The following is a 57671-nucleotide window of genomic DNA, read 5'->3' as shown; positions in this document are numbered from 1 at the left end:
CGACCGGATGCTGGCGGAGTCGGGCCGGGGGGAGTACGAGGTGCGCTTCGGGCGGGTGAACCCGGATGGTGCGCCGCACACGACAGTCGGGCTGGAGCAGAACCAGGAGCGCAGCGGCAACGCGAAGCTCGACAAGTACCCCGCGCCGTTCGAGGACAAGCTGCCGCCGTACTGGATCAAATACTCGCTCACCCAGACCGTCGGGCAGACGGGGCTGCTGTTCGATCACGTGCCTGCCGGGATGTACCCCGAGGTGCTGACGCCGAAGCATATGCCCTTCGCCCCAACGGATTTCGCGGGCTCAGGCAATCACCCCGGCATCTATCACGACAACATCGGCGTCTACCCGTTCCACTACTACATCATCGTGCACCGCATCATCGGTCAGGCGGTGCGGCATCCGTGGACGATCGAGTTCATCCAGAACCGCCCGTGGATCGGCAAGAGCGTGCTTGCAGCCACCAAGTGGCTGCCGGTGCACGCCAAGTTCGAGCCGGTGACGCCGCGGCTGAGCCCTGAGTTCATCCGCGATCACCCGCGCCTCACCTCGGCCCTGGTCAAGATCAGCGAGTGGGTTCCGAACCTGCGCAAGCGCGAGTGGATTCACGCGCTCGCGCCGCCGCTGCGCAATACCCGCACCTATCCCTGGCATGAACCGGCGCAGCGGTGGCCGGAACCGTTGCAGCGGGAACAGACGCCGGGTACGTCGCGCGAGCTGCCGGTCTCCTCGACCATTCCCGAGTTCCGTGATGTGCCGCCGCGCGCGGTGGAAAGCGTCGAGATCCCGCCCTCGCTGGCCGAACGCTGGCGCAGCGAGGAGACCGGGTACGCGACCCGGCAGGACTGGGTGAACTCGGAATACCGCCGGTACGAACAAGATCGGGTGCACAACAGCGACGCGCTGATCGAAAAGATCGCGGACAACGCCATCCGCGATCCGCAGCGTTACTCCGGCGGCGACCCGAAGGACTGGGTCCAGGGCAAGGACAAGGGGTGGGTGCGTGACGCCGACGGCGGCCTGATTCCCAAGCACGAAGACGGCGCCACCTGGCTGCGCGACCCGGACGGCGTGCTGCGCCCGCGCGCGGAGATCGTCGCGAATCTGCAGCAGGTGCGCGACCACCTGATGCGCGACGGTCACGTGGATCGGATCGCCGACGTCCCCGAGATGTGGAACCGGCTGATCGACGGAAATCCGCTGCGCCAGGACCGGATCGGCGTCGAGGCCGCGCTGGCCGAGAGCAACCTCATGGCCAGGAATCCGAGTCTCAGCTGGGAGCAGGCGCACGCGCAGGTCAAGGACCGCTACAACTGGGACGCCAACCGGCCGCACCAGACCGGCGAGCGTGCCGAGCGTGGGCTGCTCGGTACGCTCACCGGCCGCCGCGAGCTCACCCGTCCGGTGCTGTTCGAGCCGGAGCCGGTGGTGCAGCGGCCTGAGCAGACCAGGCGTTTCGGGCAGGAGCTCAACCACGGCCTGCAATATCTCGGGCGGACCCGCAGCCACGTGCGGGAGATCCTGCACGGCTGGCCGGAGGCGCGGATCGCCGAGGCCGAGCGCGAGGTCACCAAGCTGGTCAGGCAGGCGACCCGCGACTATCGCGGCGATCACGATCTGAGCCTCGGCAAGGTCGAGGTGACCGGAAAGGTGACCGGCGAGCACGGCAATCAGCAGCTGCAGGTCGAGGTCAGGAGGCACGGCGGGCACCGGCCGTCCGGGGTGCGGCGCTTCCTCTTGGAGCAGTTCGAAAACAACTGCGTGCCACGGTCGATGGGCGAGGTCGTCGACCGTCAGGGCCCGGTCGTCGATCCACCGGCCACCAACCCGAAGAATGCCGCAGGCACCACCTGGGGCGAGGCACAGCCGCGATTGAACGGCGCGCGTCCGGACGGGTACGTCACCGACGCGAACAGCACGGCGCACGGCAAGATTCTCGACGGACTGGCGGCTCGCGGGCTGGACCAGAACGGTCGCGGTGCGACAGCCTGGGTGCTCGATCAGCGAACGACCGTGGACGGCAAGGGGATCGGCGCGCATTCCTATGCCGTCACCTACGAGGGACGCAATTCTGTTGGGGCCCATGTCTTCACGGTCGACGGCAAGCAGGCCACCTACGTTGGGCACGACCAGCAGGGGCGTGAGCTGCTCGTCGATGAGCGTGGCCTTCGTCAGTCGCTGTCCCGGTTGACCGGTGGTTCGCGTCAGGAGACCGCGCAGACCTGGGCAGTTGTATGGCACGACGGCGCGGAGGTACACCTGCCGGACGGCAATCCGCATGCGCTGCAACCGAAGTCGGCGCTGCGGATCGGCCAGGACTCGGCCGGGGAGCTCCGACGTGACCCGATGCGTGAGGCGGAACGCGCCTTCGAAAAGGGCGAAATCCGCAGGGACAGTGACCCGCCGGGATCGCGGCGGGAGACCGAGCGCGAATACGCGCGGACCCTCGCCGACGAGCTCGGCCTCGGTGATGCACTGCCCAACCGCCGTGATCCGATGCACGAGTTGAGCAATGTCGGGCGTAAGGCGCTGGCGCGCGGCTTCCTCGAGCCGCCCGCGCAAGGTGCCGAGCCACGTCAGATGCGCCTCGATGATCATCGAGCGCTCGGCGCCGGGGAATACCATCCCGTCGACCGGATGGGCGCCGCAAGCCCCGAGACCATCGGAAATGGTCCCAACGCAAGAGCATCCGCGGGCGGCAGGCTGGATCCGATGCCGCGGCCCGAGTCGATGACGGCCGCCAGGGACGAGCTGGTCCGCAGGCTGGATCTGCGGCCCGAGGATGTCGCGCCGGATCGGCTGGCCGAGACCATCGCCGACCAGCGCTATCGGACGCTGCTGCGGGCAGGCGCGGTCGAGGCGCTGGACAACGCGGTGCGCAGGTTGCCGAACGCGTCGGAGGTCGATCTGGCCAATCGCATTGCCGCGGAACGTGATACCTGGGCGCGCCTGCTCGGTGTCCCGGAGGCGGAACTGCGGCCGAGCCGGTATGCCGACACCCTCGCGCGGTTGCGCGCCGAGACACTCGATCGGGCCGCCGCGATCACCCATCTCGCCGACACGGCCCAGGTCGCGCACCAGAACAGCGGCACACCGCGCGCGCAGGACGCGCCGGTGCGCGTCGACCTCGACGTGCACGGCAAGAAGCTGCCGCTGCGGCTGGTGCCCGACGGCGAGGGCCGCTGGCGGGTGGAACCCGCCGATCGGGTCGCGCCGCCGCGCGTCGCCGAATCCGAGCCGGTCAAGCCGACCTCGAAGCTGCGTGACCTGTGGGATCGACTGAGCGGCCGTGGCCACGAGACGATTCCGCAGCATCCGCTCGGCTCGGGCCAGAACGCCGACCTGTACGGACAGATCGGCGGCGGCGTCGAGGCAGGCTTGCAGCTGCCCACCGTGGACACCACCTGGGACCCGGCGTTCTTCACCCTGCAGGTGCTGAAGTTCAAGCCGAGCAACATCGACCGGTTCGTCCACATGGTGATGGGCACCGTCAGCGACAAGGTGCACAACCCGCCGCCCGCATTGGATCGCACCGGACGGGAGTACGCGTACTGGCGCGATTTCGATCCGGAAGAGCGGCGCAAGTTCGACGCCGAGATGAAGCGACTCGGCCTGGACACCCGGTTCGACCCGCCTGCGGAGAAGCGCCCGGTGGTCAGCTCGACGCAGGCGCCGGGCGAGCGGCTCGGCGCCGAGCGTGACGTGACGGCGCCGGTCGAGGGCGCGCAGCCGCATCAGCCGGAACCCGGCGTGCGCGCCGAGCTGGCGCGGGACGGCCAGCAGCTCTGGGACGCGGGACGGCAACGGCAGCAAGAGGGCGAGGCGCTCTATCAGGCGGCCCGCGAAATCGGCGTCGAGCTGACCAACCTCAACCCCGAGACGGTGCAGCAGGCGCTGGCCGAGGCCCGCTACCGTGCACTGCGCCACGTGGGCATGGTCGAGGCGATGCGGGAGTCGGCGCTGCGATTCCATCAGGAGAACACGCACGTCTCCTACATCGAGGAGCGCAGCAACACCAACCCGAGCCCGATGGAGCGCTTCGCCAAGGAGATCGCCCAGCAGCAGGGCAGGGACTACGAGCGGCTCGACACCGAGCGGCGTGTCAACAACAACTCCGCGGGCACGCGGCGCTGGTGGGACCTGAACTTCAACAGGGACCCCAACCTTGTCCGGATGTTCGAGAACGTGGTGCGCCGCGATCAGGTTCGGCTGGAGATGTCGGACTGGGCGCAGATCTTCGGCCTGGGGCGAGCCGATATGCATCCGTCGAACCTGGACCGGACCGTGCTCGGCCTGCACGCCGAGGAGCGCGCGTTTACCAACGCGATCAACGAATTCGAGGCGCAGGCGCGCCAATATCGGGGTGCCGCAGAGCATTTCGAGGGCCTGGCGAACGGGATGGCGCGCACCGCCGGCGCGGAATGGATTCGCGCGCAAGGCGGTGAGCCGCTGGATCGAAACAGTCCGAACACCGTCGCCAGGGTGGGTGGCCCGCCGGAACGGCTGCTGATCGTCGACAACGGCACGAAACACGATCGACTGCTCGCCGACGCGCTCGCCGATCCGGCCAATGCCGGCCTCGCCGAACGGGTTACCCGCGGCGATGTCCAGGTCGAGTACCACAACGTGTGGGCCGACCGCGAGGGCCGGGTGCACACCTTCGAGCTGGAAAAGCCGGACGTGCGGCACTTCTCGGGCTCGGTGGCGGGTCGTTCGCTCGACGTCACCGCGGTCGGCAACGGCGACGGCACCTGGCGGGTGGTGCACGATCCGGCGGAGCCGATAGCGCCTGCCGCGGTGGCGCCGCCGCGCAGCGCGGCACGATTGGCCGAGGTGGTCGATCGTTTGGGGCTCACCCCGGCCGACCTGGCGCCGGGCAGGCTGGAGCGGACACTGTCCCAGCTGCGGGCCGAGAACGGCTTGCGCGCCTTGCGGATCGAGGCGATCGCCGACCAGATCAGCACCAGGCAGGACATCGTGCGGTTCCAGGAACTGCAGGACCTGCTGCACAAGCTGAAGGCCGACCCTGCCGCGCTGCGGACCGACCCGGTCAGGACGCTCGACGAATTGCGCCCGAAGATCGAGGAATTGAAGGCGGCGGAGCCGAAGTCGGCTGCCAAGATCGAGGGCCTGGTCAAGGATCTGCGCGAGCGGCCGGGGTTCGCCGACTGGGATCCGCGCAACACCGATGGCGATATGGCGGTATACCGCGCGGACGCGCCAGGCCATATCGAGGCGGTGATCGGTGATCGTGAGCGGTTCCGTGCCGATATGCGCGACCGTGCCACCGATCCGGCGGAAGTCGCAGTGCCCGAAAGTGATTGGCTCCGGCTGGCCGGGGTCGAGCTGTCCGGCAAGACGCCGGAGGAGTTGGCCAAGCTCTACGGTGACGTGCAGGCGGGCAAGCTGCACGAGCTCGGTGTGCAGACGCGCGAGCAGCTGGCCGAGGTGCTCGGCGAGCTACGAACCGAGGTACGCGACGACGCCGTCGCGATCCGCGATCTCGTCGATCTGGTCACCTTCAACAACTGTGTGCCCGAGTCGCTGCATCGGGTGAACGACCTGCAGGGCAGCCAGGTGGTGACGGTGCCCGAGGTCCGTCCAGGCCACCTGTCCGGGCGGACCTGGGCCGAGACCCAGCCGCATCTCAACGGCGCGCGCGTCGAGGGATTCGTTTCCGACGCAGCGTCTTCCGGGCACGGCCGGTTGGCCGAGGGGCTGATCGAGCGCGGACTGAACGAGAACGGCCGCGGCGCGACGGCCTGGGTGCTCGATCGGCGGGCCACCGTCGACGCGCACGGCGTCGGCGGGCATTCCTACACCGTGCACTATCTCGGCCCGAACGCGGGCGGCGTGCATCGCTTCCTGGTCGAGGGCCGCGAGGTGCTCTATCGCGGCGTCGATGCGCAAGGGCGGGAATCGTTCCTGACCGCCGATGGCACGGTGCGCTCGCTCGCCGAACTGGCGGGCGGTTCACGGCAGGAGACGGTGCAGACCTGGGCGACGGTGTGGCACGAAGGCCAGAACGTGCACGTCGAGGGCGGGGATCCGCATGCGCCGCTGCCGGACGCGAACCTGCGGGTCGGCCAGAATTCGGCCGCGGGACCGGTCGGCGATCCGCTGCGCGAGGTGGTCAAGCACTTCGAGGAGATCGCGTCGCATTCCGACAGCAGTCCGCCGATCCCGATGCGCGACACCGAGCGCGGTTATGTGCGCGACCTTTCCGCCGCGCTCGGTCTCGGTGATGCGCTGCGGGTCACCCGCGCGCCGCTGCACGAGTTGTCGGATGTCGCGCGAATGGCCTTGGCGCGTGGCTTCCTGGAGACACCCGCGACGGGCGAGCCGAACCGGATGCGCTTCCCGGCCGACTATCGGCCGTTGGCGACCGGCGAACGGTACCCCGGCGAGCGGTTGACCGCGGCCGACGGCGAGCGCATCGGAACCAACCCCGGCGCACGGGGTTCCGGCGCGGCACACCCCGAACCTCGACCCGAGTCGATGGCCTCGGCCCGCGATGAACTCGCGCGCCGCCTCGGGGTTCGGCCCGAGGAATTGGCCGCGGACCGCCTGGCCGAAACCATCGCCGACCAGCGGCACCGGACGGTGCTGCGGGCAGGCGCGGTCGAGGCGCTGCAGACCGCGGTACGTCGCCTGCCGCACGCCTCGGATCTCGAACTGACGCAGCAGATCACCGATATGCGCGATACCTGGGCCCGACTGCTCGACGTGCCGCAGGATCACCTGCATCCGAGCCGGATCGACGACACCATCGGGCGACTGCGGGCCGAAACCCTCGATCGGGCAAGGGCGATCGCAGAACTCGCCGATGTCGCGCAGGTTGCCGAGGCACAACCGGGCGCGACAGCGAAGCCTGGCGATCATGGCGTGCGCGTCGACCTGCGGGTCGGCGACGAGCTGGTTCCGGTCCGACTGATGCCCGACGGCCATGGCGGCTGGCGCATCGAACCCGTCACGCGGTTGGACGCGCCACGGGTGCCTGAGCCAGGCGAGCCACCCGCGACCAGATCCAAGCTCGGCCAGGTGTGGGATCGGGTGAGAGGCCGTGGCCACGAACAGATTCCGCAGCATCCGCTCGGTTCGGGGCAGAACGCCGAGCTCTACGGTCAGCTCGGCCACGGTGCCGAGGCCGGGCTGCATCTGCCGTTGGTCGACACGACCTGGGATCCGGCGTTCTTCACCTTGCAGGTGCTGAAGTTCAAGCCGAGCAACTTCGAGAAGTTCTTCGACATGATCATGGGCCGGGCGGGCAAGAATTCCTACAACCTGCCGCCCGTGCGGGATCCGTCCGGTCAGGAGTACCTGTACTGGCGTGATGTCGATCCGGCACAGCTGAGCAAGTTCGACGCGGAGATGAAGCGGCTCGGTCTGGACGGTCGCTTCGACCCGCCCGGCGAGCAGCGGGCTCCCGAGGTCGGCGCGCCGATGGGCGAGCGCACGGGCACCGAGCGCGATGTCGCCCCAGGTGCGGGGGCACGGACCCACGAGCCGGACGCCGGGGTGCGGGCCGACCTGGCCAGGGACGGGCAGCAGCTCTTGGACACCGGCGTGCGCCGCGAGCAGGCGGGCGACGCGCTGTACGACGCGGCCCGCATGGTCGGTGTGGAGCTGACCGATCTCAACCCCGAAACGGTGCAGCAGGCGCTCGCCGAGGCTCGCTACCGCGCGCTGCGCCACGTCGGCTCGGTCGAGGCGCTGCGCGAGGCGGCCATGCTGTACCACCAGGAAGACGCGCATCTCGGGTATCTCAACGAGCACAGCGGGACCAACCCGAACCCGATGGAGCGCTTCGCCAAGGAGGTCGCGCGTCAGGAGGGCCGTGACTACGAGCGGCTCGACACCGAGCGCAGGGTCAACAACAATTCCGCGGGGACCCGCCGCTGGTGGGATCTGAAGTTCAATCCGGATCCCAAGGTGGTCCAGGCCTTCGAGACCCAGTTGCGCCGCGACCAGATCCGGCAGCAATTCGCCGACTGGGCCGGGGTTTTCGGCGTCGACCGGGCCGAGCTGCGTCCGGAGACCATGGAAAGGACGCTGGCGAACCTGCACGCGGAGGAACGTGCCTTCTCTACGGCGGTCGACGCGTTCGAGCAGCGGGCGAACGAATACCGTCCGATCGACGAGCAATTCCGCACGCTGGCCGATTCGATGGCGCGTAAGGCAGGCGCGCAGTGGATTCGGTCGGAGGGCGGCGTCCCCGTCGATCCCAACACGGCGGCGCAGGTCGGTCGAGTGGCCGGAACGCCGGAACGACTGCTGATCGTCGACAACGGGACCAAACACGATCGGCTGCTCGCCGACGTGCTCGCCGATCCGGCCAATGCCCAGCTCGCCGCGGCGATCACCCGTGGCGACGTGCGGGTCGAGTACCACATGGTCGCGGCCGACCGGACCGGCCAGGTCCACGTGCGCACCCTGGAATTGCCTGAGGTGCGGCACTTCTCGGGCGACGTGAACGGTCGGCACCTGAACGCGACGATGGTTCGCGAGGGCGATGGTCCATGGCGGGTCGTGCACGATCCGGTGGAATCGCCGACCGCGAGCGCGGGTATGGCCTCGACGCAGCGTGACCTCGCCCGGCTGTACGACGCGGTGACCAGGCTCGGCCTCGAACGGACCGACTTGGCGTCACATCGGTTGGCGGAGACGCTGTCTCGGCTCCGTGCGGAGAACGGCATGCGGGCACTGCAGCTCGAGGCGATGGCCGATCAGGTGCACACGCGCATGGAGATCGAGCGCTTCCACGACCTGCAAGACCTGATGCACAAGCTGAAGCTCGATCCGGATGCGTTGCGCACCAACCCCGATGCCACGCTGGATGGCCTGCGTCAGCAGATCGCGGCGCTGAAGGAGGCCAGCCCGAAGACCGCCGCCAAGATCGACGCGATGGTCGCGGCGCTGCGGGCCAAGCCCGAGCTGGCGACCTGGGATCCGCGCATCGTGCACGGCGATATGCCGGTGCATCGGGCCGATGCCCCCGAGCACCTGGCGAAGGTGCTCGGCGATGTCGAACGGTTCCGCGCCGATCTACTCAGCCGCGCCCCCTCCTTGCCGGAAGTGCCTGCACCGCTGCGCGATTGGCTGCGACTGTCCGGGGTCGACCTGTCCACGATGACGCCGGAGCAGATCGCCAAGGTCTACACCGACTTCACCGCGGGCAAGCTGCCCGAGATGGGTTTGAGCAAGCCAGCCGAGCTGGCCCAGGCCGTCGCCGAGCTGCGCGCCGAGGTGCTGCGCACCGCCGAGGCCATCGCCGAGATCGACGCCTATCTGATACCGAACAACTGCGTGCCGGAGTCGCTCGGCCGCGTGGTCGACCAGCAGGGCAATGTGGTGTCGGTGCCGCAGGTTCGGCTGGACAATCTGGCGGGCCTGACCTGGGCGGAGACCCAGCCGCACCTGGGGGGTGCGCGAGTCGAGGGATTCGTTTCCGACCCGAGCGCGTCTGGTCACGCGCGTCTGGCGGAGGGGCTGATCCAGGTCGGCGTCGAGCCACACGGTCGCGGCCCGACCGCCTGGGTGCTCGATCGCCGCATCACCGTGGATGGCGACGGTATCGGGGCACACAGCTACTCCCTGCAGTACCTGGGCAAGAACGCCGAGGGCGGCCATCGGTTCCTCGTCGACACCAGGGAGGTGACCTACCTCGGTCGCGATCCGCAGGGCCGGGAGTTGTTCCGCACCAACGACGGTCGTGAGCTGTCGCTGGCCGAACTGTCCGGCGGCACGCGCGACGAGACCGCCCAGACCTGGGCCGTCGTCTGGAAGGACGGCCAGGTCGTCGAGGGCGTCGGCGACCGCAACATTCGCCCGCCGGACGATCAGCTGCGCATCGGCTCGTCGGACGACGCTCCGCGCCAACAGCATTCGGATCCGGCCAACCCGCCGCGGGCCCCCGACCAGGTCGAGCGCCCGGTGCGCCGTTCGGAGTTGGTCGTTCCCGCAGGCGAATCGGGTCCGCGCACGGAGGGTGACCGGCTCGGCGCAGGTGGCCGGGCCTGGGACTGGGTGCGGGAACGGCTGGACACCTGGCCTGCCGACAAGGTGGAGACCGCGGGGCTCGAGGTGGCCGATCGGGTGGCCACGGCGTTGGAGCGGCCTGCTGGCGAGGTCAGGGTCACCCTGGAGGAGACCGGCACTCCGGGTGATCGGACATTGCGCGGGACCGTCGGCGAGCAGGTGTTCGAGCTGACCGAGGCGAACAAGCCGCCCGCGTGGCTGCGTGCCGCGATCGAGCCGATTCGACATGTGCCCGTGCACGTCGCGGACGAGGTGGCGATCGCGATCGGCTCGCGCCGGATCCCGCAGTTGGCCAAGGCACTCGCCGACCTCAATCCGCACGGCCTGCGTCCCGAGGTCGCGGCGGACCATATCGACCAGGGGCTGCGCCACGCGGGCCGCATCAATCACGGGCGACTACATGGGTTGCAGGTCAACCTGGAAGGCTCTGTCGTCCAGGTGCGGTTCGGCGAGGAGACCGCCGAACTCACCGTCTATCCGTTCTGGGATCAGGACTTCCGCACCGGTATGCGCGGACTGGAACTGACCGGGCGCAACGATCGCACCGTGCCGCTGCACGACTTCGGTGAGACGGTCGTCGCCGACCTGCGCGAGCGTCGCGAGAACGCGACCGCGGGGCAGCAGGGCGAGCGGGCAGCGGAAGACGGAGTGCGGGAAGGGCATTCGGAGCCTGCTGGTCGAGGCAGCGCCGCGGACGAGGGACGCTCCGCGACCGTGCCGATCATCGAGGGCGAGTCGAGGGCGGGGGCCGAATCGCGGCAAGCGGTGCGGGATCTGATGCGCGACTGGGCCAACGAGGGCCAGGTCGACGACGCGGTCTTGCTGACCTCGGAATTGGTCGGGAACGTGCCACGGCACGCCCGCACCGACGGGTTGTTCGAAGCGACCGTGACCGGCCAGGCGCCGAACCGGACGTTGCGGGTCGAGATCTCCGACCACAGTCCGCAGGTGCCGAGGGAACGTGCCGCAGGCGTGGAGGCAGAGTCGGGGCGCGGCACCACGTTCCGGAATCAGCTCGCCGACGAGTCCGGTGTCGTCGTGCACGAGTCCGGCGAGTTCCGCAAGACGGTCTGGTTCACGATCGAGGAGAAACCACCGGCGACCGGCACCAGGCGCGAGGAGCGCCCGGAACCCGACCCTGCAGATTTCCTGACCGACGACATACTCGCGATGCTGTCGCCGGAAGATCGGGCCGCCATGCAGGAGGCGACCGCCGAACCCGTGCCGCGGGTCACGGAACCTCCTGCGCGAGAAACGATTCCGCCGGAACCCGAATATCGGCGTCCGTCGGGTACCGCGCCGAACGACCTGGCGGCCATCGGCCGCAGGGAGTCGCCGGTGGACCTTTCGTCGATGCCGACGCTGCGCGAGCTGCTCGATGTGCCGAATATCGAGGCCGACCCGGTGGGGCACAACGCTCGCTTGACGGAGCAGCTCAAGGGGTGGATGGGCAAGAAGTTCGATCCGTTCCACCTCGAGGTCGAGCGCGCCGAGTACTACTTCAATTCCGGCGAGTCGCCGAACGCGCTGCGCATGTACTGCGCCGTGCGCGACGAGTACGGCCGAGTCGGCGACGTCAACTTCGGGTTGGGGCGTGATCCGCACGGTCGCATGTTGATGTTCCTCGACCGGATCCAACTCATAGAAGGCGCTCGCGGGCAAGGATTCCTGCGCGAGCTGCTCACCCCGCTGGTCGGCTACCTCGAGCGTTCCGGCGTGCACCGAGTCGAGCTGCTGACCGGTCTGGAAGACGGCGCGTTGATGTGGCCGCGCATGGACTTCGATTGGCACCCGGCACCGGATCGGCTACGGACCTCGCTCAAAAACCTGTTCGAGCGGATGGACACGGTCCACAAGGATCCTGCGACGACGCCCGCCGACCGGCAGCGGCTCGACGAGTTGCGCAAGGAATTCAACGAACCGTATTCGGCCTACCCGACGCCGTACAAGGTCCTCTCGCTGCGCGGCGACAATACCGAGCTCGGCGTGCGACTCATGGAACGAAACTCGCTGCAGCTCACCTACGTTCTCGGCGGCGAGCCCAGCACCAGGGAAGTCGGTGGCCGTGCCGAGCCCGCGCGCGAGGGCGAGACTGTGTCGGGTCGTGCGGAGTCGCGACAGGATCCCGCGGCGTCACCTCGCGACGCGGAGGGGGTGACCCGGAGCCCCGTTGTCGATGGCCGGATCGACGTGACTGTTGCCACCGGTGCGCCTGCCGATATCGCGGTGGCGACCGGACACGTGCGGGACATGTTGGCGGGGGCCGGGGTCGGCCGGACGGCGCCCGCGGTGTCGGAGATCGTCGGGAACGCACTGCGTTCCGAGGCGGGCGGCCGGGTGATTGCCGATCAGACCAGCAGCGGGCGGGTGCGGGTCACGGTGCTCGGCGGCGACGGTCTGCACACCACGGTCGAGGTGAGCGGGGCAGGCCGGGCTCGGGGGATACATCTGGAACTGCCGGTGCGGCAGGGGGATCCGCAGGCGGCCGCGCGCGCAGCGGAGCAGGTGCGCGCGTTGATGCACGGCTGGGAGGACCAGGCGCGGGTGCAGGTCGACGATGCGGCACTGCTGGCTTCGGAGCTCGTCACCAATGTGCGCGAGCACACCGGCGGCGACGGATCGCTGGTCGCCGAGGTGACCGGGCCGGTCGGGTCGCGACTGCTCAGCGTCGAAGTGACCGACCGCAGCCGGCAACTGCCGGTCGAGGGCGACGGCAAGCGGGGCCTGGCGTTGCTGCGCGAACGGGCGCATCGGTCCGGCTGGCATCACATCGACGACGGCGAGGCGCGTCCCACGTCGGCCGATGACGTCACCGAAGCCAAATCGGTCTACTTCGAAATGGATGAGAACTCGGGCAGGCCCGCCGACGACGCGGTGATGACGCGGGCCGGCGCGCACGAGCCTCCGGTGGAGGTGGCGGCGAAGCCGGAGCCGGCGGCCGAATCCCAGCCGCATAGTCGGGACCGCGCCGAGTCCGGCTCCCGCGTCGGTGGTCATCCCGCGCCGGACGAAGTGCGCCAGCCCGGCAAGCGGCCGATGGATTTGTCGTGGGAGAGCTCGAACTTCGCCTTCGAAGGCGATCTCACGACCGCGGCACGCGAACACATCGCGCAGGCGGGTGGCCGGGCGGTCAACTCGCGGATCGGACTGGTCGAGGGCGAACGGCCACGGGTGATCGTCATCGAGTGGGAGGGCATCGGGCACGACTCGGCCCTCAGCGAGGCGGTGGATCGGGTTCCCGAGCTCCGTGCCGTACTGGTGCAGCCGGGCGCGCGGATCGACTACGTTTCGGCCCGTGTCGATGCGCAGGATCAGGTGCGGCTCACCACGATCGACGCGCCAGACCTCTGGCACGCGACGGTGGAATCCGGGCCATGGCGTGGCGCCGAGGTCACCTATTGGTCCGACTTCGACGGATATTGGCGCGCGGTGCCGCGGGATCTCCCGCCCGAGCTGATCCCGCCCGCTCGCTCCGGACACGACGTGCCCGCGAACCACGGCCTGCGCGACGACTATCGGGGCGAGGCCGATCCGAGCAAGCCGTTCCTGGAGCGGGTGCTCTACATGAGCGAGGCGGAGCGGGAAGCGCATCGGCTGGTAGTCGGTCCCGATGGCAGGCTCTACCGCGCTCGAGATGGCAAGCTCTTCGACTCGTCCGAATTCCCCGGCGCGGAGGGCCATTCGAGCCGGGTTATGTTCGTGATGGACGACAGCGGGAATGTCTACGCGGAGACCGAGTCCACAGGTCGGCGCCTGCACCATTCGTCGTTCCTCGCCGGCGACCGGGTAGCGGCCGCCGGCTCGCTGGAAGCGGTGGCGGGCAAGCTGATCGCGATGGACGACGGCAGCGGCCACTATTGGCCGAGTGCGGAGTCCAATGACCGTGCGCTGCAGCGACTCTTCGACGAGGGGCTGATCCCGGCCGAGGACTTCCAGCGGTACGACCACCATCGGATGGCCAGGGAGCAGACGGAATTCGACGCTGGTCCCGCCAGCATGCCGCAGGAACGCGACGCCGAGATCGCCGCCTACTTCGACAGGTTGTTCGAGGACCGTCCTGCCACGACGGAGCCCACCGTGCGCGAGCGCGAGGCGCCTGCCGCCGAGCCGGTCCGTAGCGAGCACGAAACCGCCTGGGATCCTGCGGATTACCGCACCGCGCAGGAGGTCGCCGATGCGGTGTCCGCGAAGCACCGCATCGAGATGGTCGGCTTCGATTCTCGGGTCGAGGTTTCGACCGCAGTGGAATTCGCCAGGACGATCGATGAAATGCTGGCGCTACGCACGGATTACAAGCCGGATCGGATCAGGCTCGGACGGCTCGACGAGGGTGTGTACGCCGAGACGGTAGCGGTCATTCACGGCGGCAGGGTGCGGACCGCCGAGATCGTCTTCAACATCGAGCTGGCCACCAAACCGCGCGAGCTGGCCCGCATGTGGCAAGCGGACGTGGCCGCAGGGCACATGGTCGGTCCGCCGGGCAGGCCGGTATACGGCGTGCTGGTGCACGAATTCGGGCACGCGCTAGTGAATACCGGCCGACTGACCGCCACCCATGAGGCCGAAGCCGCACTGCGCCAACACTTCTTGGCGAATCGGGGCAAGACCACCGAGGCGGAGTACCAGGCCTGGCTGCACACCCAGTTCACCGAGTACTGCTTCGACAAGAAGGGTGTTTTCAATCCCAAGGAGGCGGTGCCCGAGGCGTTCGCCGCGGGAGTGCACAAGGGGGAGAACCTCACCGCGGGCGAGCGGGTGCTGCGCGATCTGGCGGTGCGGCACGCCGACGCCGAGCGTGCGGTGCAGCGGTCGTTGTTCCCCTTCTCGCCGGATGAGGGCGACTTGCGTGGCTCTGCGAGATCCGGCGAGGAACCGGGCGACGGTGGCTTCCGCGACGAAATGCCCTGGAGTGCATGGGATCACGACACCACGTTCGAGCTGGTCGATGAGCTGTACTACCAGCACAACATCGACGGGTTCTTCTTCGAGAGGGGGCATCTCGAGAACGTCCGCGAGCTCACCCAGGCGATCCATGATCTGACGCGTGAGCACCCGTATGTGCCGCTGCGCCAAGTCGATATCACCAAGCTCGACACCGATGCCAAGGCGGTGCTCGGGTTCAACGACAACCCGGCGAAGTCACGGACCAGTCCCGTGTGGACCGAGAAGATCTCACTGAGCGAGCGACTGGCCAGTGACCCGAACCTGCCGCCTGGCACGGTCTACAACGCCGTCGTTCGCGAATACGCCGCTGCCCTCGCGCAGGCGGGCCGCTGGCGCGCCGAGGTGGCCGCCGAGGTGGCGCTGTACCGGCATTTCCAAGACAACGGCGGCGTGCCGAGGGATTTCCTGGCCTGGGTGCGCGAGCAGTTCGACCCACGCTGCTACGACGACCGAGGCCGCATGGTGTCGCCGCTGGCGCTCCAGGAAGCGTTCGTTGCGGTCAAGAGTGACACGGTCACCTCGGTGGGGCAGCGGATTCTGCACGATGTGCTGGTCGAGCAGGCCGAGAAGTGGCGTGGCGGTGACCCTTACGTCATCGAGGTCGGCGAGAACCGGGAGTGGGCGCAGGACAAGCGCGAGATCGTGACCGCGATCCAGGAGCGGTACGGGATCGAGCTGGTCGGCCTCGATATCCCGGCCGTCGACGCGCAGACCGCGCGGCAGCTGGAATCGGCGATCCGGGACGTGCTCGAACGGCATCCCAATATCGATGTGCGGCAGATCCGGATCGCTCCGCTGGCGGAGGGGCGCTTCGCCGACACCCGGCCGGTATTCGACGCGCACGGACGATCGCTACGGGTTCGGGAGATCGTGCTGAACGAGCGGTACCTGATCCAGCCGGAGCTGTTCGAGCAGCACATGGCCGAGGATGTGAAGTCGCGGCTCATCGTCGGCGACTGGGAACGTCCCGCGTACAGCACCCTGGTGCACGAGCTGATGCACGGACTGCACGTCAGCACCGGGTTCGACAGATCAGCCGAGGGGCAGCAGGCGGCGCGTAACGAGGTGCTGGATCTGCTGGCCCAGAAGTTCTTCGAGAAATTCCCCGGCCTGCACGACACCGGCGAGTTCCAGCTGTGGCTGCGTCAGGAGTTGCCCGACAACAGCTTCTACCGCGATGGTGACCATCTCCGGTTGACCGAGGCCTACGCCGACGCGGGCACGGCTGCGATCGTCGGTGGCGAAGAGCGGCTGACCCCGGCGCAGCGGGTCCTCTACGACCACCTGCGATCGCTGACCCGGCTCGACGGCGAACCGAGAAGCGAAGCGGGCGAACGGTTCCGGGACGATCCTGAGCAGCGGCCGGGGGAGGGCGACCCGCTGCCGCTGGCCCGGCGCTCGGCAGGCGAGACAGACCGTACGCTCCAGTCCGGCAGCGACCGGTCGTCGACTCGGCTCGGTGAGCTGCCGCACGACTCTGCCGTGCCGCCGTCGAGTCCCCGAATGTCGGCCAATGAGCAGCTGATTCGCACCGCGATGTCCGGGACGGATCCCAAGGTGTTCGATGCGATTCACGAATTGCCACGCAGGCAGCGGGAACTGGCCGAGGCGCTGCTGTTCGAGGACAAGACCATCGCGCAGTACGCCGAGGAGAACGGGCGCTCGCAGGCGCATCTGCGCGGTCAGCGTATAGCGGCGTTCCAGCACGTGGTCGACTTGCTGACCGGGACGCGCGAGTTCACCGGGCGATCGAATCCGAACACACTGATCGCCGAACTCGAAAATGCTTATCGCGCCGAGGATCCCAGGTTGAACGCCGCGCTGCCCCGGCTCACCGCCGAGGAGCGCAAGTTCTTCACCTGGCATTTCGAGGAGAACCTGTCGACCGCCGACATCGTGGCACATACCGGCAAGGACGAGCGGGCCGTGTGGTTGCTGCGCGGCAGGACGGTGCACCATCTGACCGACCTACTCGCGGTCGCGGGCGAGCCGGGCGGCCATATCGCCGGTGTCGTGCCGGACCGGGTCGTCGAGGCCGCGCTGCGTAACGACCGGCCCGCACTGGAACGCGCGATCGGCAGGCTGGACGGTGCGTTCCGCGACTATGCCACGATGCGCTACCTGGACGGGAAGTCACCCGAAGAGATTGCGCAACAGACCAACCGCACCGCGCAGACGGTCGAAAGCCTCGGCTACCGCACTGCCCGCCGACTGGCCGAGCTGCTCCCCGGAGTGGCCGAACCCGGCGGTCGGCTAAGCACCGACACCAGCTCGTTCACCACGTCGCAGCGACGCGAACTGCTCGATATCGCGGTGGGGCAGAACGAGCCCCGCCTCCGCAGTGCCATCGACCAGCTCGGCCAAGGACAGCGTCGGGCCGTGGAACTGATTGCGCTGGAGCGGTATTCGATCCCCGAGGCGGCGGCCGAGATGAGCAGGGCCGAGGGGAAGGCCCGGTCCGCCCATGCGGTGGGCGAACTGTATCGCAACGGCTTGAAGAAGATCGCCGACGTGGCCTTCCCGGAAACCGTCCGCGCCGCGCAGGCCGGCGACCCGCGCGCGACCGGTTTGCTGCGCGCACTGCACGAGAACGCGATCCGCGAGCGGATCGCCACCGCGGTGCCCGATCGCGCGGTCGTCGACGAGCTCACCGCCAAGACCTTCGATCGCGCCGCCGAGAACCTGCACTCGATCGGCGAAAACAAGTTCAACGAATGGCTGCACACGGTTGCCGATGGCGTTGTGGCCGAACATGGTCGGGGCAACGGCGCCCGACCTGAGCCCGACATCGCCGGGCGGCCTCGCGTCGATCGGGAAGCGGTGGCAGGTGCCAGGCCTGAGCCTGTCGAGCGAGAGCTGACCGAACAGCAGGCCACCGAGCGGGACGGCGCCAAGCAGGAAGTCGCCGAACGCGCTCGGCTCGACAAGGAAGCCGCTGTTCGAAAGGCCGCGGAGCGGGAAGCCGCGTTGCGTGCCGGACTCGAGCGGGACGCCGATCTGCGTGCGCGCGAGCAGAATATGGCTGCCGAGCGTGCCAAAGCCGAATGGGAAGCCGCAGGGCGTCCACCGCTGAAGGAATCGGCCGAGGCCGCGCCCGTCGAACCCGCTCGGATCGAGCGGTCCGCGGTCGGGGACCCACGCGTCCAGCGGTTCCTGGATTCGCTTCGCGACGGCGTGCTCGCCGTCGCGGGTGTGCCGGAGAAGAGCCCGCTCGGGCGGGCGATGGCCGAGGCGACTCCAGCCGATGTGCAGCGGGCACTCGCGGTGCAGCCCAAGGACCGCGGTCGGCTGATTCTGTTGCGCCACTGGCTTGGTAAGTCTGTCGAGGAAACCGCTGCGGCGCTGCGCATCACGGACACCGCGGTGCGTGGCATCGAGCGGACGGCATTGCGCAGCATCGGCCAGTTCATGGCGGTCGAACATCCTCAGGCCGAGCGTTCCGGACCTGGATCACCGCAGCGGAAGGCGCCGGCGTTCGCACCTGCGCCGCCGCGCCCCGAAGCCGGTGGCAGTGCAACCAAACCTGCCGGGGAGGAAACACCCGCACCCCGCACCGACGGTACGCATACCGGAACCGGTGCGACGCCGATCCCGCCGGAGGCGAAGCCCGTGTCACCGCCGGAGTCGGGCCCGCTGTCGAAGGCGTGGTCGCACGGTGCCGAGCCGTCGGCCAGGGAGGGTGACGGCGGCGCGACGGCGTTCGAGCGACCGGACGGGATATTCGCGCGGGCGCATGTCACCGGAGACGGGCCGAAAAACTGTGTGCCGGAGGCATTGTCGTTCACACGGGAGATCACCGGCAACGACAACATCCGGCCGATGGCCGAGACCGCGGAGCTCAAGGCGCGCGGGGTGGACGGGACGGAGCTCGTGAACGCGGCGAGCGCCGACTGGCATCCTGATGGCTTCGAGTCGTTGGACGCGATGGCGACCCATGTCAAGGACACCGGTGACACCGTGCTCGGTGCGATCGAATTCCGCGGTGTGACCGGCGAAGTCGGCGCGCACGCGATAGTCATGTTCCGCACGGGTGTCGACGTGATGGTGCACGAGCGGATCGGTGACGTGGTATACGAGTACGCGTATCCGTGGGGTGTGCGCCCCGCGGATGTGGCCGGGGTGTACGGCATCGTGTTCCGCCCCGACGGGCAGGCCGAACATCCGCTGCACGGCAGGGAATCCGCCGCAGTGCCTGGCACGGATCGCCCGGAGACCAGGATCGGTGCGCGACCCGGCCACGGCGACCCGCCTGGCAATGGTCCGCCACGCGACGAACAGCGTTGGGATGCAAGCGAGTTCGGCAGTAGCAAGGAAGTCGCCAAGGAACTCACCCGGATGCACGGGGTCGAGACGCGCGGTTTCGATGGCACCAGGCCCGAGGCGGCGCGCGAGTTCGCCACGACAGTGCACGAGTTGATGTCGGCGCATCCCGAGGTGGCGTTGCGTGAGGTGACCCTCATGTCCGGCGGCAAGGACGCCGAAGCGGTGTACAGCTACCGCGATCTCGTCGGTGGTGCGGTATTCGCCGACGAACTGATCGTCAGCAGGCGCCTCGCTCTCGACGCCGCGCTGCCGCCAGGGCGGATGCGCGAGGAAGCCACTCGCGCCTTCGGCGATGCGCTGGTGCTCACCGGCCGGTGGCGCGCCGAGGGTCTCGCGTTGCCCGAACTGCGTCAGCACTATGCGGACACCAACGCCGGATTCCACGAGCCGGGCTACCGGCAATGGCTGCGTGCACAATTCGACGCCGCGTCGTTCACCAAGGCAGGTGAGCTCGATCCGCGCACCGCGCTCGTCGAATCGTTCGTCACCGCCGAGACCGACCCGGCGCGGCTCACCCCCGGCAAGCAGGTCCTCCGTGATGTGCTGCTCGAACAAGCCGAGAAGTGGGCAGACGGCGATCCGTACGTCGTCGGGCAGGACATCGGCGCAGAGCACGTCCTGGAACGGATCGAGATCGCGAACGGCCTGCGCGACGAATTCGGCATCGACGTCCGCGGTTTCGAGCTGCCCGGCGTCGATCTGGACAGCGCCAGGCAGGTGGCGGCGGCCGTGCGCGAGGTGCATGCGCGGTATCCCGACGCGGAGGTCCGCACCATTCGGGTCGCCGTGCTCGGGGAGGAGCACACCTTCGCGCAGTCGGTGCCCGAGTTCCGCCGTGGCGTCTCGCAGTACGTGCACGAGATCGTGCTGAACGAGCGGTTCATGACCAATCCCGAACTGCTGCGCCAGCATCTGGCGGAAAAGGTGGAGTCGGGTTTTGCCGCCGCACAACCCGATCGGCCCGCCTACAGCGTCGCGGTGCACGAGATGATGCACGCGGTACACGCCAGCACCGGATACCGAGAGTCCCCCGCGGGCATACGAGTGGCAACCGACGCCCTCACCCGGGCATTGCTGAACACTTACGGCGAGTCACACCGAGGACCGATCGACAAGGCCCGGTTCAACGAGTGGCTACTGTCCGAGCTCAACGAGTACAGCTTCGATACCAACGGCGATCTCTATCTGCCTGAGGCGTACGCCGATGCGGCGACGGCCGTGCACCTCGCACCGGAGCGGGCGACGGCGGCTCAGCGTGCGGTTGCCGCGCACCTGAACCAGCTCACCCGATCGGGTTTCGACACCAGACACGGTCGCGGCGACGGCCTGACGCAGCGGTCCGAGATCCGTGGACCTGACCACGACGGCGTGGCGAATCGAGCGGCGGAGGAAGCGCCTGCTGCCGGTGCGGATCGCGCGGTGCCTGATGGCTCCGCGGAAGCGCGGGCCGTTCAGACGATGCTGGAGAACGCGGGCTTCGACATCGGTGGGTTCGACGTTCCTGGTGTGATCGGTGAGCGCGTCGTCGAGCTCGGGCAGGCGGTGCTCTTGATGCAGTCGGAGTACCCGAAACTGGATCTGCACGGTGTCAAGCTCGAGAAGCTGAGCTGGGACGAGGCCGCGGGGGCGGTGCCCGGCTACTCGGAGGATCTGCAGCCGGGGACGGTGTACGCCAAATGGCTCGTCCTGAACGAGCGGTTGCTCACCGACCCGAGCCTGCCGGACGGCGCCGTCAACGACGCGGTGGTGGTCGGGTACGGCGATGCGATGGTCATCGGTGGCCGCTGGCGGGCCGAGGTCGAGGCAATGGGCGCGTTGCGCGAGCATTTCGAGGCCGTCCATCGGCGAGCGAACGAGACCGCGTTCGAACGCTGGTTGGACAGGGAGTTCCCGGACTGCCGCGATCCACGTGGCGCTTTCGAACCGCCGGATGCGCTGGTGCAGGCGTTCAAGGCGGTCGTCGACGATCCGTTCTCGGCGACACCGGCGCAGCAGGTACTGCATCGGATGCTCGTCGAGCAGGCCGAGATCTGGTACGACAGGCCGCCGCACGATCCGGACCTGCCGGTCATCGAGGATCAGGCAGCGATCGCTGAGCGGACGGCGATCGGTGACGCACTGCGCGACGAATTCGGCATCGACCATTACGGTTTCGACATCCCCGGTGTCGATCGCGAGATGGTGCGGGAGTTCGCCGCCGCTGTTCGGGACGTGTGGCGCGAGCATCCCGACATCGATATCGAGGCCATCAGAATCGGCCCACTGTCCGAGGGCACCCTGGCGGAAACCAGCACGGGCTTCGACAACGGCAAGCCCTTCACGATCTCGGTCACACTGAACGAGCGGTACGCGGTCAACCCGGAACTCTTCCGCAACCACGTCACCGCGGAGATCGCGGATCGCTACCTGGTCGGCCTGCCCGATCGACCGATGTACAGCGTCGCGGTGCACGAGATGTACCACACGGTGCACAACATCTTCGCGAAGGCGACCGACCTGACGCCGGAGGGCGTGCGGGCGATAAACGCCGGAGCCATGCGGGAATTGATCGAGGCGTACGGCGCGGGCAAGTCGACCATCGACAGCGATCGCTTCTACCAGTGGCTGCACGACGGGCTCAGCGGCTACAGCTTCGAGCCGCTTCGGGAGCTCCAGCCGGGCGAGGTGCGTCCGCAGCCGGTGCGTCGGGTGCTCGAGCTGGGCGAGGCATACGCCGAAGCCGGGGCTGCGGTGCACCTCCTCGGCGATCGGGCCACCGAACCGCAGCGGGTGCTGCACGATCGGCTCGTCCGGCTGGCCCGCGAAGCCGTCGAGGACGGCGGCACTACCGGCTCGCCGGACTCGGGGCAGGTGCAGTCGGTGAAACGGCAGGTGTCCCTCGGTGGCGATCGTGGTGAACCCGAGCAACCGGCAGGCGCGCAGGACTTCCCGGCAGGGGCGCAGGGCGAGCGTGCCGGATCGGACTGGGATGCAGCACGATTCGCGACGGCGGCCGAGGTCGGCGACGCATTGCGCGAGAACCACGGGCTGGAACTGCTCGGGTTCGACGTGGCCGACCAGCCGATCGGTCCGGCGCGGGAATTCGCGCAGGCGGTGCACGACGTCCTCACCGCGCACCCGCAGATAGATCTGCGCGCCGCCCACATCCTCGAGGTGGACAAGGACGTGCAGACGCTGATCGGCGTGGACGGCGCCGAGCACGGCGCGCCGATCTTCACCGAGTCGATCGTGCTCAGTTCGGAGCTGGGCCGGGACGCGGTGCTGCCCGAGGGGCAGGTGTATCACCGCGTGCTGAATGAGCTCGGCGAGGCGATGATTCACGCGAGCCGGTGGCGGGCCGAGGCTCATGCGTTGCCCGCCTTGCGTGCTCACTTCGCGGAAAACGTTGCGCCGCACAGCAAGACAACTTTCACCGAGTGGCTGACCGCCGAGTTCGGTCCGGACCGGATCAGTGCGTCCGGCGCGCTCGACGTCAACGGGGCACTGCGCGACTCCTTCGCCGCTGTCGAAGGCACGCGGGCCACCGCCACTGTGGGACATCAAGTGCTGCACGAGGTTCTGCTCGAGCAGGCGGACCGCTGGCACCACCGCGGCCTCGACGCCGCACCGCAACCGATCGGCGCGGAGGGTGCGCACCTGGCGGAACGGCGTGCACTGCAAGACGAGCTCGCTGAGCTCGGCATGACGGGCTTCGGGTTCGACACCCCCGGCGTGCCCGTCGAGGTGGTGCGCGATTTCGTGGCCACCGTGCGCGAGATGCGGGAACGGTATCCCGAGATCGACCCGGACCGGCTCGCCATCACGCCGCTGATGGACGAGCGGCTCGGCGACACCTCGGGACGGGGTGGGCCGCACGACCCGGTCACCATCACCCTGCACGAGCGCTACGCGATCAACCCTGAGCTGCACCGGCAGATACTCGCCGCGGCGATCGACACGAACTTCGTGCGCGGTTCGGCCGACGACCCGGTGCGCAGCACCATCGTGCACGAGGCCTTCCACGTGCTGCACCACGCAACGGACTACCCGGCCAACAGGTCCGCCGTCCACGAGTACAACCGGAGCGTGCTGCTCGAATTGATGGAAAAGCACGCGGAACTGCACCCCGACTTCGAGGTCGGCTTCAAGGAGTGGCTGCGGTCCGAGCTGTCCGGCTACGGCCTGCACGCGGACGGGATGCCGAACCCGCGCGAGGCGATCCCCGAGGCGGGCGCGGCCGTGGTGCACGGCGGCCGGGTGACCGACGCCGAGCGCGTCCTGTACGACCGGCTGATGCGTGATGTGCAGGAGGAGGCCGACCGCAGGCGTCATGTGCAGCCCGAAGATCCTGAGCCGCGCTCGCGCGCCGGAGTGCCAGAGGAGCGGATGGCCGATTCCGGTGCCGACCCCGCCCGAAGGGCCGAATCCACTTGGGATGCAGGGCAATACCGAACCGGCGAGGAACTGGCCGCCGCGCTTCATGAGAACCACGGAGTCAGGGTCGTCGGGTTCGATGGCGAAGGCGTGAATCTCGCCAGGGTGCGTGAATTCGCCCAGGCAGTGCACGATCAGCTCACTGCGCACCCGGACATCGACCTGCGAAGCCTGTTCGTCGTCGACACCAAGCGAGACATGCAGACGGTGATCGGACTGGACGGCGTCGAGGCGGGCGGGCCGGTCTACACCAAGTCGATCGTCATGAGCGAGCGCTTCGCCGGTGACAGCGCACCACCCGCCGGGCGGGTCTACCACGCGGCATTGCGTGAGCTCGGCAACGCGATGGTGCATGCCGGGCGCTGGCGGGCCGAGGCCTACGCACTGCCTGCGTTGCGCGAGTACTACGTGGAAAACGTAGGGCCGATGGACAAGTCGGCGTTCGACCGTTGGTTGACGACCCAGTTCAGGCCGGAGAGCTTCGACCAGGCGGACACCTTCGCGGCACGGCGCGCGCTGCGCGAGTCCTTCGCCGCGGTCGAAGGTCACCGCGCCGGCGTCACACCGGGCGAGCGCGTGCTGCACGAGGTGCTGGTCGAGCAGGCCGGCCGGTGGAATCGCCGAGGCTTGGACAATCTGCCTGCACCGATCGGGACGGAGGCCGCGCACGTCGCGGAGCGGCTCACGCTCGGCACCGGGCTGCAGGATCGGGCCGTCTACACCTTCGGGTTCGACCTCCCCGGCGTTCCGCTGGCCGGGGTGCGCGAATTCGAGGCCGCGATCCGGGACATGCTCGAGAAGTACCCCGATACCCGGCTCACCATGATCGGGATCCAGCCGATCGAAGAGAACGCGGCGGCGGTGACCGAGCGGCTCGTCGACCCGGAGTCCGGGGCGATGATATCGATCATCATTCTGAACGAGCGCTACGCGATCAATCCGGAGATGCATCGTCAGGCCTACGAGGGCTCGATCAGCCGGGATTTCCTGGCAGGCCTGCCCGATCAGCCGATGCGCACCACGATCGTGCACGAGTTCTTCCACGCCGTGCACGATGTCGCCGGTTTCACGGGCGATCCGCACGCCGTCTTCTTCGAGCGGGTCGGTGTCTTGACCGAGCTGAAGAAGTTGCACGAGCTGTTCGAGCCGAACGCCGACACCGCTGCCTTCGAGCATTGGCTGCAGACCGAAGCCGGTCTCACCAAGTACAGCTTCGACAAGGACGGTCAGCTCAACATCCCCGAGATGTATGCCGAAGCGGGCACCGCCGTAGAGCTGCGGCCGGACCGCGTCTCTCCGGCGCAGCGCTTGATCTACGAACGCCTCATGCGCCAGGTGCAGGAGGAATCCAGCCACGGGCGCGCTGTTGACGAGGGCGCCCCTGGTGCAGAACACCATGCTGATGTCGGCGCTCCGCCGGAGCAGGCCGCGCCGATGCCGACGCCGTCCGAACGAGTTGTCGCACGGGTGGAAGAGTTGCTCGGTACGCGCGCTACCTGGGGTACTTTTTCCGAACCGGTTCGCGCCTTCCAGGACTGGGTACAAAATCCGACGGAGGGACCGTTGCCGCCGATCCGGCCGGACACGGTCATGAACTGCTGGGAGATACTGCTGCACGCCGGGGTCGACTCGGGAGTCTTGACGCATGAACAGCTGCACGTGATGTACCAATACGAGGTCACTGACAAGGGAGTTCCCACCGCGCAGTGGTACACCGACTTGGCCGACATGTTGACGCCGAACGGGCGGCAGAGTTTCGTCGTCGGCGATCCGAACTCGCCACAGCCGCAGCGCGGCGACCTCGTCTTCTGGGGCGGGACCACGCACGTCGGGATGGCAACCGGACGATCGGCGCCGGACGGCTCACCCGAGGTGTGCACCTTCTGGCCACCGCCGGGCGAGTTCGCCCCGTACCTCACCGAGCCGGACGGCAGACGCACCTGGGCCAGGCAAGATGTTGTCAAGTTGTCGAGTATCAAGGAACTTTACGATTACATGATGAACCCGCCGCTCGCGGTCCAGAACTACCGGGACGAAGACGGCCGGATCATTGTCGAATTCGGGCCTGGCCCATGGTGATCGGCACCGTCACCGGGCAGGTGCTCGACTTCCTCTCTTGGGATGAGGCAGGCGAGGCGTTCGCCCTCGCCGTTCCGGATACCTCCCCGGACCACCAGTGGCCGCCAACGACGGTCCGGGCACCGACCGAACTCCGCGCGCTTGCGGATGGATCGCTCCAGCTGTTGTCACCCACCGTTTTCGGCGCACGGTTGACGCGGTTGGGGCACGCACGTCTTCGCGCCGATGTGGATTCCCCGCATGTGGTGCTCGACGCGGTCCTGGCTCCGGACGGGTTCGCGATCACGCTGGAGTACCTCGATGCCGAGCGGTACGTGGTGCGCGGGGTCGACTCGGCGGGCACCGAGACCTGGGTCATCCGTGGCGGCGCGGATAGTCACCTGGCGGAGGTATCCGAGCGGTCGAGGCTGCTGGCCGATGCGGGCGGTCGCGTCTTCTTGAGCAATGTCGGTTCGCTGTGGCGAGTCGACGAGGGGACCGCGGAACTGGTCGACCGCTGGCAGGGCATGGCGGCCGTGTGGTGCCCGGACGGGACATTCGGCTACGCGCGCTACGACCCCGAACGCCGTGCTCTCGATTGGGTGACAACGAATCCGGACACCGGGCGCTCCGGCACCGTCGTTGCGGATCGGGGCGCACAGGAGGTGCTGTCCGCCGTGATCGGCGTCGACCGGGCCGGGCGCGTGTACGGCGGTTTCGGCAGGCCGCTCGGCAGGATGTCCGCCTCGGGGGAGCTGGACTGGCTCGTCGACATCGACGGCGTCACGGTGTCGGAGGCGCACGGTGTGACGATCCAGTCGATGGGCAACGACGGCCGGGCCATACGGCTCGACACCGTGACGATCGCCCCGCTCGACGATCGCCGCGCCCGACTGATCGGGCGCACCGACACCGGCTATGTCCTGCATCAACCAGTCAGTGGCACGGTCGGCACGCTGGTGTACCTCGATGCGGACGGCCGAGTCGTGAATTCTGAACCGGCGCCGGAGAATTGGCCGTTGACATACTGCTTCCGCCAGCGGGCGTCCGTGTCGTCGGTGACCGCAGCGGGCAGTGTGGTGATCGCCGCGCATTCCCCGGCCGGGGTGCACCTGCTCGGACTGGCCCCGGAACCAACACCGAGTCGATGAACAACCGAGGAAAGGAGACACATGGTGCGCAGCAGATACCCCACCGATGACGAACTGCAACGCAACTTCGAGGCCGAGCTGAAATCGGTGACGACGGGCGGGGGCGTGCGTTCGGAAACCGGGCTCGACATGGAGACCGACGCGGCCCTGTTCGCCATCGCCATGGCCTACCCCGCGGTCACCGACGAGCTGGTCGCGGCCGCCAAAGCCGCGTTCGCCGGCCAGCTGGACGGCTCCAATTCCGCTGCACGCCAAGCGGATCTGGAACGTTTGATTGCCGAGCACAATGCGCGAAAACGCGGCGAGTAGCTTGCGCTCGAGTGCCCCCGTTTTCGGGGGTCTCGTTCGCGAACGCGGTTGGCTACTGTTGAGTAGGCGAAGGTTCGGAGTTGGTCACCGTGGTCCGCGCGATCAAGGACGAACGGCTGTGAACCGGGCTGGGATCGACTTCGTGGGAAGTAGAGGGGACCACTATGGATCCTGAACGAGCAGACGCCGCGCCGCCGCCGCAGGCGCCGGTCGAATGGACTGCGGCCTCGCGCACCGGCGCGATCTCGGTACGGGCCACCGAACAGGGCCTGCCACTGGGGATTTCGATCGACGCCGCGGAGCTGAAGCGGGATCCGGCCGCGCTCGCCGCCGAGGTGCTCCGGCTGTACAAGCACGCGGCAGGCCGGGCCGGGCTGGCCAGGCGGGCCGAGCTGGAGGCAGCGGGCATGTCGGCCGACGCGCTCGCCCTGCTCGGCTTGCCGACCCCAGAACAAGTGGCTCGCGAGGAGATCATCGAAGAGGAAGAATACGAGACGGAGCCACGGAGCTGGCTGCGCTCGGTCTAGGGAGGAACTGAGTCGCGTGTACGAGACCATGGACGAATTGATGGCGAGTGTGCAGCGTCGGTTGTACCGCGTGCGCGATCTCGCCGATGACATGTCCGCCGTGCGTGCGCGGGAAACCGCGCCGGACGGTTCGATCACCGCTGAGGTCGACGGTAACGGCGCGCTGCTGAACCTCGAGTTCACCTCGGCTATTTCCCGGCTCTCTCCGGCGGATTTCGAGAATACGCTGGTCGCTACGGCCAACGCCGCAGCCCGACGGGCCTTTACCGAGCGAGCGGAGCTGATCACCGCCTTCAACCAGGAGGTCGCCGATTAGATGCCTCACGTTCATACGAATTCATCATTTTCACATCAGCGGAACCTTAAGTTTCTGCAAACCGGCTTCCGAACCAGGCAAATCGGTTGGTATCTTCAGCACAGTTGGTCAATTGCATTACAGGATCGGGGATTTCGATGAGCGAACTCGTAGCAACAGGACATGCGATTTCTGCTTACGGTGACGCCTCGGCCGCCATGGCGACCGGTATCGCCACGGCGGGCGCATTCGATCAGGCCGCGACCGTCGCGGCGGCCGTGCCCGTCTTCGGGCTGATCGGCCAAGACTTCCTCATGGCGTTCGCGTATGCCCAAGGCAACCACGTGGCTTCCGTTTTCGAGTTGGCTGGTGTGCATGCGGGCACCGCGCTGACCGCGCATCAGGCGGTCGCCGCCTATACCGCGACGGAGTTGGCGAGTGGTGCCGAATTCGACGCAGTGAAACAGCAACTGGCATGACGCAACCGCTTGACCAGTCGATCGTCGAGCTGCTGCGTGGCAGCTCGCTGGCCCCGCTGATCGATCGCCCGGTCAACGACATCCTCAGGGACATGGGGCTGCCGCAGCTGCCCGATCTCAGCGCGTTGCCGCCCATGCCCGACATGCCGCCGATGCCGCTGATCGACCTCAGCGCGTTGATGCGACCGTTCACCGATCTGGCAAGCAGTTTCGGCACCGGCGTGCTCAATTCGACGGCGGGGCCAGGCGCCGACCCGACCCAGGTGCTGACCGGTCTCACCACCGCGTTGCAGACCGCAATGCAAGTGGGCACTACGGCATTGAGCACGGTCATGCAGCTGTGGCAGGGCATGGCCGCTGCCGAAGCGGCCAACAAGGCAGGCCAGGCCGCCAACGACGGTCAGGAGCTGGCCACCCAGAGCGTTCAGGAAAAGGCGACGATGGGCGAGGCCGCAGGCTCGGTCGCCGTCGGCGGCGCGCTGCTGGCCGCGGTCATCGCGAAGTACCTGGCCACCGTGCTCGCGGCATCGCCGCTGCTGGCCACGCCCGGTGGACAGGTGTTCGTTGCGGTGCAGACCGCAGAGAGCCTGGCCGAGGCGACGGCGGTGGTCGGCAAGACCCGCGTCGAAATGACCGTGCACTCGGGGAAGATGACGGCGGTCGGGCAGAAGAAGAAGATCACTGCCGCGCCCAAGGGTGTCGATCCCACCCAGAGTCTTCAACAAGTGATGCAGCTGGTTCAGCCGTTGATGGGGCTGGCCCAGACCGGAACACAGAGCGTGAGCCAGCTCGCGCCGCTGCTCGCGCCGAAGGTGGACCCGGCCAAAGAGCTGAAAGATGCCAAGGAGCGCGAGGATCGGGCGCGCGAAGAGCTCGCAGGCGCATCCGGCACGGAAGTCGGTGGCGGCCCTGGTGTCGGCATCGGTGGCCCCGGACCGGGGATGGCCCCGGTGGCGCAACCGCTCGCCCCGTGGGCGGGCACCAAGGTGGCAGGCGTCGGCCCGCTGTCCGGGCTCGGATCGAGCAGTCCGGCAATGGAACCCGTCGCTATGCGGCCGTCTTCGATCGGTCCCGGCGGTGCCTCGCCCGGCATCATGCCGCTCGGCGGCGCGGCCGGTGCGCTGGCGGCCAGGGACGCGGGTGACGCGAGCAGCGTGGCCGCACACCTGGTCACCGGGCAACACGGCGACGAGGTCGTCGGCAACATGGAGGGGGTCTCGCTGCCGGTGGTCGGCGCGGCCGAACAGGTTTCCGAACCACCGCCCGATAAGGAACTGACCCTCTGAGGAGGTCACCATGGCAAGCACTGGTGCGGATTTCAACGGTGTGCGGTTCGATGCGGACGCTGCCAAGGACGCGGCACTGCGGCTCGACGGCTTGGCCGACCGGCTGGAGAGCGAATTGCGATCGGGTGAGGTCTCGTTGCGGATCCCGGCCGCCGGTGTCGACGAGGTGTCGCAGCGGGCCGCGCAGACCATGAACGGCGTCGCGACGTCCTACACCGACAGCGCGGCGGCGGGCGTGCTCGAACTGCGCAAGCTGGCCGCGACGCTGCGGTCGCAGGTTCGCCAGTTCGATCGCTCGGAGAGCGCGAGCGTCGAGTCGTTCGGCGGCACCGCCGGTGCGGCCTGACCGGGGTGAAAACTACGGAGTTGTCATGATCGAACCACCGCAGCCCGGGTTCACCGGGGTGGTCTGGGAGGCACGGGAGCCCGACCGGCTCACCCGTGAGCTGTCCACCGGGCCCGGCGCGATACCGATGGCGGAGGCGGGGGCCAGCTGGGCCAAGCTCGCCGCCGGTTTCGGGTCGGCGGTAGTCGAATACGACTTGATCATCGCCTCGCTGCACGGTGCGTGGGAGTCGAGCACGAGTAGCAGTGTGCTCGACCGGATTTCGAAGCTGCGCGACTGGCTCACCGATTCCGCCAGGGCGGCAGGGGAGAACGCCGCGCATGCCGAAAAGCAGGCTGCGGCCTTCCAACTCGCGCAGCTGACGATGCCGAACTCGCTCGATATCGCCGCCATCAAACAGGCACAGCAGGCGTTGGAGTCGGTCAGCGGAGCGCTCGGTGCGCCGATCAAAGCCGTTGCCGCACAGACCGATGCCGAGGCCGACCTGGCCAAGGCGGCGGCCTCGCGGGTGATGCGCACGTATGAAGCGGCGACCGAGCCGCTGGCCACTCCGTGGCAGCACGCACAGCCGCCGATGATCGCATCCCCCACGGCGCTGGAAGCCGAACAGCCCGGCACGCCGCAGGCGGTGAACTCCGCGACCATGCCCGCGAGCGCGTCCGGGATGGGCCTGTCGGGCTTCGGCCTGCCAGGACCGATCGGACCGATCTCGGTGCCGCGCACGTTGACCACCTACCAGGCGCCGATGGTTGCCCAGGCCGCGCAGGTTGCGGAAACGGTGGCACCACAGCCGATTCCGTCGACCACGCCGGTGTCCTCGTCGATGGTGCCGCCCGGCGCGATCGGACCGTCCGCGATGGGCTCGCAGGACGAGGAGTACGAGTCGACCAGGGCAGGCGTTGCGCCGACGGCCGAGTTCGACCCCGACCTCGGCATCGTCTCCGCGCCGTCCGTGCTCGGCGCACCCGAGCCGCAGGCGCCGACCGGTCGAGCAGCGACGGGCGGTGGCGCGTGACGACCATGACCAACGACGGCTTGCTCGCGATCGCCGACCACGTCGGCGTCCAAACGCTGCCGCTGGTACTTGCGGTTGGTCCGCAGCAGGATTCGTTCGACGAGTGGACCGCCGCGCAGCAGGCGGCGAAGTCGTCGCTGCTCAACAGCGGCATCATCGACGCATACGGCGAGGTCGAGCCGGACCTCGGCATGGCGCTGCACACCCTCGCACAGCCCGACTGCGAGCTGGTCGCCCGAATCTTCGCCGGTGACAAGCCGATTCGGGTGTGTCTTGCGCGCAGGGGTGGTCAGCATGCGCTGGCCGTCCGGACCGGCGACGACTTCGACATCCGGACGATCTGGTGCGACGGTTCCGGCGCCACCTTGGCCAAGCCGGTGCTCGAAATGCTCGGTCCCGCCGTGCCCGCCGATGTGGTCAACTTCAGCGCGCCCTCGGATGCGCTGAGCGAACGACTCGCGGCGGCAACGACTTCGGCGGATTTCGCCGATGCCATGTACGCGCTCGGCGTCGCCGACCGGGATGTCGCCGGGTACGGACTCGCCTTCGCGTCCTGCCATACCTACGCCGAGATCGTGGTCTGTGTCCACGTCGACGGCGTCACCACCCGACCGCCTGGCGCGGTCGCCATCTACGACACCGGGCGTGGGCGGATCGTCGCCGCGCCCGGTATCGCCCAAGATCAGCAGCGCTGGTCAACGGTTACACCGGGCACCGATCATCGTATCGCCCAGGCGATTTCCGGCCTGGTCGAGACGTTGCCCGGGGGGAGGTGGCTGCAGCAGTAATCCCAACTGTGAACACCGCAGTTATCTCGAACTCGGGTGACGCCGTCCCGGTGTCACCTTCTGGCACAGCGAATATTTCAGAAGAAAGGTGCAGTCATAATGGCTACCGGTAATGGTGTATCCAATAGCGCTGCGGCTACCCAGGCGTCGCAGGACATGGGTGACACGGTCGTTGCCATCCGCACGACCATCGACAAGATCCAGGACGAGGTCCAGGCGGCCGCCAAGGGCTGGCGCGGACAGGCGTCGAAGGCGTTCAACGACGCGGCCCTCGCCTGGGATCAGGAAGCTCGGCGACTGAAGGCCATCCTCGACGAGATGGGCACGCACGTCGGCGTCGGTGCCAACCGGCTGACGGAGATGGACGCCAACAACGACTTCGGCGGCCTCAAGCTCTGACGGCAGTAGCTACCGAACCGCTCATCCGAGACGAAACGTAAGGACAAAACATGGACGACATGCTTTATGACGAAGCAACCATGATGAAGCTGTACAACGACCTCAAGACGTATCACGGCCAGCTGTTGCACCAGGTCGACGTCGAGCTGCCTGCGGCGGTGACCAAGCTGCAGACCGCGTGGGAGAACAACGAGTCGTTCGCCGCCTTCTTGACGAAGAAGGGGAAGTTCGACAGCGAGTTCAGCGACTCGAATGCGCTCCTGCAGGCGATCGCGACCGAGGTGGACAACTCGCTGGTGCGCGCGTTCCAGACCGACAAGACGATCGGCGACGGCTTCGGCATCTGAGTCGTATCCGATAAGACGATCGGTCGCGGCCTTCGGAGCCTGAGTCGTATCTGATCGAACAATCGAATAACTGAACAACACGGCCGGCCGGAACATCCCTGTTCCGGCCGGCCGTTCTCGTCTATCCGCTACTGACCCTGCGGCAACTTGTCGTAGCCGACCAACGCGTCGTTCTTGGACAGCGTCGGACCCGGAACCAGTTGTCCGACAATGGCCCACGGCGCGAGCCGGGGCGCGTCGCCGAGCCCGAGGATCTGCGCGGTCGCCATGTCCGGGATGCCGTAGCGAATGCCGTTGTCCGCCACGTAGAACAGGCTGCCGCGGCGCGGGCTGCCAGGCGCGGTGCCGGTGATTCGCACGAATTCGCCGGTGGACGGCGGAATGTAGGCGTCGTCGACGCGCTCACCGGTTCCGTCGGAGGTCGCCAGGGTGACCGGCGTCGCCGAATTGGCCAGCGGCAGTCGCGCACCGGCGAGCAGGCTCACCGCGGCCCGATCGGTCGGCCCGTCCGCAACGCCGCCGCTCTGCTGTGTTTTCGACCAGGAGATGCAGCCGACGGGCGCGTCCTCGGCGGACAGGATCTTCGGGGTGCCCGCGGGGAAGTGGTCCAGCGGAAGCGTGTGCAGCACAGGCATATTGGTGAGCAGGTCCGGCGCGACCGGCTTGATGTCGCGCATGCCTTGGGAATTCGCGGTCCGCAGCACCTGGGCGGCGAAATCGCTGACGCGCTGCACTCCGTCGGCGAGCACAACGTACAGCTCGGCGCGGTCCTCGCGGCCGACGCCACCCACTGCGATGACACCGCCGACCGGGACGTCGGAGAGCCTGCCAGGGCCTGGCTGGCCCGCCTGCGGGATATCCGGCGCGGCCAGCGGCGGCACCGCCGTCGCCGCGTTGAGCAGTGACGGTCCGATCGGACGTGGTTTGGCCGCACCGAGATTCATCGCCCGCGCCATCACCGAGTTGCCCGGGTCGAGCTCGGCGCGCTGGCCGTCGTAGATCAGGTAGGTCTTGTCTTGCCTGCGCACCAGCAGTGCCTCGTCGCCGCTGGTGCGCCGAATGCGTTCGTTCAATTGCGGCTGCCCGGTGAACACGGTGGTGGTCACCCCGCTCGACGCGGCGGCGCTACCGGTACTGGACAGCTGGACCGTCTCGCAGAGCGACCAGTCCGACCGGTTGCCCTGGCCGGAGCCTGGCAGTGCGGCGGGCGCGCCGGGAATGCCGAGTATCGGGCCGCGCGGCAGCGACGAAAGTTTGCTTTCCTTCACCGAATTCGGCGATTCGGCGCTGCCGGTGATCAGTCGGGCCGATGCGAGATTGAGCGTCGGATGCAGGGTGGTGTTGCCCTGCTCGTCGGCGACGACGACGAACAGCGCTCCGGTCTGCTTGCCCATCACGATCTTCGAGTCGCCGACCGAGCCCTGCGGCCGCAGGAACGCGAGGATGGCGCAGCCTGCCACCACCAGGATGCCGAGCACCAGACCGACGAACATCGACCGCGATTGCGAGCGCATCGGATCGTGCAGCATCCGCACATCGCGCCGGACGAGCGCGTGGTCGAGCCGCCGCAACAGGAATCGGTAGCCATTGACCTGGGCTTTGGTGGTCAGCTGAGCCGGCACGTGCTCTCCATCGTCATGATCTTTCCTCCGCCGCGTCCTCGGACGCGCTGCCCCGTCATTCTGTCGCATATAGCGACACGGCCGCGGTGTTTCTCGCGTCCACCCCGAGGACGGGTTCCGCCGGCAAGGCGGTTCGCAATCAACCGTATCGGCCCAGCCTTCGGTGTCAATCGGGCGCCGCCGATTCAAGCGGCGACCAGGCCACGAATAGCGTTGCCGCACGGTACTGTGAGCCGAGAAAGACCCAGGGCGCCGGACTCGTCCGGTCGCCGGATTCGAGGCGAAACAAGCGTGAACGAGGCTGTGAACGAACCGGAACAAAACCCGAATCCCGCGCTGCAGGACCCGGAGTTCTGGCTTTTCCGCCAGATGCCGCTGCGGCTGCTGGTCCCGCTTGCCCTGCTTGCCGCGCTGGCCGCCTGGATCGCCACCGCGTTGGACGCGCCGCTGTGGGCCATCATCCTGTCCGGCGCTGTGGTGTTCGTCCTCGGCGCCGCGCCGCTGCGCAGACGGGATCCGCGCAACGTGGCCGGAATGGTGGCGCGCGCCATCGCCTACCGCTGGCGGCGGGCCAAGCCGGGCCCGCAGGCCGCTGGCCCGGACGCGATCGACGTACCGCTGCCCGAGGGCGGCAGCTACGGCGTGCACTGGGACGGCGAGCTGCTCACCACGATGATCCGGATCGACCCGCCGCCGGACGCGCTGACGTTGCTGCGTCGCGGCTCGCTGAGCACCGATCAGGTGCTGCCGCTCACCGAGATCGCCAGGTGCCTCGAACAATTCGATATCAACCTGGCCTCGGTCGACGTGATCAGCACCGGCGCGCGTACCGCGGGCGGCGGCCCGGTGGCCCAGCTCTACGACGCGATCATCGGGCCGCTGCCCGCCATCGCGCACCGCACGGTCTGGCTGGTGCTTCGCCTCGACCCGCTGGCCAACGCGGAGGCCGTCGACAATCGGGGCGGCGGCGGCCCGGGCGCGCTGCGCACCGCGACCATCGCGACCAGGCGGGTGGCCAATCGGCTCGCCGCCCGGGACATCGCGGTCTCGGTGCTGACCGCGGCGGAGATGAACCTCGCGACCCGCAGGCTGACCCGCGGCATCGCGCTGGAGGAGTTCGCCGAGACACCGATCTCGCTGGTGCACGACGATCTGGTGTACCTCACCAGTTACGAGATCGGCCCCGAGCTGATCGGCGAGCGCGGCTTCGCCGACATCTGGGCCACCCCGAGCCTCGGCACCACGATGACCGTGCGGATGCGGCCCGGCGAGCGGAAACCTGGTCGGGCGTATGAGAACACCGAGCCGCCGGTCACGCTGGCCGCGCTGGTTCGGTTCGACACCGCCTACGAACCGGATGAGCCGCCGGTGCCCGGCCTGCGCGCGCTCACAGGTAGGCAATACCGGGCCCTGCTCGACTGTCTGCCGTTGCAGGCGGGCCGCGGTGGGTCCAGTGGTGCAGGCGACTATCGCGGCCCGCTGTCGGCGCTACAGGGGATCGCGGTGCCCACCGCGGGCTGTGGCCAGCTCATCGGCGCGGACGACATCGGCCAGGGGATCGCGGTACCGCTGATCGGCGACGGCACACGGCATCTCGAAGTGATCGGCAAGCTGGACCTGGCGCAGCAGGTGATCCTGCGGGCCATCGCGCTCGGCGCGCACACCATCGTGCACACCGACCGGCCCGACGCGTGGCACTCGATGGTCGCCAATGTCGCGTCGCCGCATTCGCTTTCGCTCGCGCCCCGGTTCGCGGGCGCCAGCCACCACCAGGCGCCTGCCAGCCCGCAACCCGGCGGCACCGGCTCGCTCGCGACCGTGGTCGTCTTCGACGGCATCGCGCCGACCACGCTCACCGGTGGCGCCACCATCGTGCACGTGCGCGACCCGCACGATCCGCCGAGCCAGTTCGCTGCCGACGTGGTCCTGGTCCAGGATGCCGCGGCGCCGAACCTGATCACCGTCACCACCTCGACCGCGCGCACCACCGTCAACATGGTGACCACGCCGGACGAGATGTGGTACATCGGCGAATCGCTGACCGCGGTGCGCTGACCGCATCGAACCGTAGTCGAGACACCGAAGGGCCGGAATTTCTTCCGGCCCTTCGGTTTCGGTGTGCTGCTAGCCGCCGAGCGTGGCGAGGATGCCCGCCAGCGCCGCCTGCATGTCCGGCGCCTCGATCCGCATCAGCATCGATTCGTCGATCGCGGTGAGGTCCAGCGAATCATCGTTGGCCAGCCGGAACTCGCGCTCCTCCTCGGCGGATTCGATCACGTTGCGGACGAACCGGCCGTTGCCTGCCAGGTCGATGCCGCGGCGCTGCTGCCCGCTCTGATCGACCCGCTCGGACTGGTACAGGCCTTCGCACGCCTTGATCAGCAATTGCATTGCCTCGTCGGACAATTGGGAATCGCGCGCCTTGGCGATGAGCTGGCCGATCTGGCCGAGCTCCGGCGCGGTGTAGGACGGGAACTGCAGGCGCTTGGCGAAGCGGGATGCCAGGCCGTCGTTGGAGGCGAGCAGCCGGTCGATCTCGCCGTCGTAGCCTGCGATGATCACCACCAGCCGGTCGCGGTCGTTCTCCATCCTGGCCAGCAGCGTGTCCACCGCCTCGCGGCCGAACGCGTCGCCGCCCTGCAGGCCGGTCTGGATCAGCGTGTACGCCTCGTCGATGAACAGCACGCCGTCCATCGCGGTGTCGATCAGCTTGTCGGTCTTGATCGCGGTGCTGCCGAGGTGCTGACCGACGAAGTCCATGCGCTTGGCCTCGACGACCTTGTCGGTCTTGAGCAGGCCGACGCCGCAATAGATCTTGGCGACCACCCTGGCGATGGTGGTCTTACCGGTGCCGGGCGGGCCGGTGAAGGCGAGGTGGTTGCCGCGCGAGACATTCGCCATGCCCTTCTCGGCGCGGATCTTCGCCAGCTGTGCGGTCGCCTGCAGCTTGGCCACCTGCGTCTTGACGTTGGCGAGGCCGACCTGCTTGTCCAACTCGGCCCGCGCCTCGGCGAGGATCCGCTTGGCCCGGTCCTCGCTCTCGGCCTGCTCGACCGCTTCGGTGGACGGTGCGGTCGCCGGATCCCAGCGATCCGTGCGGGTGTCGATCGACTCCTTGGTGGTCACCGTGATCCGATAGGTGCGATCGCGCATGGCGGTGGTATTCGCCGTGAAATCCGGTGCCTGCGAATACACCTTCTCGAACAGCGCCTGCGCGTCCTCTTCGTTGCCGGTCTCGCGCAGGCACAGGCCACGACAGAACATCGCCGTCGTCCGTGCCGCCGGGATCGGGCCCGCCTCGGCCTGCTCCATCCGGCGAATCGCCTCGCCGAACAGGCCGAGCTGCGCGCAGGCCGAGCCGACCATCACGTGCGCGCCCGCCGCGAGATACGGGTCGTCCCATTCGGCCGAGCCTGCCAGCACGGCCATCACATCGGGCCAGCGCTGCGTCGTAAAGTGCAGCACGCCACGGATATACGCGCTGATTCGATCGTCGGCCTCGCGGTCGGGATCCGACAGCATGGTGCGCCGGTGTGCGGCCAGTTCGTCGAGGACCTTCTCGGCCTCGTCGTACTCCTTGTCCTGGATCAGCTGCGCGGCCTGGGCCAGCCAGATCTCGGTGAGGCTTGCCAGCGGGTAGTCGATGTAGAGGCCGGCCAGGAAGCGCCCCGCCATCGCCCGCGACGGCAATCCCAGCCTGCGTTGCTCGCGGAACAGCGACGTGCTGCTGGTCTTGTAGAGGTTGTAGAGAACGTCGCGGGTCACCTCGCCTGCGGCTGCGCGGCCGAGCCATGCGTCGCACATGGTCGGGTCCCATTCGGTGGCCCGTTGGAAGGCCAGCTTCGCGTACTCCAGATCGCGCGCGGATTCCTGACCATCGATGGTCAGCCCCAGCGAAAGGACCCCGGCGTCGAAGGCGCGTTGGGCTTGGCGGGTGCCGGTCGTCATTGCAGTCTGTCCCTGACATCTACGTGTGAGCAATTGCCTGCGTTCATCTTCCGACCAGCTTAACGGGCATTGCCTGGCGAAGTTCGCCTTCGTGCGGCGCACGGGCAGGAGCGAATGTAAAGGGACCCCTAAGAATGGGGGCAGACAAGTTTTCGCCTTTTGTTCAAGGGGCATCGGAGCGAAGATGATGAGACAGTGACAACGATCGCGCGTGCACGGTCTGTCCGATAGATTAGGTTCGCTGTCGGTAGGTCGCACCGGGGGTCAACTGACTACCACGTGCGGCGATGTCGTGGGTCGATTCGACAGGTAGGTTGCTGAGTCAAGTGGCTAGATTGGGGTCGTTCACCAGGTGACTGAGTCGTTGAGTAGCGGCTTGGCCGCCGCCGAGCCCGAACTATGCCGAGTGTCCGTCATCGGGGGTAATACCCAGCTCGACGTCGGCTTGCCTGCCACTGTTCCGATCGCCAGCTTCATCGCTGACCTGGTTTCCCTCATCGCGTCCCGCAACCCGGATGTCGTCGAAAGTGACGACGGCGCAGCGCCGTTGCAGACCGAGCACTGGACGCTGGCCCGGCTCGGTCGCGATGCGATTCCGCCGAGCCGGACGCTCGGCGAGGCCGAGGTCTATGACGGCGAACTGCTGGTGCTGCGGTCGGTGACCGCGAAAGAGACGCCCGCGCTGTTCGATGACGTCATCGACGCGGTGTCCCGGCTGACCACCGTCGATTTCCGGGGCTGGTCGCCGGGTGCGGCCCGATGGACCGGCCTGGTCACCGGAGTGGCGTCGGTGTTGCTCGCACTGGCCTTGCTTTTTCGCGATCGGGCCGAGTCGGGCACGCTGGCTGCCCCGTTCCTGATCCTCGGTGTCGCGATCGCCGCCGCGGTCGCCGCGGCCATCGCCTCGCGTAAGTACTTCGATCAGCTGACGGCCGTCTGGCTGTCGCTGTGCTCGTTGCTGTTGTTCTTCGGCAGTGCGGTGCTGTTCGTGCCGCACGAACTCGGCAGTCCGCATCTGCTGCTCGGCTTTTCGGTGACGCTGGTGGCCGCGGTGCTGATCTACCGGGCCACCGCGACCGGCGCGACGCTGGCCGCCGCCACCGTCACCCTCGCGCTGTTCGGCGGCATCTCCGCCGCGGTGCGGATGATCTGGGACTCCGACCTGCCGAAGATCGCGGCGGGCGTGCTCGTCGCGTCGATCATCCTGATCTCCATGGTGCCGCGGCTGGCCGCCGTGCTCGCACGGCTTCCGGTGCCACCGGTGCCGACCGCGGGTGCGGCGATCGACCCGGCCGACCACGAGCCACGCCCGACCATCGAAGGCATCGGCGCCATCGGCGCGACCGCGCTGCCATCGGCCGCCGGGCTCGGCGAGCGGGCGCGCGCGGCCAACCGCTACCAAACCGGGCTGCTCATCGCCTGTTCCATCGCGGCAACCCTCGGCGCGCTCGGCGCGGCCGACCCGATGGGCGAAGCCAAGTGGCAGGGCATCACGCTGGCGGCGATCACCGCCGTGATCCTCTGCACGCGTGGCCGCTCGTTCGCCGATCTGGTGCAGGCGGCGACGCTGATCGCGGGCGGCTGCACGATCGTCGTCGGGCTGCTCGCCGGACTCGCGCTCGGCGGTGCCCAGTCGGCGCTGCTGTCGGCGGGGCTGCTGCTCGGCCTCGGCGTCGCGGCGGTCGGCTTCGGTGTGATCGGACCGCATCTCGAAGTGACCCCGGTGACGCGGCGCATGATGGAGATCGGGGAGTACCTGCTGATCTGCTCGTTGATTCCACTGGTGCTGTGGTTGATGGGCGTGTACTCGATGGCCAGGAACATATGATCGGTCGGTCGCGACTCGGACCGGTGGTGGCCGCGCCGCCGCGGGCCCGAGCGTGGCGGTGGCGCGGCACTCGAATCGCCTGCGTCGCCGGGATTCTCGCCGCCTCGCTGTTCGGCTCGCCCGCAACGGCGAACGCCGCAGTCGGACCGCCCGCGATCGATCCTGGTGCGCTCGGCGCCGCACAGGCGATCAGCGGCCGTCCCGCGCCGCTGGAGCCGACCGAGCAGAAGCTGCAGTGCGCCGAACCGATTCTCACGCACGGCAATCCGGCCGAGGAGCCGCTCCCGCAGAAGGTGCTCGACCTGCGTGGAGCATGGCAGTTCAGCCGTGGCGCCGGGCAAAAAGTCGCGGTCATCGACACCGGTGTGAACCGGCACCCTCGACTGCCCGCGTTGCAGACCGGCGGTGACTATGTCGGCGACACCGATGGCACGTTCGACTGCGACGGCCACGGCACCATCGTCGCCGGCATCATCGCGGCGCGGCCGAGCCCCGACGACGCGTTCTCCGGTATCGCGCCCGAGGCGGAGATCCTCACCATCCGCCAGCTGAGCCTGGCGTACGAGGCGAAGAGCAAGTCGTACTCGGGACAGCCGCCGCCCGGCGCCATCACCAGCGCGGGCTACGGCAACGTGCTCACCCTCGCTGGCGCGGTGGTGCGCGCGGTCGACATGGGCGCGACGGTCATCAACATCTCCGAAGTCGCTTGCAGCACAGCGGGTACCGACACCGCGGACAGCGCACTCGGCGCGGCGGTGAAATACGCCTACGACCACAACGTCGTTGTGGTGGCTGCCGCGGGCAACCTGCAGCAGGACGGTGCGTGCAAGGAGCAGAACGAGGGCACCGGCTGGGCCTCGGTGCGGACGGTGGCCAGCCCGGCCTGGTTCACGCCGTACGTGCTCGCTGTCGCGTCCGTCGACCCGGACGGGTCGCCGTCGCAGTTGTCGCTGCACGGACCGTGGGTCGGCGTCGCGGCCATCGGACGGCAGATCGTCTCGCTCGACACCAAGCCTGGCGGGGTCGGACTGATCGACGGTGTCAACACCCAGGACGGCGTCCGGCCCATCGAAGGCACCAGTTTCGCCGCGCCCTACGTCGCGGGGCTTGCCGCGCTCATTCGCTCGCGCTTTCCCGAATTGACTGCCGCACAGGTGATGGACCGGATCACCAGGACCGCCCTTGCCCCAGGCCCCGGCCACGACGACCAGATCGGCGCTGGACTGATCGACCCGGTCGCCGCGCTCACCGCGCAACTGCCCGCCGCGCCGCCGAGCGCGGGAGCCGACACCCCGCACCACATCGCGGCCCCGGTGCTGCCACCGGGACCGGACCCGCTGCCGCGCAAGGTCGCCGTCATCGGCTCCATCAGCTGCCTCGCCTCGCTGGCCATCGGCGCCGCCATCGCGGTGCCGTTCCGGCGTCGCCGCGGCGGTGAGCCGATCGACGACCTCGATTCCGACGCAACAGATCGATAGAGGACCCATGGTTACCGAAGGCTTCGTGCGCCGCCCCAGGATCGCCCCGCCGCGCGCACCGGGCGGCGAGGTCGCGCTGAACGCACCGCCGGAGATCCAGCGCAATCTGCCTGCGCCGCTGCTGATGAAGCTCATGCCGGTGGTCATGGTGGTGGCCATCGTCGGCATGGTCGGGTTCATGGTGATGATGGGCCGCAGCCTGCTCGCCAACCCGATGGCCATGATGTTCCCGATGATGATGATCATGTCGATGGGCGGCATGATGATGGGCATGCGCGGCGCAGGCCCCAAGGGCGCCGCCGAACTCAACGAGGAACGCAAGGACTACTTCCGCTACCTCGATCAGATGCGAAAAGAGGTGCGCCGCACCGGCATCAAGCAGCTGGAGGCGCTGGCCTGGAGCCATCCGGAACCGGTCGACCTGCCGTCGGTGGTCGGGACGCGGCGGATGTGGGAGCGCCGCCCCAACGATCCCGACTTCGGCCACGTGCGCGTCGGTGTCGGCAGCCATCGCCTCGCCACCAAGCTGGCCAGGCCGGAGACCGGCCCGCTGGAAGATCTGGAGCCGGTGTCAACGGTCGCGCTGCGCCGCTTCGTGCGGACCCACTCGGTCGTGCATCTGTTGCCGACGGCGGTCTCGCTCCGCGCCTTTCCCGCCATCAACATCGGCGGCGACCCGGTCGAGTCCCGCACGCTGGTGCGCTCGATGCTGATGGAGCTCACCGCGTTCCACGGTCCCGACCACGTCGCGGTCGCCATCGTCTGTGCCGAACCCGACGGGGAGGCCTGGAGCTGGGCGAAATGGCTTCCGCACCTGCAGCATCCGAACGTCCGCGACGGAATGGGTTCGGCCAGAATGATGTACGGCTCGCTCGGCGAGCTGGAGACCGCACTGTCCTCGGAACTGCTCGAACGCGGCCGCTTCATGCGCAATCCGCAGCCGACCCAGGGCAGGCTGCACCTGGTCGTCGTCATCGACGACGGGTACGTCAACGGCACCGAGCGGCTCATCAGTGAGTCCGGCCTCGACTCGGTGACGGTGCTCGACCTCACCTCGCCGGAGAACGGCTTGGCCGCCCGCCGCGGTCTGCAATTGGTGGTTGCCGACGGCGATGTCAGTGCGCGAAGTGCCACCGGTGTCGAACGATTCGCCACCACCGACGAGATCAGCATCGCCGAGGCCGCCTCGTTCGCCAGGGCGCTTGCCCGCTTCCGCATCGCCACCGCCGCGCAGATCGTCAGCCTCGGCGACGACACCCGCTCCGATCCCGGTTTGATGGCGTTGTTGAAGATCCCGGACGCCGCGCAGATCGACCCGACCAAGGTCTGGCGCCCGCGGACCGCGCGCGAGCGGCTACGGGTGCCGATCGGGGTGACGCCGGACGGAACGCCGGTCGAGATCGACATCAAGGAATCCGCCGAGTTCGGCATGGGCCCGCACGGATTGTGCATCGGCGCAACGGGTTCGGGTAAGTCGGAGTTCCTGCGCACGCTGGTGCTCTCGATGGTGACCACGCACTCGCCGGATGCGTTGAACCTGGTGCTCGTCGACTTCAAGGGTGGCGCCACCTTCCTCGGTCTCGACCCGCTGCCGCACGTCGCCGCGGTCATCACCAACCTCGAGGAAGAGCTCTCGATGGTCGACCGCATGCGCGACGCCCTGGCCGGTGAGATGAACCGCCGCCAGGAGCTGCTGCGTTCGGCAGGCAACTTCGCCAACGTCACCGATTACGAGAAGGCCCGCGCGGCGGGCGCCGCGCTCGACCCGCTGCCCGCGCTGTTCGTGATCGTCGACGAGTTCTCCGAACTGCTCTCGCAGAAGCCGGATTTCGCGGACCTGTTCGTGATGATCGGCAGGCTCGGCCGGTCGCTGCACGTGCATCTGCTGCTCGCCTCGCAGCGCCTGGAGGAGAACAAGCTGCGCGGCCTGGACTCGCACCTGTCCTACCGGATCGGCCTGCGCACCTTCTCCGCCAACGAATCCCGGGCCGTGCTCGGCATCACCGACGCCTATCACCTGCCTGCCATCCCCGGATCCGGCTATCTCAAGAGCGACGCCGACGATCCGTTGCGCTTCAACGCGACCTACGTCTCCGGTCCCTACGTCTCGCCGAGCGGCGGGCGACAGGTGGACGGACGATTCGTCGGCGGTCAGGCGCCGACCGTGTTCACCGCCGCGCAGGTCGAAATGCCTGAGCGGCCGGTGCTTCCCGAGCCGACCCGGATCGGCCTGCCCGATCTGCCGCCGCCACCGTCCGCGGACGAGGGCGTTCCCGAGACCTTGCTCGAGGTCGTCGTGAAACGCCTTACCGGACACGGCCGCCCGGCGCACGAGGTGTGGCTGCCGCCGCTGGACGAGTCGCCGACGGTGGACATGCTGCTGCCCGACCCGGATTGGCGGTCACCGGTCAACCGGCACGGTCAGCTGTGGATGCCGATCGGCGTCATCGACAAGCCGTACGAGCAGCGTCGCGACGTGCTGACCATCCAATTGGCCGGTGCGCAAGGCAATATCGCGGTGGCCGGTGGTCCGCAGTCCGGCAAGTCGATGACGCTGCGCAGCATCATCATGGCCGCCGCAGCAACCCATACGCCCGAGCAGGTGCAGTTCTACTGCCTCGACTTCGGTGGCGGCAGCCTGGCGAGCATGAACGGCATCCCGCATGTCGGCTCCGTCGCGGGCAGGCTGGACGGCGACCGAGTCCGCCGCACCGTCGCCGAGCTCACGACGCTGCTGCGCCAGCGCGAGGAGCGGTTCGCCGAACTCGGCATCGAATCCATGGTCGATTTCCGCAGGCGCAAGTACGCCCAGCTGGAGGCCAGGCTCATCAACGGGACCCAGCCCGCGGCCGACGATCCGCTGGCCGCCGATCAATTCGGCGACGTGTTCCTGGTGATCGACGGCTACGGCACCATCCGCGAGGAATTCGACACGCTCGAACCTCAGATCAACGCGATTGCCGCACAGGGTCTTTCGTACGGCATCCACCTGATGATCGCCGCGTCCCGGTGGATGGAGATCCGTCCTGCGGTGAAGGACCAGATCGGCACCAGGCTCGAGCTTCGCCTCGGCGACCCGACGGACTCCGAAATGGGCAGGCGCACCGCCGCTCTCGTGCCGGTCGGGCGGCCAGGCCGCGGTTTGACCCCGGACGAGCTGCATATGCTCATCGCCCTGCCGCGACTGGATTCCGACTCCGATCCGCAGACGGTGATCGACGGTGTCGCGGCGGCCAAGGCTCAGCTCGTCGAGCTGTATCAGGGCAGGCGGGCACCCGAGGTGCGCATGCTGCCCCCGCAGATCCAGCGGTCCGACGCGCTGGAGGTGGCGCGCGCCTGGGGCGTGCAGACCAGCGCGACCAAGGTCGTGGTCGGCATCGGCGAGGACGAATTGGAGCCGTTCGTCATCGATTTCGAGGCCGAGCCGCATTTCATGTTCTTCGCCGACGTCGAGTGCGGCAAGACGACGTTCCTGCGCAATATCGCCATGGGCATCGCCGAGAACTCGACGCCGGAGGAAGCCAAGATCATCCTGATCGACTACCGGCGCACCATGCTCGGCGTTGTCGATCCCGATCGGCTGGCCGGGTACTCCACCTCGTCGCAGACCTCAGGTCAGATGATGGACGGACTGGCCAGGTTCATGTCCAAGCGCATTCCCGGCTCCGACATCACCCCGCAGGAGCTGCGTGAGCGCAGCTGGTGGACCGGGCCGGAGATCTTCGTGCTCGTCGACGACTACGACATGGTCGCGACCGGAAGCAACCCGCTGCACGCGTTGCTCGAATACCTGCCGCAGGCACGGGATATCGGGTTGCATCTGGTGGTCACCCGGCGCACCGGCGGTGTGTCGCGCGCACTGTACGACCACGTGCTCGGTGGCATGAAGAACATGTCGGTGGACACGATCGTCGGCAGTGGGCCGCGCGACGAGGGCAAGATCATCGGCGATGTTCGTCCGTCGAAACTGCCACCGGGGCGTGGTGTGCTGGTCTCGCGCCAGCGCGGCCAGGAGATGGTCCAGATCTCCTACCTGCCGCCGCTGTAGCTACGAGTTCGCCGCTGTGTGCGTGCACAGCGGCGAATGACTTGCGCGGCAGCCGAGTTATCCGTGCGCCCAGGACGCCTCGTACTGCGCGTCCTCGAAATTCCAGCTGTCGGTGCGGCGTTCGAAGAGGGCACGAGAAGGGCCGGTTGCCACCGGCCCTGCGATCCGGGCGAGATGAAAACCGGCCCTGCGGTAGTACTCGTGCAACTCGGTGTTCGTGGTCCAGGCGTCTAGTCGTACCCACTCGCGTTCCTGTTGGCGGGCAATCCTTCCCGCGTGCGCGAGTAGTCGGTGGCCGACCCGCTCGCCGGCGAAGCGTAGGTCCACGATCATGTAGTGCACGACGACGGCGTCGGTCAGCTCCCACAACGACCACAGGCCGGGATCGGCGCGATGGTTGACGGTGATGGTGCCTGCGGGTTCGCCGGACACCTCCGCGATCCAGGTCTCGCCCGCGTCCAGCGCGCGGCCGACGGACCTGGCGAAGATCTCGATGGGCAGGCCGCGGCCTGCGACCGTCCACTGGTCCGAGCCGCGCGCGGTGAGCCACGCGGTGCGTTGCACGCGGAGTCGGCAGATCAGGCCGAGATCACCGATGGTCGCCCTGCGTAGCACGGTGGTCATGGCGGCTATCCATCCGACTCGGACGACACGCCAAGCGTGCGTTCGATAATGGCCATGCCTTCGGCATCGCCGAGCTGGTAGGCGAGCCGGTTGCTCGCCGCGATCGAGCGGTGCCTGGTCGCCCTGGTGACGCGCTCGTGATTGGCGCCGATCCGCAGATGATCGAGCAGGACGGTGCCGGTCGCCACGCCGAGCACCATCGCCTCCTCCGCGGAGGCGGGCCTGGCGACGAGGGTGTCGCGGTGCGCGGTCTCGGCCTGGCCGCGGTCGGCGAGCCTGCGGGTGGTGCCCTCCGGAATATCGTGTGGTGAGTCGATTCCGGTGGCCTCGGCCAGATCTCGCGGATAGAAGCTCACCTCCCATGACCACGGCTCGTTGTCGAGGTACTGGACGACGGTCCTCGCCAGAATCCAGGAGTCTTCCGGCACGCCGAGCCACAGCGCCACCTCGGGGCCTGCGGGCTCCATCTTGGCGCTGAACTCCTTGGAGGGCACCCGATTCGCCGCACGCGCGATCTCCTCGAAGATGTCGTGCGCGGTCTTCGGGCGATCGGGCCGGATGTGATCGGTGACAACGGATTCCAGCACCTCTTGATTGCGCACGATGGTGCCGCGGGAAGTCGCTGTGTAGACCAGGTTTTCGGCGACCAGGACTTGAATCGCATTGCGAGCGGTCGTAAGTGAGACCTGCATGTGCTCGGCGAGCTCGGTATGGCTGGGCAACCGATCACCCGGCTTCCACTTGCCTGCGCGGATCTCCTCGCGGAGGAGGTCTGCGATCCGGTGATACGTCGGACCGTCCGCCATCTTGCTCCTCGGTTGGTCGTGCAGGTAACGAAGTGTACTCTTCGTGACTCCCTACGGCCCGGTAACGCTTGACAGGTGCCTTCAGAGGTTTATTGTAATGAACGTCCTGATCCGGTGTTGTGCGGCGATGACGGCGAGGCAACGTGGCAGGTTCGGATACAACGGTCGTAATGGCTCTTCCCGGTGCACTGCGGTGCGCTGAATCGGTGGTGCAGTCCCAGCCCGCTGGGCTGCTGCCGACTTCGGATCTACTTGTTCGGGCGTGTCGCGGGCACCGCGTCGTCGGTGGTCCGCTGCTCTGGTTCGCGCGGGATCTCGCGGTGCTGCACGAGCGTCGGCTGGTCGGACGCGGCGGATCGGTGGACACCGACCCGACGGTGGTCCTCGAAATCGAGCGTCGCAGAATCGAATTGGTGATGGCGATCGATGACTGGGTGGCGCGCACGGTGCCGCAGCATCGGCTCGGTGCGACGTTGCACACCGAGACCGTCGGCGCCGTCCTCGACCGGCTCGCGGAATCCTCGGTGCGTGCTCACCACGCGCTGATGACCCTGGACGCGCACGACGAAAGGTTGCACGGCGCTTGGCATCACCTTGCCGAGCTCGCCGATGCCTACGACGATCTCGTTCGCGACATACTCGCAGGCAGGCGCCGACTGCCGGAGTGGTAGTCCTGGTTCTCCGGCGGGTCGGCAAGCACCCGAACAGATTTCGACTTCGCGCATTCGCGCGTTCGTACACCCAGCGCCTGCACGCTGGCGCCTGAGCACCCCCGTGTCACGTGACGGTGTGACACGGGGGTGTTTCAGGGATGGTAGCGACGGTGATCGGTGGCGAAATCGTCCGCGATGGTGGCGGCGAGTTCGACATAGGCCCGCTTGGTCTGCTTGTGCAGGCGATGCAGATCGATCTCGGCGCCCTCGGACATGTGCGTATCGAACGGGATGATGTGCACGGCACGGCAGCGCGACAGGAAGTACTCGCGCAGTTGCAGGATGCCGACGTTCGGTGAACCGGCGCGCGGCGAGTTGATCACCACCACCGCGTTGCGCACCAGGTGATCGTGTCCGTGCAGCGACAGCCAATCCAAAGTCGCTGCCGCACTGCGGGCCCCGTCGATCGCGGGGGAGGAGATCAGCACCAGCGAGTGCGCCAGCTCGAGCACGCCTGCCATGGCCGAGTGCATGAGCCCGGTGCCGCAGTCGGTGAGGATGATGTTGTAGAACCGCTGCAGGATGCGCGCCACCGCACGGTACTCGTCCTCGCTGAACGCCTCCGACGCCGCCGGATCGCGTTCGCTGGCAAGCACTTCGAGCCGGCTGGTGGCCTGCGAGGTGTGCCTGCGGACATCCGAGTAGCGCTGGATCGACGGATCGAGCAACAGGTCGCGCACGGTGGACCTGGTCTGCAACGGCACCCGCTGCGACAACGTGCCGAAGTCGGGGTTGGCGTCCACCGCGATCACCCGGTCACCGCGAATGGACGCGAAGATCGAGCCGATACCCATTGTCGTTGTGGTCTTTCCGACGCCGCCCTTCAGCGAGAGGGTCGCGATCCGGTAGTCGCCGCGCACTGGCTGCCTGATCCTGGCGACCAGCTCCTGCAGGCGCCGCTCCTCGGCGGACAGGCCTGGGTTGATCGCGCCGTCGGACACATGGTGCACCGCCTTGCGCCAGCCGCTGCCCGGCGACTTCTGCGCTCGCCGTACCGGCACGTTGTCCAGCGAAGGTGATGGTCCCTGCTGGTACTGCACGCCGGGCTGTTGGAGTGGCTGACCCGGGTGCTGCGGTTGGGGAGTCGGGCGACCCCAGTGCCCGGCCTGCGGTCCCTGGCCCGCCGCCGGCCCGGCGTATCCGCCCGACTGCTGGGTACCTGGTGCTTGCCCGACCTGCTGGTTGCCCGGTGGGCCTGGCTCGTCGCCGCTCGGTGCCTGGCCGCCCATGAATGGTGCTGGGTAACCGCCGGTTTCGCCCGCTGGCGCCGGTCCTGGCGGGTACGGCCTGTTGGCTGCCTGCGGACCTTCGCTGCCGGGTGCCTGCCCGCCGATGAACGGCGGTGTGTAGCCAGTGGTTTCGCCCGGGCCCGGGCGGCCGGTCGGTGCCTGCGCGTTGCGCTGCTGCTCGCCGGGGATTTGCGGGCCTGGCTGTTCGCTGCCCGGTGTCTGGCCGCCCATGAACGGCGGTGTGTACCCGCCGGTTTCGCCTGTCGGCGCCTGACCGCCCGCGAACGGCAATGGGCTGCCGACGGATTCGTTCGTTGGCCCGGCCGGTCCGCGCCATTGTGCGCCGGAGGCCTGGCTCGCGTCGGCAGGGTTGCGCCACTGCTCGGTGGGTGTCGAGGGATTGGCCGTCGGCTGCGCGAGGTCGTTGCGCGGTTGGCTGTCGGGCACCGCGCCCTCGAACTCGGCGGCCATGCGATGCCGCCCGCTGGTGTTCGGCCTGCCCGACCCGGTGCCTGCTCCGGACGACGCCACCCAGCCGGGTGCTTGGCGGCCCGCGTCCGGACGCTCTGCCGTGCCGGAGGGCCCTGGCAGCTGCGGTCCCGCGGTCCCGTTCGGGCCTTGATACTCGGCGGCGGGCGCCTGCGGTGCCGAAGCCGGACCTGGTGTCCGATCAGGTTGTGGTGCACCGGTGCCCAGCGGACCGGTGCCGCTCGGCGGCCTGGTGCCGTCGGGCGGCAGCTGGCCGCGCTGCGGTGCCATCGGGCCCGACTGCGCGGGCGCGGTTGTGCCAGGGCCGGTTTCCGGACGGCCGCGGTGCTGAGTCGCCTCGGGCGTCGGTGCACCCGGTCGTTCGGAGCCGGTAGGCGCGTTGGGGAGGCCCTGCGGCGCGTTCCCGCGCTCAGGTGCCGCCGGTACATCGGGCCGCTCGGTGACGCGGTCGCCATTGCGGACGCCCTGCGGCGCGGTCCCGTGCTCGGGAGCCGTCGGCATGCCCGGCCGCTCAGTGCCGCGATCGCCGGTCGGCGCGCCGTGGGGATGCTGTGGCGCGGTCCCACGTTCGGGAGTTGTTGGCGTGCCTGGCCGCTCAGCGCCACGGTCACCGGTTGGCGCGCTGTGGGGATGCTGTGGCGCGGTCCCACGTTCGGGAGTTGTTGGCGTGGGTCGTTCGGTGCCGCCGTCGCCGGCAGGCGCGTTCCGGTCTCGCCGTGCGGTGCCGTCGGGCGGTGTCGGGGCGCCGTCACCGGGTGCGGCAGGCCTGACTCCGCCACTGCGTGAGGCAACGGCTCCGGAGTCGATCGGCCCGGTCTCCGCAGGCGGCGACTGGTCCGTGCGGTCGGCGAATTCGCCGGGAGGCGGCGGAAGTTCAGGTCCGCGACGGCCGGGTTGCTCGGCCGACGGCTGCTCCTCGGTCGAGGAGCGCGCGAGCCACGGCGGCGGGCCGTCGGAGGTATGCGGCTCGTCGCGCCGGGTCTGCGGACCGGGTGCCGTCGGCGACGGACCACTCTGCGGCGCAGGCGATTCGGGCAGGGGTGGACGGCGGGTGGCCTGGTCCGGCCCGGCCAGCCACGGTGGCGGGCCCTCGCGCTCGAGTTCAGGTGCGGAGCGCTCGACCGGAGCGGGCCCGACCCCCGTCGACGCGTGCGGCGGTGCGTCAGGCAGCGGTGGCGGTGGTGGCAGGTCCGGCCGAGCGGGCTGCAGCCGCACCGTCCGATCGTTCGGTACCGAAGGTCCGGTCTGCGCGGGCGCCGACGATGTGGGCGCGGGCGATGTGGGCGCGGGCGATGTGGGCGCGGACGACGTGGGCGCGGACGACGTGGGCGCGGACGACGTGGGCGCGGACGACGTTGGTGCGGACGACGTTGGTGCGGACGACGTTGGCGCCGACGAGGTAGGCACCGCGGACGCCTCGGCCTCGGCCGACCGGCCGAGCGGTTGGAAGCCGGGCGCGGGCGGGCGGGGGTTCCGGGTGGGCAGATTCTGCGCCGGTCCCTCGCTGCGCGGTGGCGGGCCTGCTTGCTGCGGGTCGTCCTGGCGCGGGGCAGGCTCTGGCTGGCGCCACCACGAGTCCTGCGGTGCTTCGGATTCGCGGATCATCGAGTCGGGCGCCCGACCCTGTGTCATATCCGGGGGCGGCCCGAGCCGCTCATCGGTGGGCTGCTCGTCGTTCTTGTCGCGGCGCCAGCCTCTGCCTTTGCGCTTTTCCTGGCGTGCGTTCGGCGCCGCATCGGGGCGCTCGCCTTCTGCCCCGCGGTTCTTGAAACGACCACGTCGCCGACTCGACCCCTCTTCGATCGGGTCATCGGCGGGAAGGTTCTGCACCGGCGCTTCGTAGCCGCCTGGGGTGACGTCGCTCTCGGATAGCCACGGCGGCAGCATGGGGAGGCCGTCATTACTACGGCTCACGGCTGCGCCTCGCCTTCGCTCGGTCCACCGTGCCCGTGGGCGCTGCATTGAGGGTTCGCTCGCTGCGCTCGCTCACGGATCCCCCTAAATCTGCTCGACCTTATACCTGGACAGCGGTTAGTTTACGCGAACCTCCGACACCGTCGCGGCGCAGGAGGCCAGGGGGTCGCGGGTCCATTTTTCGCGTCCTGAACGGCGCGAGAAGCGTACCGGCGCCCCGCGGTGCAGGAGGGCATTTTTGCCGGAACCAGGGCATACCGGTAAGCTGGAGCGGCGGTGCACCTATGCGCCGACTGTTCGCATGTCATCGGTCAGGTTCGACCGATGGGTTCATGTAAGCAGAAGCAAGCCAAACAAACCAGGTTGAGCGTAACCGGGATCGCGGAGGACATGGCGAAGAAAGACGGGGCCATCGAGGTCGAGGGTCGAGTTGTCGAGCCGCTGCCCAATGCGATGTTCCGGATCGAGCTCGAGAACGGGCACAAGGTTCTCGCGCACATCAGTGGGAAGATGCGGCAGCACTACATTCGTATCCTTCCCGAGGACCGCGTAGTCGTCGAGCTCTCTCCCTACGACCTGTCACGCGGCCGGATCGTCTACCGCTACAAGTGATCGCGACTTCTCGCGGTTACGGCGGCGGTAGCCGGCCACCACTCCCGGTGTGAACCGGGATCGGGTCGTAAGACCCACCACAGAGACTTCCCCAGTCGTCGGCTGGGGAAAAACTGTGTTCACACCCGTGTGAACCACAACAAGATTGGACGGACGTGAAGGTTCAGCCGAGCGTCAAGAAGATCTGCGAGAAGTGCAAGGTGATCCGCCGTCACGGTCGGGTCATGGTGATCTGCGACAACCTGCGCCACAAGCAGCGCCAGGGCTGATCAAGCGGGGCAACCCGTCGGTCACCAGCCGGGCACCGATCACTGATCGGCTTGGCCAAAAAAGAAGAACTCCCAGATCCAGCCGCACGCTGCGGTATTCCGGTTCGCCGGAAGGCGTGTCGCCAACCACCGGTACGGAGGCCGGTGCCCCACCAAGACGAGGGGACGGACAGGGAGCAGACCTCCGCAACGATTAAGGAACCTGCCGCATGGCACGTCTCATGGGCGTTGATCTCCCGCGTGAAAAGCGCATGGAGATCGCGCTGACTTACATCTACGGCATCGGCCGTACCCGCTCCAAGGAGATCCTCGCGGCCACCGGCGTCAGCCCGGACCTGCGCAGCAAGGACCTCAGCGACGACCAGGTGACGCAGCTGCGTGACTACATCGAGAGCTCGCCCGAGCTCAAGGTCGAAGGTGACCTGCGCCGCGAGGTGCAGGCCGATATCCGTCGCAAGATCGAGATCGGCTGCTACCAGGGCCTGCGCCACCGTCGTGGCCTGCCTGTGCGTGGTCAGCGCACCAAGACCAACGCGCGCACCCGCAAGGGCCCGAAGCGCACCGTCGCCGGCAAGAAGAAGTAGGGGATAACCGATGCCTCCGAAGTCCAGGGCCTCCGGCCCCAAGAAGACCCAGAAGTCGCGTCGCCGGGAAAAGAAGAACGTCCCGCACGGCCACGCACACATCAAGAGCACGTTCAACAACACGATCGTGTCGATCACCGACCCGAACGGCAACGTCATCTCCTGGGCGTCGTCGGGTCACGTCGGTTTCAAGGGTTCGCGCAAGTCGACCCCGTTCGCCGCGCAGCTCGCTGCCGAGAACGCTGCCCGCAAGGCGCAGGAGAACGGCGTCAAGAAGGTCGACGTCTTCGTCAAGGGCCCGGGTTCGGGCCGCGAGACCGCAATCCGTTCGCTGCAGGCCGCAGGCCTGGAGGTTGGCACCATCTCCGATGTCACCCCCCAGCCGCACAACGGCTGCCGTCCACCCAAGCGTCGTCGCGTCTAGCGGGAAAGGAAACAGATAAAAAATGGCTCGTTATACAGGCCCCATCACCCGCAAGTCGCGTCGTCTGCGCGTCGACCTCGTCGGCGGCGACCAGGCGTTCGAGCGTCGCCCCTACCCGCCCGGCCAGCACGGCCGCGCGCGGATCAAGGAGAGCGAGTACCTGCTCCAGCTGCAGGAGAAGCAGAAGGCTCGCTTCTCCTACGGCGTCATGGAGAAGCAGTTCCGCCGGTACTACGAAGAGGCCAACCGCCTCAAGGGCAAGACCGGTGACAACCTGCTTCGCCTGTTGGAGTGCCGCCTCGACAACGTCGTGTACCGCGCCGGTCTGGCCCGTACCCGTCGCCAGGCGCGCCAGCTGGTCAGCCACGGCCACTTCCTGGTGAACAACCGGGCCGTGAACGTCCCCAGCTTCCAGGTGACCCAGTACGACATCATCGATGTCAAGGAGAAGTCGCTCGGCACGCTGCCGTTCCAGGTGGCGCGCGAGACCGTCGGCGACCGTCCGGTTCCCGGCTGGCTGCAGGTGCTGCCCGGCCGCCTCCGGATCCTGGTGCACCAGCAGCCGGAACGTGCGCAGATCGATGTGCCGCTGCAGGAACAGCTCATCGTCGAGTACTACTCGAAGTAAGCGGTTCCACCGGTGTGTGGTCGTTCGAATCGGGCGGCCACCCACAACCCCTAAAACGAGGCGTCAAATAGCGGGCGCCCAAAACAGGAGGATGATCCTAAATGCTGATTTCACAGCGTCCGACACTGACCGAAGAGGTCGTCGCCGAGAACCGCTCGAAGTTCACCATCGAACCTCTGGAGCCGGGTTTCGGTTACACCCTGGGCAATTCGCTTCGGCGTACCCTGCTGTCCTCGATCCCGGGGGCCGCGGTCACGAGCATTCGTATCGACGGCGTGCTGCACGAGTTCACCACCGTTCCCGGCGTGAAGGAAGATGTCACCGACATCATCCTGAACCTCAAGGGTCTGGTCGTGTCCTCGGAGGAGGACGAGCCGGTCACGATGTACGTGCGCAAGCAGGGCCCCGGCACCGTCACCGCCGGTGACATCGTGCCGCCGACCGGTGTCGTCGTCCACAACCCGGACATGCACATCGCCACCCTGAACGACAAGGGCAAGCTGGAGATCGAGCTCGTTGTCGAGCGCGGTCGCGGCTACGTCCCCGCCGTGCAGAACAAGGCGTCCGGTGCGGAAATCGGCCGGATCCCGGTGGATTCGATCTACTCGCCGGTGCTCAAGGTGACCTACAAGGTCGAGGCCACCCGTGTCGAGCAGCGCACCGACTTCGACCGGCTCATCCTGGACGTGGAGACCAAGAACTCCATCAGCGCGCGGGACGCGCTCGCCTCGGCGGGCAAGACCCTGGTCGAGCTCTTCGGCCTGGCCCGTGAGCTGAACGTCGAAGCCGAAGGCATCGAGATCGGCCCCTCGCCGGCCGAGGCGGATCACATCGCCTCGTTCGGTCTGCCGATCGAGGACCTGGACCTCACCGTCCGGTCCTACAACTGCCTCAAGCGCGAGGGTGTGCACACGGTGGGCGAGCTCGTCGCCCGCACCGAGTCGGACCTGCTCGACATCCGTAACTTCGGCCAGAAGTCCATCGACGAGGTCAAGGTCAAGCTGCACGCGCTCGGCCTCTCGCTCAAGGACAGCCCGGCGTCGTTCGACCCGTCCAGCGTGGTCGGCTACGACGCGAGCACCGGAACGTGGAGCGACAGCGGCACGTTCAGTGACACCGACGGTGGCGAGCAGGACTACGCCGAGACCGAACAGCTCTAGGTCGGACGCGGGGTAGGCACCCCGGCCCGGCCTCACACAAGGAGAACAACTCATGCCCAAGCCCAAGAAGGGTGCTCGCTTCGGCGGGTCGGCGTCGCACCAGAAGGCGATCTTCGCCAATCTGGCGACGGCGCTCTTCGAGCACGGTCGAATTTCGACCACCGAGGCCAAGGCCAAGGCACTGCGTCCGTACGCGGAGAAGCTGGTCACCAAGGCGAAGGCCGGCACTCTTGCCGACCGTCGCGAGGTGCTCAAGGTGATCCGCAACAAGGACGTCGTGCACGAGCTTTTCGCCACGATCGGCCCCTCGTTCGAGGGTCGCGAAGGTGGCTACACCCGCATCACGAAGACGCTGCCCCGCAAGGGTGACAACGCGCCGATGGCGATCATCGAGCTGGTTCGCGAGAAGACCGTGACCAACGAGGCCGATCGCGCTCGCCGTGTTGCCGCGTCGCAGAAGACCGAGGCCGCTCCGGCTGCCGAGGTCGTCGAGGACACGGTTGTCGAGGAGGCCGCCGACGAGGCTGTCGCCGAGACCGCCGAGGCCCCGGCTGCTGAGGAAAAGGCTGACGAAGACAAGGCCTGAGTTCGTGTTCCCCGCGTCAGCGGGGATGATCCGGACGCCTGACGCCTCGTTGCGTCGAGTTCTCGAACGAGCCCGCCACCCGGTTCCGGGTCGGCGGGCTCGTTTCGTATGACCAGGAGGTCGTTGTGACGGTGCAGGATTCGGTGCGGGTGCCCGCAGTCGGGGCCGAGCTCGATGCTGCCGCGCTGGTGCCGGAGACCGTGCGGTTCCGGCTCGATATCAGTTATGACGGCACCGATTTCACCGGCTGGGCGCGGCAGCCCGGCTTGCGCACGGTGCAGGGCGTGCTGGAGGAGGCGCTGACCAAGGTGTGCCGCGAGCCGGTGCAGTTGACGGTCGCGGGCCGCACCGACGCTGGCGTGCATGCCGAGGGACAGGTCGCGCATTTCGATACCGCCGCCGAAGTCGAGCCAGGCAAACTCGTGCACCGGATGGCGCGCTTCCTGCCGAAAGATGTTCGGATCAAAGATGTCCGGGAGGCACCGCCCGAATTCGACGCGCGGTTCTCGGCGATTCGCCGCCACTACGTCTACCGGTTGACGACCGCACCGTACGGCGCGGAACCGTTGCAGGCGCGCAGCATTGTCGCCTGTCGCCACGACGTCGATATCGAGGCGATGCGTGCGGCATCCCGAAAGTTGTTGGGCCTGCACAACTTCGCGGCGTTCTGTCGCCGCAGGGACGGCGCGACCACGGTGCGGGAGCTGCAGCGCTTCGACTGGGCGCACGACGGTGATCTGCTGACCGCCTACGTCAGCGCGGACGCGTTCTGCTGGTCGATGGTTCGCAGTCTGGTCGGCGCTGTGCTCGCGGTGGGCGATGGCCGCCGCACGCCGGACTGGGTGGGCGGGCTCTTGCAGGAGACCGAACGCTCCAGCTCGGTCACCGTCGCCCCCGCGCACGGCCTGAGCCTGGTGGCGGTCGACTACCCCGCCGACGCCGACCTCGCCGCGCGCAATGCGCAGACCCGAGAGGTGCGCACCCTGCCGACCGCCGAAGGGTGCTGCGGGGACTGAGTTCTCGCGATGTGCCGAGACCGCGTGGCCAGTCGGATGGCGTGCGCACGTCCCGCCCGGCGTGGTGTCGCCGGAATAGGAACGGCGGCACGCCGGTTGACGGGTGTCATGACATTCGAAGGACTCGGACGGTTCGGTGTATGGCGGGAATTCAACGGCGTGAGCCCGGAGGATGCCAAGGCGCTGGAGGAATCCGGTTATGGCACGCTCTGGCTCGGGTCGTCGCCGCCCGCTGATCTGTCGACGGTCGAGCCGCTGCTCGCGGCGACCGAGTCGATCACCGTCGGGACCAGCATCGTGAATATCTGGTCCGCACAGGCGAAGGAGGTCGCCGAGTCGTTCCATCGGATCGAGGCCCGTTTTCCCGGCCGATTCCTGCTCGGCATCGGCGCAGGCCATCCCGAGCACACCGGTGAGTACCGCAAGCCGTATGACGCGCTCGTCGAGTATCTCGACGAGCTGGACGCCGCGGGCGTGCCCCGTGAGCGTCGCGCGGTGGCCGCGCTCGGCCCGCGCGTGCTGAAGCTGGCCGCTGATCGCTCCGCGGGCGCACTGCCCTTCTTCGTGCCCGCCGCGCACTCCGCGCGGGCACGCGAGACGATCGGCCAGGACGCGTTGCTCGCGCCCGCGCACACGGTGGTGCTGAGTGACGATGTGGCGCAGGCGCATTCGATCGCGGGCTGGGTCATCGACTTCTACGGCGGCCTGACCAACTATGCCTCGAACCTGCGCAGGCTCGGCTACACCGACGCCGAAGTCACCGATTCCCATGGCCCCGTCTTCGACGCGGTGATCGCGCACGGCACGCCGGAACAGGTTGCCGCACAGGTCACCACGCACCTGGACGCGGGCGCGAACCACGTTGCGCTGCGTGCACTCGGCGACGATTACGTCGGCGTGCTGCGGACTTTGGCGCCTGTGCTGCGCCAGTCCTAAGGGAACGTTAGACCTGCCCGATCCGTCCTAAGGGAAGGTTA

Annotated in this window: 32 protein-coding genes (1 of these 32 running past the window's edge); 26 read left to right on the top strand and 6 right to left on the bottom strand. The window is 68.2% G+C overall.

Annotated features, from left to right (window positions below; genetic code table 11):
* From NA11_RS11865 to NA11_RS11810, 12 genes are all read left to right on the top strand, one after another.
* Positions 1 to 25795, top strand: the 3' portion of a protein-coding gene (locus tag NA11_RS11865; RefSeq protein WP_069161901.1) for an IQM protein middle domain-containing protein. Its footprint begins 4340 nt before the window's first position; the window shows 25795 of its 30135 coding nt (coding positions 4341–30135); its start codon lies off the left edge, out of view; it ends in the stop codon at positions 25793 to 25795.
* Positions 25789 to 26925: a hypothetical protein gene (locus NA11_RS11860; RefSeq protein ID WP_069161900.1), complete on the top strand. Its 1137-nt coding sequence runs from the start codon at positions 25789 to 25791 to the stop codon at positions 26923 to 26925. The genes NA11_RS11865 and NA11_RS11860 overlap by 7 nt, the downstream gene beginning before the upstream one ends.
* Before the next feature lie 21 nt (positions 26926 to 26946).
* Positions 26947 to 27234, top strand: coding sequence for a hypothetical protein (locus NA11_RS11855; RefSeq protein WP_069161899.1), 288 nt, complete (start codon positions 26947 to 26949; stop codon positions 27232 to 27234).
* Between the two features lie 164 nt (positions 27235 to 27398).
* Positions 27399 to 27761, top strand: a complete 363-nt coding sequence (locus NA11_RS11850; RefSeq protein ID WP_069161898.1) for a hypothetical protein — start codon at positions 27399 to 27401, stop codon at positions 27759 to 27761.
* Between the two features lie 16 nt (positions 27762 to 27777).
* Entirely contained in the window at positions 27778 to 28077 is a 300-nt protein-coding gene (locus tag NA11_RS11845) for a YbaB/EbfC family nucleoid-associated protein (RefSeq protein ID WP_069161897.1), read from the top strand.
* Positions 28078 to 28214: 137 nt separating this feature from the next.
* On the top strand, positions 28215 to 28535 hold the full coding sequence (locus NA11_RS11840) for a hypothetical protein (protein ID WP_069161896.1): 321 nt from the start codon (positions 28215 to 28217) through the stop codon (positions 28533 to 28535).
* Positions 28532 to 29821, top strand: a complete 1290-nt coding sequence (locus NA11_RS11835) for a hypothetical protein (protein ID WP_069161895.1) — start codon at positions 28532 to 28534, stop codon at positions 29819 to 29821. Before NA11_RS11840 ends, NA11_RS11835 begins: the two co-directional genes overlap by 4 nt.
* Positions 29822 to 29831: 10 nt before the next feature.
* Positions 29832 to 30167: a PE domain-containing protein gene (locus tag NA11_RS11830; RefSeq protein WP_069161894.1), complete on the top strand. Its 336-nt coding sequence runs from the start codon at positions 29832 to 29834 to the stop codon at positions 30165 to 30167.
* A 25-nt stretch (positions 30168 to 30192) separates the two neighbouring features.
* Positions 30193 to 31182, top strand: coding sequence for a PPE domain-containing protein (locus tag NA11_RS11825; protein WP_069161918.1), 990 nt, complete (start codon positions 30193 to 30195; stop codon positions 31180 to 31182).
* Positions 31183 to 31187: 5 nt separating this feature from the next.
* Positions 31188 to 31970: an ESX secretion-associated protein EspG gene (locus NA11_RS11820; protein ID WP_369691123.1), complete on the top strand. Its 783-nt coding sequence runs from the start codon at positions 31188 to 31190 to the stop codon at positions 31968 to 31970.
* A 99-nt stretch (positions 31971 to 32069) separates the two neighbouring features.
* Positions 32070 to 32369, top strand: a complete 300-nt coding sequence (locus NA11_RS11815; RefSeq protein ID WP_084654539.1) for a WXG100 family type VII secretion target — start codon at positions 32070 to 32072, stop codon at positions 32367 to 32369.
* Between the two features lie 50 nt (positions 32370 to 32419).
* Complete coding sequence (locus NA11_RS11810; RefSeq protein ID WP_069161891.1) at positions 32420 to 32716, top strand: hypothetical protein; 297 nt, start codon at positions 32420 to 32422, stop codon at positions 32714 to 32716.
* Between the two features lie 128 nt (positions 32717 to 32844).
* On the opposite strand, the gene eccB is transcribed toward NA11_RS11810, so the two are convergent.
* Positions 32845 to 34338, bottom strand: a complete 1494-nt coding sequence (eccB, locus tag NA11_RS11805; RefSeq protein WP_069161890.1) for a type VII secretion protein EccB — start codon at positions 34336 to 34338, stop codon at positions 32845 to 32847.
* Positions 34339 to 34629: 291 nt separating this feature from the next.
* Here eccB and eccE point away from each other — a divergent pair, with 291 nt between their 5' ends.
* Positions 34630 to 36393 carry a type VII secretion protein EccE gene (eccE, locus tag NA11_RS11800; RefSeq protein WP_069161889.1) on the top strand — a complete coding sequence of 588 codons (1764 nt, stop codon included), beginning with the start codon at positions 34630 to 34632 and terminating at the stop codon, positions 36391 to 36393.
* Positions 36394 to 36462: 69 nt separating this feature from the next.
* Here eccE and eccA read toward each other — a convergent pair whose 3' ends face one another.
* A complete protein-coding gene (gene eccA, locus NA11_RS11795; RefSeq protein WP_069161888.1) occupies positions 36463 to 38286 on the bottom strand; it encodes a type VII secretion AAA-ATPase EccA in 1824 nt (607 codons plus the stop codon).
* Positions 38287 to 38650: 364 nt separating this feature from the next.
* On the opposite strand from eccA, the gene eccD reads away from it, so the two are divergent.
* From eccD to eccCa, 3 genes are read left to right on the top strand one after another with little or no spacing between them, the layout of a single operon-like run.
* Complete coding sequence (gene eccD, locus NA11_RS11790; RefSeq protein ID WP_245745837.1) at positions 38651 to 40114, top strand: type VII secretion integral membrane protein EccD; 1464 nt, start codon at positions 38651 to 38653, stop codon at positions 40112 to 40114.
* Positions 40111 to 41592, top strand: a complete 1482-nt coding sequence (mycP, locus tag NA11_RS11785; RefSeq protein ID WP_084654538.1) for a type VII secretion-associated serine protease mycosin — start codon at positions 40111 to 40113, stop codon at positions 41590 to 41592. Before eccD ends, mycP begins: the two co-directional genes overlap by 4 nt.
* Positions 41593 to 41599: 7 nt before the next feature.
* On the top strand, positions 41600 to 45640 hold the full coding sequence (gene eccCa / locus NA11_RS11780; RefSeq protein WP_069161886.1) for a type VII secretion protein EccCa: 4041 nt from the start codon (positions 41600 to 41602) through the stop codon (positions 45638 to 45640).
* A gap of 57 nt (positions 45641 to 45697) precedes the next feature.
* On the opposite strand, the gene NA11_RS11775 is transcribed toward eccCa, so the two are convergent.
* Both NA11_RS11775 and NA11_RS11770 read right to left on the bottom strand, forming a co-directional pair.
* Positions 45698 to 46264, bottom strand: coding sequence for a GNAT family N-acetyltransferase (locus NA11_RS11775; protein ID WP_069161885.1), 567 nt, complete (start codon positions 46262 to 46264; stop codon positions 45698 to 45700).
* A 5-nt stretch (positions 46265 to 46269) separates the two neighbouring features.
* Positions 46270 to 47070: a GntR family transcriptional regulator gene (locus NA11_RS11770; protein WP_069161884.1), complete on the bottom strand. Its 801-nt coding sequence runs from the start codon at positions 47068 to 47070 to the stop codon at positions 46270 to 46272.
* 170 nt (positions 47071 to 47240) lie between these two features.
* On the opposite strand from NA11_RS11770, the gene NA11_RS11765 reads away from it, so the two are divergent.
* Positions 47241 to 47741 carry a DUF4254 domain-containing protein gene (locus NA11_RS11765; RefSeq protein WP_069161883.1) on the top strand — a complete coding sequence of 167 codons (501 nt, stop codon included), beginning with the start codon at positions 47241 to 47243 and terminating at the stop codon, positions 47739 to 47741.
* Positions 47742 to 47875: 134 nt separating this feature from the next.
* Here NA11_RS11765 and NA11_RS47330 read toward each other — a convergent pair whose 3' ends face one another.
* Complete coding sequence (locus tag NA11_RS47330; protein ID WP_439957062.1) at positions 47876 to 50716, bottom strand: MinD/ParA family ATP-binding protein; 2841 nt, start codon at positions 50714 to 50716, stop codon at positions 47876 to 47878.
* Complete coding sequence (locus tag NA11_RS45580) at positions 50664 to 51071, bottom strand: hypothetical protein (protein ID WP_167837622.1); 408 nt, start codon at positions 51069 to 51071, stop codon at positions 50664 to 50666. Before NA11_RS45580 ends, NA11_RS47330 begins: the two co-directional genes overlap by 53 nt.
* Before the next feature lie 734 nt (positions 51072 to 51805).
* Between NA11_RS45580 and infA the strand changes: the two genes are divergently transcribed.
* The 9 genes from infA to NA11_RS11710 all read left to right on the top strand — a co-directional run bounded on the left by infA (position 51806) and on the right by NA11_RS11710 (position 57630).
* On the top strand, positions 51806 to 52027 hold the full coding sequence (infA, locus tag NA11_RS11750) for a translation initiation factor IF-1 (protein ID WP_003418601.1): 222 nt from the start codon (positions 51806 to 51808) through the stop codon (positions 52025 to 52027).
* Positions 52028 to 52182: 155 nt separating this feature from the next.
* Positions 52183 to 52296, top strand: coding sequence for a 50S ribosomal protein L36 (gene rpmJ, locus NA11_RS11745; RefSeq protein ID WP_011207363.1), 114 nt, complete (start codon positions 52183 to 52185; stop codon positions 52294 to 52296).
* Between the two features lie 209 nt (positions 52297 to 52505).
* Positions 52506 to 52880: a 30S ribosomal protein S13 gene (gene rpsM / locus NA11_RS11740; RefSeq protein WP_014981767.1), complete on the top strand. Its 375-nt coding sequence runs from the start codon at positions 52506 to 52508 to the stop codon at positions 52878 to 52880.
* Between the two features lie 10 nt (positions 52881 to 52890).
* On the top strand, positions 52891 to 53304 hold the full coding sequence (gene rpsK, locus NA11_RS11735; protein ID WP_014981768.1) for a 30S ribosomal protein S11: 414 nt from the start codon (positions 52891 to 52893) through the stop codon (positions 53302 to 53304).
* A 22-nt stretch (positions 53305 to 53326) separates the two neighbouring features.
* Positions 53327 to 53932, top strand: a complete 606-nt coding sequence (rpsD, locus tag NA11_RS11730; RefSeq protein ID WP_014981769.1) for a 30S ribosomal protein S4 — start codon at positions 53327 to 53329, stop codon at positions 53930 to 53932.
* A 101-nt stretch (positions 53933 to 54033) separates the two neighbouring features.
* Complete coding sequence (locus NA11_RS11725; RefSeq protein ID WP_014981770.1) at positions 54034 to 55092, top strand: DNA-directed RNA polymerase subunit alpha; 1059 nt, start codon at positions 54034 to 54036, stop codon at positions 55090 to 55092.
* 52 nt (positions 55093 to 55144) lie between these two features.
* Entirely contained in the window at positions 55145 to 55678 is a 534-nt protein-coding gene (gene rplQ, locus NA11_RS11720) for a 50S ribosomal protein L17 (protein WP_069161881.1), read from the top strand.
* 149 nt (positions 55679 to 55827) lie between these two features.
* Entirely contained in the window at positions 55828 to 56694 is an 867-nt protein-coding gene (truA, locus tag NA11_RS11715; protein WP_069161916.1) for a tRNA pseudouridine(38-40) synthase TruA, read from the top strand.
* A gap of 108 nt (positions 56695 to 56802) precedes the next feature.
* Complete coding sequence (locus tag NA11_RS11710) at positions 56803 to 57630, top strand: LLM class F420-dependent oxidoreductase (RefSeq protein WP_069161880.1); 828 nt, start codon at positions 56803 to 56805, stop codon at positions 57628 to 57630.
* Positions 57631 to 57671: the final 41 nt, after the last annotated feature.

The sequence above is a fragment of the Nocardia altamirensis NBRC 108246 genome (genome assembly GCF_001612685.1).
Taxonomy (GTDB): Bacteria; Actinomycetota; Actinomycetes; order Mycobacteriales; family Mycobacteriaceae; genus Nocardia; species Nocardia altamirensis.
The sequence above is the reverse complement of the archived record's forward strand: the minus strand, read 5'-3'. Positions and strand labels throughout refer to the sequence as shown.

What these genes read in the sequence shown, in the direction of transcription:
- rpsM (WP_014981767.1), top strand. Translation starts at nt 52,506, where the DNA reads ATGGCACGTCTCATGGGCGTTGATCTCCCGCGTGAAAAGCGCATGGAG.
- NA11_RS11860 (WP_069161900.1), top strand. Translation starts at nt 25,789, where the DNA reads ATGGTGATCGGCACCGTCACCGGGCAGGTGCTCGACTTCCTCTCTTGG.
- NA11_RS11815 (WP_084654539.1), top strand. Translation starts at nt 32,070, where the DNA reads ATGGCTACCGGTAATGGTGTATCCAATAGCGCTGCGGCTACCCAGGCG.
- NA11_RS11710 (WP_069161880.1), top strand. Translation starts at nt 56,803, where the DNA reads ATGACATTCGAAGGACTCGGACGGTTCGGTGTATGGCGGGAATTCAAC.
- NA11_RS11775 (WP_069161885.1), bottom strand. Translation starts at nt 46,264, where the DNA reads ATGACCACCGTGCTACGCAGGGCGACCATCGGTGATCTCGGCCTGATC.
- rpsK (WP_014981768.1), top strand. Translation starts at nt 52,891, where the DNA reads ATGCCTCCGAAGTCCAGGGCCTCCGGCCCCAAGAAGACCCAGAAGTCG.
- NA11_RS11830 (WP_069161894.1), top strand. Translation starts at nt 29,832, where the DNA reads ATGGCAAGCACTGGTGCGGATTTCAACGGTGTGCGGTTCGATGCGGAC.
- NA11_RS11820 (WP_369691123.1), top strand. Translation starts at nt 31,188, where the DNA reads ATGACCAACGACGGCTTGCTCGCGATCGCCGACCACGTCGGCGTCCAA.
- NA11_RS11770 (WP_069161884.1), bottom strand. Translation starts at nt 47,070, where the DNA reads ATGGCGGACGGTCCGACGTATCACCGGATCGCAGACCTCCTCCGCGAG.
- infA (WP_003418601.1), top strand. Translation starts at nt 51,806, where the DNA reads ATGGCGAAGAAAGACGGGGCCATCGAGGTCGAGGGTCGAGTTGTCGAG.
- rpsD (WP_014981769.1), top strand. Translation starts at nt 53,327, where the DNA reads ATGGCTCGTTATACAGGCCCCATCACCCGCAAGTCGCGTCGTCTGCGC.
- NA11_RS11855 (WP_069161899.1), top strand. Translation starts at nt 26,947, where the DNA reads ATGGTGCGCAGCAGATACCCCACCGATGACGAACTGCAACGCAACTTC.
- NA11_RS11810 (WP_069161891.1), top strand. Translation starts at nt 32,420, where the DNA reads ATGGACGACATGCTTTATGACGAAGCAACCATGATGAAGCTGTACAAC.
- NA11_RS11725 (WP_014981770.1), top strand. Translation starts at nt 54,034, where the DNA reads ATGCTGATTTCACAGCGTCCGACACTGACCGAAGAGGTCGTCGCCGAG.
- mycP (WP_084654538.1), top strand. Translation starts at nt 40,111, where the DNA reads ATGATCGGTCGGTCGCGACTCGGACCGGTGGTGGCCGCGCCGCCGCGG.
- eccA (WP_069161888.1), bottom strand. Translation starts at nt 38,286, where the DNA reads ATGACGACCGGCACCCGCCAAGCCCAACGCGCCTTCGACGCCGGGGTC.
- NA11_RS11765 (WP_069161883.1), top strand. Translation starts at nt 47,241, where the DNA reads ATGGCTCTTCCCGGTGCACTGCGGTGCGCTGAATCGGTGGTGCAGTCC.
- NA11_RS11835 (WP_069161895.1), top strand. Translation starts at nt 28,532, where the DNA reads ATGACGCAACCGCTTGACCAGTCGATCGTCGAGCTGCTGCGTGGCAGC.
- NA11_RS11850 (WP_069161898.1), top strand. Translation starts at nt 27,399, where the DNA reads ATGGATCCTGAACGAGCAGACGCCGCGCCGCCGCCGCAGGCGCCGGTC.
- NA11_RS11825 (WP_069161918.1), top strand. Translation starts at nt 30,193, where the DNA reads ATGATCGAACCACCGCAGCCCGGGTTCACCGGGGTGGTCTGGGAGGCA.
- rplQ (WP_069161881.1), top strand. Translation starts at nt 55,145, where the DNA reads ATGCCCAAGCCCAAGAAGGGTGCTCGCTTCGGCGGGTCGGCGTCGCAC.
- eccCa (WP_069161886.1), top strand. Translation starts at nt 41,600, where the DNA reads ATGGTTACCGAAGGCTTCGTGCGCCGCCCCAGGATCGCCCCGCCGCGC.
- NA11_RS11840 (WP_069161896.1), top strand. Translation starts at nt 28,215, where the DNA reads ATGAGCGAACTCGTAGCAACAGGACATGCGATTTCTGCTTACGGTGAC.